A 55,800-nucleotide genomic window follows, 5' to 3' on the forward strand; every position below is an offset into this window, starting at 1 on the left:
ACCGGCCATTTTATATAATAACTGTCATCCTGAGCTGCGCGAAGGACCTTATCAAGAAGCTTACTTGGAGGAAGCGGACGTAGTATTTGCTGCCACCGACGATCCGGCTTTGCACCGTCGCATCAAAGAAGCCGCCCGAACCCGCCGCCTGCTGGTCAACGTGGCCGACACCCCGCCGCTGTGCGACTTTTACTTGTCGTCGGTGGTGCAGAAAGGAGCCTTGAAAGTGGCCGTGTCCACCAACGGGCAGTCGCCGACGGTGGCCAAGCGGCTGCGGGCAGTGCTGGAAGAGGCGTTGCCGGAGGAACTGGACCACGTGCTCCAAAAAATGCCCGCTATCCGCCAGCAACTGGCCGGTGACTTCGCCGAGAAGGTCCGCACTCTGAACGCCGTTACGGCCGGGCTGGCAGGCGGCCCTGGCTACGAAGCGCCCGCAACCCGGCGCTGGCGGCGCGTGGCTATCGGTGCGCTGCTGGCGGTCGGGGCTTTAGCGGTAGCCCAATTGCTTGCCGTGGCGAAAGCTTCGGAGCAACTAAAACAAGACAAATAACTCTATTGCAAACGGGTATGGCGGAAATTATGCCGGAGTTGTATGTAGTAGGAGCGGGACCCGGCGACCCGGAATTACTCACGCTCAAAGCCTACAAAGTGCTGCAAACCGCAGCCGTTATTCTCTACGACAACCTAGCCAACCAGGAGTTGCTGGCTTTGGCTCCCGCAGCCTGCGAATGCATTTACGTGGGTAAAAAACCGTACGGGGAGTACACGCCGCAGGAAACCATTCATGAGTTGATCCTGGAGAAGGCGCTGGCCCGCGGCCGGGTAATCCGCTTGAAAGGTGGGGACCCGTTCGTTTTTGGGCGCGGCTTCGAGGAAATGCTGTTTGCGCGGGCCCACGGCATTGCTACGCACTATATCCCCGGCATCTCTAGCATGCAGGCCCTCGGCTACGAAGACATTCCGCTCACGCACCGGGCGGTTAGTGAGGGCATCTGGATGCTGACCGGCACCAAGAAAGATGGCTCCCTTTCCGCCGACTTGCGGTTGGCCATGCAAAGCAATTCCACCGTGGTGATTTACATGGGGCTAACCAAAGCCGCCGAAATTGCCGCCACCTACTGCGAAATGGGCCAGGGCAACACGCCTGCCGCTGTTGTGCAGCACGTTTCCTTGCCCCAACGCAAACTAGCCGTCGGGCTGGTAGGGCAGTTGCCCACGCTGGTCGCAAGCCATGGCATCACCTATCCGGCCCTGATTGTTATTGGCGGGGTGGTGGCGCTGGGGCATTCGCAGGCAACCGGCGACAAACTGGTTACGCTAGAGCCTTTGCTAGCAGCACTTGAGCAGCGCTCGTGAAGGGTGCCTCACACAAGCGTTAGAGTCTCGCCGCCAAGGCTCTTCAAACATAGGTCTTGTCAAGCAGCGTACCGGAGTTTTCAACACGAAGTCTTGCTTTCCCTCGCCACCAAATACTAGCATTTAGCTACTTACTGATGGTCGGGCTTTAGCTATTCCCATTAGTAAGCCTGTGCCTTGTGGCCTGTAGTTGCGGCAATTCAAGGTTTGACCCTTCGGTTTTCGCCTATTCGCTGAAACAAGATCTTCAACTCCCGTTGAAATCAGGAATAACTGGGTTTATCAAGAAGCTTTGCTGGCTACGCAAAGGTCTGAATGGCGTACGCAGCTAACTATGCACTTTTAGGGTGTCAGATAAGAGAAAGACGTAACAAAAGAATGGGGAGCGGAATATGTCGTAATCACCCCCTCAACAAGTCCCAAATGCCCCCGTTATTTGGTTGGCTGATATGCTAAATTTGTTGGCATGCTACTCCCGCACTATGGTGGGCTAAGTTGAAGAACTGGTCAGCAGTAGTGGGGATGCTTGTTTGTTCGGCCATCCATATTTCTAACCCCTCAAGCCATGAAAAAGCTACAAATTACCTACTGGGCTTTCACTAGCCTGCTGGTTGCCTTAATGACAGCTTCCGCGATACCAGATCTTGTCAGTGCCCCCGAAGCGGTGGTGTACTTCAAGCACTTAGGATACCCAGCCTACTTATTGCCCTTCTTGGGCGTAGCCAAACTGCTGGGAGCAGTAGCCGTTCTGGTTCCTGGGTTTCCCCGCGTAAAAGAGTGGGCGTATGCCGGTTTCTTTTTTGATTTGACCGGAGCCCTGTATTCCCACGTAGCGGCAGGCTACCCCGCCAGCCAGTGGGCTCCCATAACTATTGGCCTGTTGCTGGTAGCAGGCTCTTACCTTAGTTATCACAGAAAAACACAAGCCAAAGGGAATGAGTTGAATGCTGCCAATCAGCTTAGTCTCATAGTTTAGTGCAATAGAAGGGGAGCTTGGTTTCGCGCGAAGCAACTCGTTTTACACGAGCGTTATTGGCTGCTCAAGTAGAGCTAGCCAAAGAGTAAAGGATACTCGTAATAATTTAATTGCTCTTTTGTAGCCAAACCAACATTATGAATGCACTTATGCAAGAAACTGCCAAAGCTTTTTCTCGCCATCAATTCGAAAAGGCAGTTCCTTTTTTGGCGAGTACGATTCGCTGGAATTTAGTTGGCGAGAAAACCCTGGAAGGTCAAGAAAGCGTTATTGATGCTTGTAAACAGTCTGCTAACTACTTAACTCAGGTCACCACTACGTTCATAAAGTTCAAGGTCATCGTTGGCGATAACGAGGTTGTAGTTGACAGTGTTGCTACCTATACAAACCAGCAACAGGAGTCAACTAAAGTAGCTTCCTGTGACATTTATGAATTCGCTGATGGTTTGGTAACGGAAATTACCTCCTACAGCGTTGACCTTATCCCTACCCACTAACAACCACCAAAAGGCGGGTATCATTGTGCTATTCCTTTTCTATCCGGCTCTTACTTTGCAGATTAGTGGAGCGGGCTAATGCTTCCCCGCCTTGCAACTTGCTTGGTTGAAGTTGCAAGGCAGGCGTAAGGATACCGCCGCAAGAAATTGATAATCAACTAGTAGCTGCCTGTTCTGCTAGTGCGCCCGGCACCCACAGTAGTCGTTACTTTATTCGGTGCTAGATGAGAGCTAACAGTAAAGCATCAGCCAGAAAAACCTGGCTATGGTCATCCTTGGGTCTACTACTAAGAAAATCGTTGCTAGCGAAGTTTAGTTGGTTGTCTTACAATAGTTGTTGTTATAAATAAAGGTTTGGTTTAGGCTATTGGTCCGCGACTCCCTTTCCTGTAGCTTGGCAGCCATGAAACAACTCGTATTGCTATCGGTATTGGCCGTATCGGCCTGCGGAAAAACCGAAAAATTCCGTTATCCCGTGGTCGTGACGGCGGACAATGCCGCGATTTACGCCCAGCCAGATACGTCTGCGGAAACGAGGATCCTGTTGGCCAAACGCGGCGACACGCTGGACCTAAAAGCCGGCGCCGTAAACGGCCTATATACCGTCGCCCCGAAGCCCGGAGGTGAACTTTTCCCCAAGCATAGCGCAAAAGGCTTTATTGACAGTCGGTTTTTGCAAATTCCGGATTCCACTCTTCGCGCAACCGAAGATCCTGCTTTTCCTCGGGGCCACAACGCAGCACCAAGAAAATAGGGTAGCCTGGCAAAAAAGATGGTAGAAGGAAGTGGCCTGAACGTTTTCCAAAGAAGAGTGGCTGTTGCAGAGCCTGTGAGCTAGCTTGCAAACGGGCTAGGCTTACCACAGAAACACCCAAAACGCAGCGATACTACAGATTTGCTCGTTGGTATTCGGTCTGTAGAGGCATTGCTTGTTACGCTGGGTTACTTCTGCAACAGCCCTCCTTTTTGAAAAATTTACGCGCACTAATCAAGTCATTGTACCATTAAACTGTGAAGCGTTGGGAATACGCAGCAGGCTCCTCAAATTGTTGCTGAGCTGCACCTACGCGTTGCAATGCCCGCGTACACCTTACCTGTGCTTCCGACAAGCAATCCGGTAAGCGGCCAGGATAGCAGGCTACTTCAGCTCCATCAACAAAACCCGCATATCGGGGTTGGGGTTGCCATCGGTGGGAACGTACTGATCGAGCACGTTGCCTATTTGCCGGACATGCTGAGTGAACCGCGTAACTCCGTAGCCCTCTCTGAAATCGTGGCCGTTGTAATACCACGCCGGCTGACCGGCAAAGTCGCCTTGGTTCATATCCACGCCACTATAGATCACCCACACGCGCTTTTTGTTCGGCACGGAAGTAAGATCGGCATCTACTTTGGCAAAATAGTCCGCATAGTTGCGAACAGCATACCGATGATCTGGATCTATTACGGCCTCAAATCGAAGGGCGTCCGCCGTCTTATAGTACTTGTACCCAGCGGCCCCATTCCAGTAGACATACACCCCATCGCCTGCTTGATACTTGCGGTTGACATAGTCCAGGGCCTCCCGATAATACGACATTTTGTAGCCACTCAGCAGGTAGGGAGTCAGGGTAGTGGCAGCGGCATTTTTCAACAAACCACCCAAGAGCAGTAGAGTCAGCCCGTAGCTTACATACTTCAGAGAAGTTGTTTTGCTGCTTAGATAGTCACAGCCTGCTGCGAGTAATAGGATAACAAAGGGAGCCAGATAAACAATCATCCGCTCGTGGAACGGATACAGTTTAAGGCAAGAAGCCACCACGGCAACAAGCAGGACGAGGCCAACCACCAGCAGATACCGCTTGTTCGTTCGGAAAAAATACAGCACGCCCAAACCGCTAAGCACCACGGGAACGATGGTCATGCGCTGAACAAAGCGCCTCAAATACGTCTGCTCCACCAACTCATCAATCCACGTTAGGCCGAGGGGATAATGGAAGAAAATAACCGCTTTCTTCATCAACCACGTGACACTACTTACGGGCTGGAGAGGGAAATAGCCTTCGAATTTGTAGAAGAAGTACACCAACCAACCCGCGTCAGACCCCTCCTTCGTGAACAAAAAGTAGCTAAGCAGGAAGCTCACCAGCCACAGGCCAAATGGCAGGACCAACCGAAAGATTCTGTTCCAGTCTCCTTTGATTAGGTAATTGCCACCCACGGCCAGGCCCATGGCGGCCAGCACAAAAATGCTTGGATACGACAGCCACACCGCAATACTCCCTCCAATTCCCCACCACCACAAGTTTTTACTGCTCGTGTTCTGCTGGTAGCGGACATAGAACCACAAAAGCAGAATGGTAATAAAAAGGTCGGGGCCGTACGGTTTTGCTTCCACCGAATGGTAGACAATCGGTGTCGCACACGCTAGCAGCGTCAGTGCCACGAGCGTCCCGAAGGGTTTCAAAAAATGGCGGGCAACGGGTACGAACAAGAATAAGGCCGCAACACCAGTGAGCAAAGAATACAGGCGAAGCGCCAATTCGTTGTTGCCAAACAGCACCACAAACAAATGGCAGATCAACAAGTAGCCAATAGGGGCTTTTTGCATGTATGGCAAGGGCTTGGAGAGTAAATCCTGGAAATTCATCTCCGCTATTCCTGCTGTCAGATAGATTTCATCGGTCCACAGAGAGCGATTATACACGTAATGGAACACCCGCAGCGCGATGCCCAAAAAGAGAAGGAAACCGGTAGTTACTACGTAGAAACTAACGTGTTTTTGCTTTGGAAAGGCACTAACCTTAGGACGGAGTTGAGCAAGCATACTATTGAATTAGAGAAGGAAGATTCCGCTTGGTTGAAATGCATCACTTCGCACTAAGCCACGGATCAGCGCTTGAAACGAGCCACCGTTGGCATTCCTGCCGCTTCCACAAGGGAAGCAGAGACTAGTGATAAAGCTTCAGACGCACCACTTAGCGTTCGATCAGGGTCCCCGACACAATTCCTGTATCCTACAGCAGCAGGATGCGAAGCCACGAGAGCAAGGCTGATACAGGGGTAGCTCCTAAAACCTAGGGCTTGCTGCACCGGCCAGCCTCAGCTAACGCCCCGTAGCAAGTCTCGTCGTAGTGGCGAGTCCAGCGCGAGGTCGAGTAGCCTGCTTTCGGGCATGACGGGGAATGGCCTCCTACAAGGAAGGCAGAGTGAACCTTAACAGGTTACTCAAGGGCGCGAGAGGTCCGGCACCATATGTTCGTCCTGGAAAGGAAAGCACACAATGGGACCTACGGCAGACGAAGGCTCTTCGAAATAGAACAGGCACCGGATGCGAGGCAAAAAGCCAGCAAAAGCGGCGCGGGCAACCTGGCCATCTAGGGCACGGGACAACCTCCTCGTCTGGATGGGGTGCCGCAAGGACATAGCCCTAGAACTCCGGCACACGTGGTGCACCGGCCGAAGGAATCGGCTTAGGAGACTGGAGGGCTTACGACCGTGCGGCTAGAATCACATTGGAGTAGGATGGAGGCGTTGAAAAGCAAATATAGGGGCCATAGTCGTATAAAATCAACTGTTTATTGAAATTGATATAAGTTAAGTACCGCGTTGTGATTCTATAACAAGCACAACAGAAACAATTAAGGAGTAAAGCTAAACGCCCAGGTAGTAATTATAAATCTCCTAAAATCGTCCTATAGCTTTCGGGTAGTAGGATAGTAATTTTACTGCTTGAACTACTGCACCGTTATCTTACTAATTAAAGATATCCATGATAAAATGCTAAATGCAGTAACTTTAAGAGCTTCTAAAAGCACCAAGCATTCAGCAGATCAAAGTGTTGATTTTTATCATAGCAGATAGGAATGATTCCAGGCAAGCCGAACGTTTTCTGACTGTAGAATCCTAGTTTTGATTTTTGCAAGGGCTGTTGTCTACACTACCCTTATACATATTCTTTAGTTATTAATTTTAGCTAACAACTTACATGAAGTTCAGCCTGCTTCTCCCTCTCGTTAGCTTATTGGCATCGTGCGCGCCGGAACAAAAGAATTCATCGTTGATTGCTCCTGATACGCCGGAAACTAGCCTAGTGAAATCGGACACAGCTAGTGATGCTGCCGACACAACAGTTGGCCTGTCTGCTGAGCAGATGGTTTCTCCGCTGCCAACATCAGGGGCTCCTGCGAAATCCACTTACCAGTTGCTCCAAGGCAAATGGCAAAGCACCGACGACGCTAGAAGTGTTATTGAACTCAAAGGCCACGCCTACATTGATTATTATGGTGGCGAGCCGCTCGACACGGCGGAGTTTGTCCTTGCGCAAGCGTGTCCTTCTGAAGCCGGTGCGGGGTACCTCGGCGACAACGAAAGATACTTGGTCGAACCCAAAGAAGCTATGTGTTGGGAAGTTGTTGGTGTGGATGAAGAGAGTCTAGAGCTCAGCTATACCGCCCGGGGTAATTCCCTGAACTATAGAAAAATCAAATAGCCAAGCCAGTCCTTATATCGCCGTGTAAGCGAGTTAGATAAGGCAAATCAGCTTAAATAGGCTTCTGTTTTGCAGTAACAAGCCGTTGCGCTAGGTGCGGTGTATTACGGCCTATTCTGCACTGCTATGCCATTGAATGGCAAAATAGCCGCACTCGTTGCTCCCGGTGTTGGTAAAGGCGTGGGGCACATTCGCCCGCAGCAAAACCACGTCCCCAGCGGCCGCTTTGTGCGCTTGCTTATCGATCAGAATTTCGCCATTGCCTTTTGTCATCAAGATGATTTCTTCGGCGCGGTGGGTGTGCGGCGGATGGCTGGCAATACCCGGCTTGAGGACAGTGGCGTGCACATCAAAGCGCTTGAACACCGATGAAGGCCGGTCGAACACGGGGCGGGTTTCGCCTTTCTCGGTTTTCACCACCTTAAACTGGCTCCAATCTTTCACGAAGGAGCCGCCGCCAGCTTGTCCGCGTTGGATATCTATGGGCTCCTGGCCCTTGAACTTCAGCACGTAATAGGTAGCCGGCGCGCTAGAAGCGTTTCGAAAGCTTTGTTTGTCGCCCGCCACAATCAGCAGCAGACTGCCGGGACCCAGGGTTTTGGTGGAATCTTTTACGGTCACCGTCAGGCGGCCTTCCTGCACGATAACCAGCTCTTCTGAATCACTATAAGCTTGCAGCGGATGATTGGTTTGCCCTGGTTTGAGCGTGGACGTATGGATGGCGAGTTCAACTAAATCGAGGGTGCTGCCTTTGGCGAATTCGCTGTTTTGCCTGCCGCCATCCTGTTTTGGAGCTTGAGTCGGCTTGCTGTAGACAGCAGACGGCAAAGGCTTTGTTTGCATCCGGAGGCTGGAAGTCAGCAGGACTCCGGCGACGAGCAGCGTTGTTTTCATAGGGCGGGTGGTTGAATTCGGAGGCAGCGCGGCAAGCGCAGCGCAGCTAAAAGATACGCTACTGCTTGGGGTTTTCCAGCGCCTTGGTTGTCGTGTAGTATTTGGCTAGCATGTTCGGCACTTCCCACGGGGGCATGTTGCGCTTTTCCAGGTACTCCAGAAACTGCTCAGTCACGCGGGCAAAATGCGCCTCATGGCCTTCGCGGTAGCTTTCCGGGACGAGTACTTCCCAGCCTTTGTCAACCTTCTTCAGTGCCACGCCGGGATACTTCACTTGAATTTTCTTTAGCTCTTGCTGCAAAGCTTGTGTATAAGCGGCATCCGGGGTTCGGGGCTCGATGTACAGCGTCGGCTTGTACAATTGGGCGGCCCCTTGGCGAACCACTAAGTTGGCTTTGGAGCCCCGCATCAGCGAGTAGTGCGTATCGCCGGCCCCCTCCGGCGCTTTGTAGGCCCACGTAACCGACACTTGCGCATGCACCCCGAGCAGCTTGTAGGAAATCGTGCCGTTGCTGTACACCTTCAGCAGACTATCGTTGGCCAGGTCTTTCTTCAAATAGTCGGGAAAGGTATTTTGCTTGGTAATGGCCCGGAACTGGGTGAGGCTCATATTGGTTGCCCAGCGCTTGGCGGAAAGCACCTGAATATCTTTCTTGTAGTCCAGCGCCCGCTCCGGAAAGCATTCCCACTGCACCAGGTCCACCAAGTGGGTGGTCACGTCCACCAAACCCTCGCCTTCCTGCGTTACGTCCATAAACCAGGCGGGCCGGGTCAGGACGCTGCCCGACACGTTCTTGTAAAAGCAGTGCGTACTCTCCTTGACCACCGCCGGATTTTGGGGCGTGCCTTTCTCTAAAGTGCCAAACACGGCCGGCAGCCTCGACAGCTCTCTTTGCAGAATAGTGGGTATTTCAAACCGCTCGGTCATGATATCATACAGCAGCAAGTTGTTTTTCTTGGCGGTGGCAAAGGCGCCTTCCAACGTCTTGAATTCCTGGCTGTTGATGCACATGGGCTTGTCGGCCAGCACGTTGAACCCGGCTTGCAAGGACTGCGCAATGTATTCCGTCTTCTTTTGATTGTTGCCGGCCAGCACCACGACATTGCCAGCTTTTTCGGCCAGCATTTTCGCGAAGAAATCCGGGCCGGTGTACACCTGCTGCTGCCACTGCGTGGGGGATTCCGCGCGGGTGTTGTAGCTTGTAACTCGGGCTAGGTGCTGTTGCAGGTCTGTCCCGCCGGCTGCATAGACGTGCACGGTTGGGGCGACATTCTTGTACATCGACTTCTGCACCAGCGCCGCGTGGAAATGGCCGGGGTCGAGGGTGATAAGTCGCACTGGAGCGCTAGGTTTAGGGACCGTGGCCGTTTGGCCGCGGCATGGCAGGATGGGCAAGAAAAGGAAGGAGCTAACGACGAAAAGGTTCTTCATCTTCGGTAACAAACAGTGAAAAAACACGCCTCCCAGTAGCTCTTGGCCGCTTCCGGGCCGCGTTAGCCGGGCAGGGTGTAGGGCTTGCGCTGAGGCCGGGAAAGCAGGCGGTTGGCTTCTGCATCGTTGACGAACTGCTCTTTGGCGGGGTCCCAGGACACTTTGCGCTTCAATTTCATCACAATATGATGAATCAGGCAGGTAGAGCACGACCGGTGGCCGACTTCCACGGGCGCAATAGGCTGCTTGCGCGACTTGATGCACTCCAGCCAGTTGCCGTGGTGCTCTTTGCTCTCGTACAAATGGATTTCGTTGGGCCCAATCACCGACTGGATGATCTTCGGGTCGCTGGCATCCAGTGCTTTGGCCGCTTGCAAACTGATTGGGTCGCTGGCCGTGGCCTTGGCATCACCGCGCGACACGAAGATCCAGCCCTCGGTGCCCTCAAACTTGATGCCGTTGGGCAAACTGTCGCTGATAATCATGTGCACCCCGTTGGCGTAGCGCCCCTCGGTTTTGAACGGGCCGTGCACATTCCAAAGCCCGCTCTTAGGAAATTCGGCCGTACCCCACACTTCAATCGGGCCGGTGTGTTCGGTGTTCATGGCCCAGTGGGCGCAATCGACGTGGTGGGAGCCCCAGCCGGTAATCATGCCCGCCCCAAACTGCTCACAGCGCAACCAGCCGGGCCGGTCGTAGCCTTGTTGGGGGTGCACGCGCTTTTCGGTGTAATACACTTCGGGCGTCGAGCCCAGCCACCGGTCGTAGTGTAAGTTGGCGGGCACCGGCATGGCCACTTCTTCCTGGCCCGAGGGGTCGCCGGGCAACCCGATAGAAACGGTTTTCAAGGTGCCAATACGGCCGTTACGCACCAGTTCGGCCGCATAGCGGAACTGCGCAGAAGACCGCTGCTGACTGCCAATCTGGAAAATACGACCCGTGCTTTTTACGGCATCACTCAAGGCCCGGCCCTCGGCAATGGTCAAGGACGTTGGTTTTTGGCAGTACACATCCTTGCCGGCCCGTACGGCGGCCATCCCAATCAGCGCGTGCCAGTGGTCGGGGGTGCTGATCAGCACGGCGTCGATATCCTTGTTTTGCAACAACGCTTGATAATCGTGGTACACCTGCACGCCGTCGAAAGGCTTGCCGTTTTTCTTGGTGTAATACTCGTTGACCAGCTGTTTCGCTTCTTCGGCGCGCTTGGTGTCAACGTCGCAGACCGCCATAATCTGGGCTTGCTCGTACTGCCACACGCCCGGCATATCATGGCCGCGGGAAATGCGCCCCGTGCCAATGGCGCCGATGTTGATTCGGTTGCTGGGCGCGTTTCGGCCGAAAACACTAGCCGGTACGATGGTGGGGAAGCCGCCGAGCACAAGGGTGGCCGCCGCAGCTTTGGCCGACGTTTCCAGAAAATCCCTTCTGGAAACCGGGGAATTTTTTTCTTCGCTCATGGGAGGGAGTTTTGCATTGATTGGAAGAAAATATCACTTGCGCAGCACCGTAACCTTAGGTTCGGCGCTGAAAGCTTGCCACCCGCTTTCTGCTTTTTCTTTCGTGAAATGCCCGTTGTACACGATCAGGCGGTATTTGAGCGTATAGGTTTGGCCGGGGTCGAGCTGCCAGTTTTTGTTTTTGGTGGGCGAGAAGTTGGCGAACATGTCCCCGCGGCCATTCATCGTTTCGGGCCAGATGCGCAACGGCTCGGGGTGGTTGTAATTGGTGGGGTACGAGAGCATCACCACGCCGCCGTAGTCGTTGTCGAGCTGGCCTTGCACGATGCACCAGCGCGCCGTGGAGCCGTCGGCTTCCTTGCGGTTTTTGCCTTCGGAAGTCAGAACTTCGCTGTTGTCCTTGTTCCACTTTTCGGTGGTGCGCCAACCAAACCCGCCGTAGCGGTAAGCCAGCAGCAGCACCGGGCTAGTGCTGGCGCACTTCATGTTGATGGTTACGTCCGCTATGTAATACTCCTGATCCTTGGGCTGATACACCCGCACTGATTGCACCTCATTCAGCGCAATTTTTTCCGGGCCGCCTTTCTTGAAGGCCACGTGTTCCTGCAATACCTGATACTCGCTGTACACGGGCCCGGCGCTGGTAGAAACTGCTTTGGCAAAGCGCACGGTGCCTTTCCGGTCCCGGATATTCCAGAAGTCAACCGTGTCTCCTTCAAATAGTACGTGCGTCCAGGGGTTCCAAATGCCGTAGTGGTGGTAGTGGTCGGGGGCTTGAATCCGGGTGAGTTCCTGGCCGTGCGGCGACCATAGCGGGTGAATAAAGCCGCTCCGCTTGTAGGCCGTATCAACGCCGGCCGGTGGATACACCGTTTTGTAGTTGTAACGCAGCAGGTTTCTGTTGCCGGTTCCGATGGTGAAGGAGCCTTGCGCGTCCTGGAGGCGCACCCGGTCGGTGGCCGGGCTGGCGGCGCCTTTTACTAGCTCGTAGGTGTGCTTGCTGGTTTTGGCATTTTCCGAATCAATCAGCCAATGCATAACTCGCTTAGTGCCCTTTTCCACCTGAAAGGGAACACTCGTGCGCTTATTGCCCTGCACTTCCACCAGCTTCAAGCCAGAAGCAGGGAGCGGCGTGATATCATCCAAACTCGTTCTGATGGGAACTGCTAAACCGTTCGTAGCATAAGGAAGAACTACTTCGAGCGTTGCAATTCGCTGCGCGAAGGCCTTCATACTCATCGTGGCAAAAAGCAAAAGCAGCCAACATCTCAACAAGTTCATGGCATAGCGTTTAACGGTGCAAGCGTATTCCTTCCGACGAGAGCTTGGGAAAGGATGCGACCAGCTTTCCTTCAACCTGGTGCTTGACCAACTGAGAAGGGATTGTTTCACTCGCTTATTAGTGGTCACGCTCCTTGCTCACCTTAAAAGTCATCGTTCTTCTTTTCACTGGAAGACAATTCTAAGTAAGGAAATACTTCGACGTATTAAATGGCATGGACCGACGAATTGCAGAATCAAGGTATCACAATCGTTCCCGGATAGGTTTGCGAACAATTATAACACGCTGGGGCAGTAGGCATCGGCGGTGCCGATTTCGCGCCCCAGCAAATGAAGAGGATGCCTACTTTTTCTGGTAAGCTCAACGTAGCCGTTTCTACCGTTAGCCAGCGGGTAGCTTCGCTAGCCGTCGACGCCCTAATAGTCTGCTAGCCACGAGGAGCCCGAGGCAGTTGATATGGCACTTGGAGCCGAGGTTTAATCCTTGGCGAGGCGGTTGACTTGTTTAGCCGCCGCCACAGCGTGTCACAATTCTGCACTTATTGTCCTTGTTAAAGGTCAGTTATAAGTAAAGCTTTGTCTTCATTCTCTAGTTCCTCTTCCATAACCAACCACCGTCACGCAAAGCCCTTCACCGAAGGGCTTTGTGCTTTTGCTACGGGTAAGCGGTTGCCCTCAGTTACGTACGATTCAGGGTTTAACGGCAGCGGGGCTTCTAGTTGTTCGAGCAGGGGAATGAACAGGTGAAATCAACCTGTTCCTGTCCTAACTGCTTCACTTACAGATTAGAATCATCTTGTGTACGCCTAGTATGTAGCAAGGGTCTGTCTGTATAGAGGGCCACCGAAGTAGTTGTGCGGACGTGTGTTAGAGCAGTGAATCCTAGTGCCGGCTATCAACTCCCAGTATGCTTCCCTGTCCGCGGGCTTTTCGTGAAGGAACCCTGAACACACCCCGGGCGCTTGCTTGAATCCGTTCAAAAGATGCAGGAAACCAGAAGCAACAAGCGCGGCTGCCATCTACATCTGGTATCCGCAACGCAAGTTTATCGTAAAATCTCTGCCAACATCTATCGGCCAAATAACCCGGCGTGCTTTAGTTTGAGAGCTTATTTGGAGGGGCAGGAAATCAATGGTAGCGTTTTTAGATGCTGGACGATAATATTGCCTTAGAATATATGCAGAGAAGGGGCGCGCTGCCGAACATAGATGGTGTGGCCTGCTTGGTGAGCTTGTGTCAACTTTCCAGTTTTGAATTTTCTTCGACTATTTTCTGAAGCTTGGGTGCTTGCGGGCGCCGGCTGATGCTTTCTTATGCTGCCCATGTCTAAAAGAACCTTCCTCTTCCTGCTCTGTTTTCCGGCCCTGACGGCCTGCTTCCGCCCGGTCGTCACGCCTTCTGGCAATGAGGCCGCCCGGTCAGAAGTCTACTTCCCGGCGCCCGGGGCGGCCTGGCAGCACCAGGCGCCAAGCGCCGCTGGCTTCGATTCGGCGCGCCTAGCCGAAGCGGTGGCTTTTGCCCGAACGCAGGAAACCACCCAGATGACGCCCACCTTCTCTACGCAGGAAGAGATTTTCGGCAAGCTGCTGGGGCCCATGCCAACCAGCCGGGCCGCCACCAACGGCCTTGTTCTACGGCACGGGTACCTGGTAGCCGAATGGGGAGAAACGCAGCGCCCAGACCCAACCTACAGCGCGGCCAAAAGCTTCTTGTCAACCATCCTCGGCTTGTCAATTGACCGCAAGCTAATCAAGGATATCCACGACCCGGTGGCGAACTATATCCAGGACGGCGGCTACGACTCCGAGCAGAACCGCGTTGTTACGTGGGAGCATCATGCCCGCCAAACCAGCGAGTGGGAGGGCGAGTTGTGGGGAAAAAACGCCAATTTCATTGGCCGCGAAGCTTTCGGCAAAGGAGAGCGTAAACCCCGCGCCCTGCAAGCGCCGGGCACGTACTACGAGTACAATGACGTGCGCATCAACCGGCTGGCCTTGTCGCTGTTGCGCCTGTGGAAGCGCCCGCTGCCGACGGTGCTCAAGCAAGAGATTATGGACCCGATTGGCGCTTCCTCCACTTGGCAATGGGTGCCTTATCCGAATGCCGTTGCCACCGTAGACGGCAAAGCTATGCCTTCGGTGAGCGGCGGCACGCGCTGGGGCGGCGGACTAATCATCAGCGCCCGCGACGAAGCGCGCTTTGGCTACCTGATGCTCCGGCAGGGGCGCTGGGGCCAGCGCCAACTGGTATCCCCTACATGGGTTCAGCAAGCCACCACGCGCGGACCCGTTGGGCCCGACTACGGCTACCTCTGGTGGCTCAACACCGAGAAAAAAGCCTGGCCCGATGCCCCCGCCACCAGCTATGCGGCGCTGGGCGCGGGCCAAAACACCATTTGGGTGGACCCCGAGCATGACTTGGTTATCGTGTGGCGCTGGCACGATGGCAGCCCAAACGAGTTGATTAAGCGCGTACTGGCAGCTCTGAAACCCTAGCTGCTCCCGATAGTACTCGCTTTTTTTGGCCTAGCTTTTCCCTTGTTTCCCTTGTTTGCTTTGCTTATGCCGCCGGCCTCTTCCTTTCCTTATACCCTGTTGCTGCACGGCGGCTCAGGCCGGTTACAGCCAGCGGGCACCCCGTTCCCGCAGCAGGCAGCTTACACGCACGCTCTTACGGAGGCTGCGCAGGCCGGGTATGTGGTTCTGGCAGGAGGCGGAAACAGCGTGGCGGCGGTTGAAGCCAGCCTCCGGCTGCTGGAGGATTCGCCCTTGTTCAACGCCGGTCGGGGCTCAGTGTTCTCGCATGCTGGCGTCAACGAAATGGACGCCGCTCTCATGGACGGCGCCACGCTCAGGGCCGGGGCGGTGGCTGGAGTGCGCACCGTTCGGAATCCGATTTCTGTGGCCCGCGCCGTGATGGAGCGTTCGGCCCACGTGCTGCTCACCGGCGCGGGCGCCGACGAGTTTGCCGCCGCCGTCGGCTTAGAAACGGTGCCGGCCGCTTGGTTCCGAACCGAAGAGCGCTGGCACCAATGGCAAGCCCTGCAACAGGCCAACGCCCTTGCGCCACCTACCAAGCCCTTCGACTCTCCGGCTTCGAAATATGGTACCGTAGGTGCTGTTGCTCTCGACCAAGCCGGCCACCTCGCAGCGGGCACTTCCACTGGCGGCCAACTCAACAAAAAGTACGGCCGGGTGGGGGACTCCCCCCTGATTGGGGCCGGCACGTATGCCAACCATGTGTGCGCCGTGTCGGGCACGGGGCACGGGGAGTTCTTTATTCGCCACGCGGTGGCCCACGACATTGCTGCCTTGATGGAGTACCGTGGCCTGAGCGTACAGCAAGCCGCCGAGTTGGTGGTGCATCACAAAGTAGCCCCGGCAGGCGGCAAAGGCGGAGTCATTGCCCTCGACCTACACGGCAACGTGGCCATGCCCTACAGTACCGAGGGGATGTTTTGGGCCGTAGTGCGCGCCGATGGCCGAATAGAAACCAACGTTTGCCCCATGGTAATCGAATAAAGCAAAGCGGTTTTTCAGCTTCGTACTAGTATAGTAGGCAAGTTGGTGCGTCTAGGGTACTGGCTGCTTGAACCCCGCCATTAGTTGCCCACCGAGTCGTTAGTTTGTCCTCGGTTAGCTTGCCTGCGAAAGTAATAGTAGAACGGCAGGCCGCTTAGAATTAACCCGAAACCCAGCAACGACTGTTTCGGTTGGGTGAGCAGAGTGTTGCCGACTAAGGCCAGCGCAAACAACAGAATAAACAGCTGTAGAAACGGATAACCCGTCACCGCTGCGCTTATCCTCCCTTGACGCTTCATTTTGACGACTGCCACGGCCAGCAAACCATAAAACAGGAACGTCGCAAAAATGACCATGTCCGTTAGCCGCTCGAAGGAGCCGGAGATTACCAGCAGGCAACTCCAGACCAGTGTGTAGCCAAGGGCTACGTGGGGCGTGCGGTAGCGCGGGTGCACCACGGCGGCCTTGGCGAAGAAAAATCGTTCTTGGGCCATGCGAAAATAAACGCGCGTATGCGAGAGCAGCACGGCATTCAGGGTCCCGAAGACGCTCACCATAATCAAGAGAGTTACCGCCGTTTTGCCCCACTTGCCCAGCATTGTTTCGGCTACCACGGCGGCGCCAATTTCGTTTGGGCTGATAGCGGCCAACTGCGGCAAAGACAAAACCCGCAGGTACGCGTAGTTGACCAGCACGTACACCCCAATGGCGATACTAACGCCGGCAATCAAAGCCCGCGGCACATTGCGCGTCGGGTTCTTGACTTCGCCGCTAATAAACGACAAATCCACCCAGCCGTCGTAAGCCCAGAACACACTGAGCAGGGCAGTGAGCAAGGCGCTACCAAATGCCGCGCTGCCAACAGTTGCGGCCGGCGTACCCGGCAGGGCCACCAGATCGGGTGCCGGGGTGGCGACAAACAGGCCGAAAAAGATAAGCAGCAGAATCCCGAGCAGTTTGGCCGCCGTGAAGAGGTTGCTTAGCGTGCCACTAACGGCGGCCCCGCGGTAGTTCACCCAAGTCAGAACGCTAATGGTGGCAATAGCCAGCAGTTTGATGCCCGAATCGGCAAACGGGTAAATAAGTTGACCAATTGACAGGTGCGCCCAGGGCTGCAAGGGATTGGGCAGCGGAATCAGCGTGTTGATGGTTTGGGAAAAGATAAAGCCGAGCGCCGCCACCGAGGCCGTGCCGATGATGGTAAAATCGGTCCACCCAAACAAGAAAGAAGCAAAGTTGCCAAACGAGAGGCGTAAGTACTCGTAGGTGCCTCCCGATTCTTCGGTAAGCGAGGAAAGCGCCGCCAGATTGAAGGCCCCGCACAAAGTAATGAAGCCCGCGAGCAGCCAAGCCGCCAGAATCCAGGTTTCACTCAAGCCGGTTTGCGCCAGGGGCACGATCTTCTTGAATACGCCCGACCCAATCACAATACCGGCTACGAGCAAGGTCGCCGTGCGGACCCCAAAGGCCCTAACCAAGGTAACTTTCGCCGTAGTCCTTTCCCGTTGCGGCATGTCCATCCTGTCAAGGTACGCAATTCCACCGGCCAGGGGCGCTAGGCTAGGGCTTGAGAGAACCTTCGTCGGTTGCTTTCTTTCGAGAACAAACGCACACGTGTCGCCGCAGTAGCCACTAGTAGCCACTAAACCCCAAAAGCAGCAGATAGAGCCCCAGCAATTCATGCCAAGAGAGGCCGCTAGGGTTGCCGTTGGGGTACCGCCCGGCGTTCATTACCCAACCTACCCCATGCTTCTGGCAAAGCTTAGGACAAGCAAACCCTCTACCTTACCATAATTCCGCCGCCGCGTCATGCCCAACAAGCTCGTACCGAACCTTACGCGCAGCAGAAACGCCCCTGGCGTGCGTTGGTTAACTACCTACCGAAAAGTATATGATGGCAATAAGTACAAAGACTGGTGGGCGCAATAGGATAGTGGCGCCGTTGTTAATGAGTTGGTTGCTTGTATTGAGTTTCGGCCTGCATACCACCCAAGCGCAAGAGGCGGGCCCCGTGGTTAAAACCCGTCAGGGGCGGATTCAGGGGGTGCGCGAAGGCCAGTTGCAAGTATTTCGAGGTATTGCTTATGCGCAGCCGCCGGTGGAGGCTTTGCGTTTTCGGCCGCCGCAGCCCCTGAAACGACAGCGCGGCATCAGGTTGGCGCAGCAGTTTGGGGGGAAAGCCACCCAGGCGGCCGGGCCCGGAGCTGTACAAGGCGCAGAAGATTGCCTGTATTTGAACGTGTGGGCGCCTGACCAACCCAGCAAACACCGCCGCCCCGTGGTGGTATGGGTGCATGGGGGTGCCTTCACCGGCGGCTCCGGCCAGGACAACGACATGTGGACCTTCGCGGCTCAGGATACTATTGTGGCGGTAAGTATCAACTATCGGCTTGGTGGTCTCGGCTTTCTATACCTGGGCACTAGCCTTGGGCCCAACTATACCCAAGCCGGCAACTGCGGCTTACTCGACGCGGTAGCAGCGTTGCGCTGGGTACACCAGAACATCGGCGCGTTTGGCGGCGACCCGACCCACGTAACCGTTATGGGTGAGTCGGCGGGCGCGAAGCTAATTGGAGGCTTGCTGGTAACCCCAGCCGCGCAAGGGTTGTTTCAACAGGTAATTCTGGAAAGTGGCGCCGTGCAGGCCGTCCGTGATACGGCTACGGCTAGCGCCGTGACGCAGCAGCTGTTGCATGAGCTGCATCTGCCGCGTGTTCAGTTTTTGCTTACCGTTCCGGCCGATAGCTTGGTACGGGCGCAAACCCGGTTTGCCAGCGGCGCCGGTGGCTTACAAGTCTTCGGCCCCGTGCTCGACGGGAAAACTATCCCTACGCCGCCGATGGACTACCTACGTCGGCAACCCAAGTACCCTTTGCGCGTGCTCATGGGAACGAACCGGGAAGAAGCAGGCTTGTTTAGCGGTCCGGGCTCCCTCCTGCATCAGCCCAATGAGCAAGCCTTGGAACAGGTCTTCGGCCCGAAAAACAGTTCCTATGTTTGGCGGGCTTACCAGCAGTTCAGTGAAACTCGCCCACCCCTCGAAGCCTGGAACACGGTCCTCACGGACTACCTCTACCGCCTGGCCTCGTACCGCTTGGCGCAAACTTTGGCCGAGCAGGGCTTGCCCATCTGGCTGTATCGTTTCGACTATTCCAATGCTACTACTCGGCCCGTGCATGCGCAAGAGCTAGCCTTCGTGTGGAATGCACCTGTGGGCAGTTCGGCCGCCGCTACGGCTTCGGCTCCGGCGCGTAGCAAAGCGCCTGACCCAACACTGGCCGCTGTTATGCACGCGCATTGGGCCAGCTTTATCAAAACCGGACAGCCGGGGGCCGCGTGGCCAGCCTACACTCCGTTGAAGCGGGAGGTGATGATATTCGATGCAAAGCCCCAAGTGCAAGCAATACCAGCACCTTACGAAGATCCCGCGTTTCCGGTGCAGGGCTATGGCCGGTAAGGTGTTGCTGCCGCTGCTTAGCTACTAGGCGGCTACTTTGGGTTGCAGTTAGTGGCTAGGCGCCTGCCTGAAAGCCATGTTCGACTGCCTTATCTGCGCGACCTGCAACTGCTTACTGCCGTCGAAATGGTGTGAATAAGCTACGATACGCGGCCTGCTTAGGCAAGCGGCACAGTCCAGCTTCTCTACGCTATTTCTTTAAGCACTTGTACTGGGGAGAATCGGGTATCTTTGTACGTAATTTGGTGGTCAATATAGCTGTCAACCTTCTGAAAATCATTTGAATAGCATGTATTCCTTTCTTGTTCGATGGCTTCTGCTGGTAATGCCCTTCTTGGCACTGCTCACGAGCTGCGGAAAGAAGGAAACAGCAGTTGCGTATCGTATCGGGTTTGCGCAGTGCAGTACGGACGGCCCTTGGCGGCAGGCCATGCTAAGTGGAATGGAAAGGGAACTGAGCTTCCACTCGGATGTGCAGCTGCGCGTCACCGATGCCCACGACAACAGCCACCGCCAGCAACAACAGATTCGGGAGCTGCTCCAAAGCGGAATCGACTTACTGATTGTCTCGCCCTACGAGTCGGAGCCCGTAACTCCGGCCGTGCAAGAAGCTATGCGGCGCGGCATCCCGGTCGTGCTGCTCGACCGCCGCACTGCCTCGCCGCACTACACGGCCTATGTCGGGGGTAGCAATCTGGTAGTGGGGCAAATGGCCGCCCGATACGCGTCCCGCTTACTGAATCAGCAGGGCCGCATAATCGAAATTCTAGGTACGCCAGGCTCGTCGGCTACCTCCGAGCGGCAGGAAGGCTTTGCCCAGGGGTTGCGCTCTTATCCGGGGCTACGAGTAGTTGGGCAAGTAACGGGCAACTGGCAGGAAAAAACCCTGAAGCCGGCCCTGACGACCATGCTGCGCAAGCACCCGGAAGTATCGTTGATTTTCGCTCATAATGATGCCATGGGCCGAGGCGCCTTCGAAGTATGCCAGGAATTGGGCAGGGAAAAGCAGATGCACATCATCGGTGTGGATGGGCTTTACGGCAAGGGAGAAGGGATTGACTTGGTGCAGCGCGGAGTGCTCGATGCGTCCTTGCTGTATTCGCCGGGCGGCGAAGATGCCATTCGGACGGCCCTCAACATCCTGCACCACAAGCCCTTCAAGCGGGAAAACATCCTGGGCACCATCGTCATCGACTCCACCAACGTCGAGACCATGCAGCAGCAAACCAGTAAGATCGTCAGCCAGCAGCAGGATATCGAGCGGCAGCAAAGCTTTCTGCAAAACTTCAGGGCCACGTACGCGAGTCAGCGGACCATCCTGTACGGGCTGCTCTTCGCGTTACTTGGCGCCCTGGGGATGGGGGCTATGGCCTTGCTGTCGGCCCGGAAGAATAGGCAAATCAACCAGCAGCTCGCCCTTCAAAACACGACCAACGACATCATCAACCGCCAGTTGGTTAGCCAGAACGAAGAAATTCGCCAGCAGCGTAATCAGCTGGAGGCCCTGGCCGAGCAGGCCCGCGCCGACACCGAAGCTAAGCTGCGCTTTTTCACCAACTTCTCCCACGAACTCCGCACGCCTTTGACGCTGATTCTGGGCCCAGTGGAGGAACTGCTGACCAGCAGCCCGGACTTGACTGGCCCCCAGCGCCACGACCTGACCTTGGTGCGCCGCAACACCCAGCGCCTGCTACAGCTCGTCAATCAGCTCCTGGACTTCCGCAAAATTGAGGTAGGTAAAATGGCGGTGCACGCCACCGAAGGCAACTTGGTGGCCTTCGTGCGCGAGATTGTGGACGCCTTTGAGAAGCCCGCTCAGCTACGCGGAGTGCAGCTTCGGTTTCAGGTGGCGGAACCAATATTGACGGCTTGGTTTGATGTGAACATCCTGGATAAGGTATTCTTCAACCTGCTTTCCAACGCCTTGAAATTCACGCCCGACCAAGGCCAGATAACCATCAGCTTACAGCCCGTTAATGAGGGCCGCTCGTTGCAGATCAGCGTGGCCGATACCGGCCGCGGCATCAACGAGCAAGATCGGTCCCACATCTTCGAGTGGTTTTACCAGGGCGAGCAAGCCGCCGTGGCCAAGGGTTCGGGCATGGGCTTGGCGTTGGCCCAAGGCTTGGTGCGCTTGCACCAAGGGCAGCTCACGTTCAGCAGCCAGCCGGGGCAGGGCAGCACCTTCGTGGTGACCCTCCCCCGGGAGTTGCCCGAAGAGTTGCGCTCGATTACGCCCGCTGCGCCTATCCTGCTTTCCCTGGATGAACCCGAAGCCATCGACGCTGATTTAGGTTCCAACCCAGCGCAGACACCCGCCGAAACGGGGAGCCAACTGCTCGTGCTCGTCATCGAAGACAACACCGAAGTCAACGACTTTTTGACCCGGAAGCTGCGCACCAATTTCCGGGTGCAAAATGCCACCGATGGCCATACCGGTTTTCGGATGGCCACCGACCTGATTCCCGATTTGATTGTGTGCGACGTGATGATGCCGGGCCTCAGCGGGCTGGAAGTGGTAACCCGGCTGCGCGCCGACTGGCGCACCTCCCACATTCCGGTGGTGCTGCTCACGGCCCGCAACGCCCCCGAGCAGCAAGTGGAAGGCGTGCAGGCCGGCGCCGACCTTTACCTGACCAAGCCTTTCAACCCTACCTTCCTGCTCGAAAGTGTCCGCACGTTGCTAGCCAACCGGGCCCACCAGCGGGAGCGTTTCCGCCGGGAGATGTCGGTGGATACGGCTACTGTAGTAGCCACCGATCCGGATCAGAAGTTTCTGGCGGACCTCACGGCCATTGTGGAAGCCAACCTCACCCGCTCCGATTTAAGTGTCGAAGATATTGCCCGCAGCTTGGGCATCTCGCGGATGCAGCTCTACCGCAAGGTGAAGGCCGTACTGGGCACCGGCGTTACCGACTTCATCCAGAACCTGCGCCTTACCAAGGCCCGCGAATTGCTGCTCGACGAGACACTAACCATTGCCGATGTGGCGTACGAGCTGGGCTTTTCCTCGCCCTCTTACTTCTCGACTAGCTTCAAGGCCCGCTACCAGTTGGCGCCGTCCGAGTTCAGGATCCTGCACATTACCCCGCACTACTGAAACATTCTCGAAACCCGTGTACCAAAAGTGAAACCGGCGCCTGGTTAGGCCCGGTTTTTTGTTTTAATAAGAATCTATAGGTCAATTACATACAGCGATTCAATTGAATGAACGCATTTTGAAAGATTTCTGAACGATGTAGGGTGAACGGCGGCGGACTTTTGTAGAAACCGCCGCCGTAATGAATCACTCAGCTGCTATCGTTTGCATAGGGGAATTCCTCTGGGATGTGCTGCCTACTGGCCGCCAACCCGGCGGGGCGCCCTTTCATGTGGCCGTGCATTTGCAGCGCTTAGGCCAGCCGGTCCAGCTTGTCAGTCGGGTAGGGGACGACGAGCTGGGCGCCGAACTGTTGCGGGTGATGCAGCAGCAGGGCCTGGATAGCCAACTGGTGCAGCGGAGCCAAACCCACCTGACGGGCGTGGTAAAAGTGAATGCAACCCCTGGGCGGCGGGTGTATAAAATTGTGGAACCGGTGGCCTGGGACTATGTGCAGCATACCGACCAACTGCGCGCCTCGGTGGCCGGCGCGCGGATGCTGGTGTACGGCTCGCTGGCGGCCCGCAGCGCGGCCACCCGCGAAACGCTGTACCGGCTGCTGCAAGTTGCTCAATTCAAGGTGTTCGACGTGAACCTGCGCCCTCCGCATTACACCCGCACGGTAGTGAAGTACCTGCTCCGGCAAGCCGATTTGGTGAAGCTCAACGAGCAAGAACTTCAGGAAATAATGGGCTGGCTCGGGCAACCAGCCACCGAAGCTACCGCCCTGCCCTGGCTGGCGGCACACTTCAACTTGCAGGCGGTGTGTTTAATTAAAGGAGCGGCAGGCGCTACGCTTTGGCATAATCACCAGCTGTTCTACCAGGCTGGTACTCCGGAAATCGAACCCGATGCTTTGGGCAGCAGCAATGCTTTTCTGGCGGCTCTGCTAACTCACTGGGGCACTACCGACTGCCTGCGCGTCGCCTTTGCAGCCGGGGCTTCAACGGCCACTCATCCGCAAGAAGCGCCGCATATTTCTCTCGGCCCCAACGTGACACCACCCGAGTAAGGTCGCCAACAGCTTGCCTTACCCTGATTGGGCGATTTGCAGCGCTCGATTCCATCTGTTTCTCCATTCATTTAATTCCCCTTTTTATGCCGTCTTCACTACAATTCCCCCACGGCTCCTCTTTCCGCCGCCAACCTTGGCTTACGGCGGTGGGCGGCGTGCTGCTTTCGGGCGCCGCTGCGGCCCATCCGGCCTCGGGATTAAACTACCATCCTTCCTCCCCAGAAGCCAAGCTAGCGGCCGCCCGGTGGGTGGATAGCCCCGTCAGCGGCCGGGTGGTTGATGCCAAAGGCGAAGGCCTGCCCGGCGTCACGGTGCTGCTGGAAGGTACTACGCTGGGTAGCGCCACCAACCCTACCGGCGCGTACACCATTCCGAACGTACCCGCCGGCTCTTATACTCTCATTGTTTCGTCGGTGGGCTTTGTCACCTCCCGCGTGCCGGTGAGTGTGGCCGATGGTCAGCCCACCCAAGTCAGCAGCGTAACTCTGGCCGAGGATACGCAGGCCCTGGATGAGGTGGTCGTGGTCGGCTACGGCACTTTGTCGCGCCAGGAACTAACTACGGCGGTATCGTCGGTGGGAGCCGAGCGAATTGAGCGGCAGCGAGTAGCTGGTTTCGACCAAGCCCTGCAAGGCCAGGCCCCCGGCGTGCAGGTAACCGCCCCCACGGGCGCCCCCGGCGCCGGCATCAACGTCCGGATTCGGGGCAACAGCTCCATTACCGGCAGCAACTCGCCGCTCTACGTGATAGACGGGGTACCGATACTGCCATCCTACGACCGGGAACTGACCGTAGGCAACCAGCGGCCAAACCCGCTTAACGCCATCAACCCCGCGGATATCGAGTCGATTGACGTGCTGAAAGATGGGGCCGCCGCCGCTATTTATGGCGTGCGGGCCGCTAACGGCGTGGTCGTTATTACCACCAAGCGCGGCCGCTCCGGTAAGCCGCAAGTGGGCTTCAACGCCTACTACGGCGTGCAGGAGCTGCGCAAAAAGCTCGACGTGCTGAATACGCCGCAGTTTGCCGAGTACTACAACGAGTCGCAGATCAATGGGGGCGCTGCTCCCGCCTTCCCCGACCTCAACAACCTGCCCCCCAACGACACCGATTGGCAGGACGAAGTATACCGCACGGCCGCCATCCAGAACTACCAGCTCAACGTGAGCGGCGGCACCGACAAAACCCACTACTACGTGGGTGGTGGCTACTTCAAGCAGGATGGTATCATTGTCAACTCGGGTTTCGACCGGTTCAACTTCAAGCTGAACTTCGATCAGCAGGCCGGCGACAAGTTCCGGGTGGGCACCAACCTGAACCTGAGCCGCACCAACACCAATGGCAGCGTGCGCAGCGAATTGGGCCTCGGCAATTCGGGCACCGTGCTTGGTACGCTGGCCCAGATTCCGACCGTGCCGGTGCGCGACGCCAACGGCGTGTACGGCCTCAATCCGTTCTCCCTGTCCGATAACCCCGTCGGCAACTTGCTCGAATCCAGCAACAAAGCCTTGATCTACCAGGCAATCGGCAACTTGTTTGGGGAGTATGATATTATAAAAAACTTGCGGTTCCGCTCGTCTTTGGGTATCGACTTTCGCACCCAGCTGGAAAACGAATTCATCACTCGCAATTACCCCGGCACTTCCCGCGCCGACGCTTCGACCCGGGGCAGCGGCCGTACTGGCACCACTCAGCAGGTCATCTGGCTCTGGGAAAACACGGTGAGCTACAACCCCACGCTGGGCGAGAAACACAACTTGCAACTGCTGGCCGGCCAGTCGGTACAAGAGTCGAACCGCTTTGCCTCCAATGCCTCCGTGCGGGGCTACGCGTCCAACGCCGTGCCGTACCTGGCGGCCGGCACCGAACGCCTGGGCACGAGCAGCTACGAAGAAGAATGGGGCCTGACCAGCTTATTTGCGCGGGCTATCTACAACTTCGATGAGCGCTATTTGGCCACACTGAGTTTGCGGAGGGACGGTACCAGCCGCGTCGATGAAACTTTTGGTTATTTTCCGGCCGTAGCCTTGGGCTGGCGCATTTCCAAGGAAAGCTTCTTCCCGCAAAGCAGTCAAGTATCGGACTTGAAGCTGCGCGGCAGCTTTGGCGGCAACGGCAACCAGGAAATTGGCTATACCTACCAGCGCTTTAGCTCTTATAGTGCCGGCTCCAACTATGCCGGCAACGCGGGCACTATTCAAGGAGGCATCCGGCCCGAACGAATTGGTAACCCTGACCTGAAGTGGGAAACTTCCTACCAGTATGATGCGGGCTTGGACTTGGGCATGTTCGACGACCGTTTAACGTTAACTGTAGATGCGTATCGCAAGCGTTCCAACGACTTGTTGCTAAGCGTACCGCTGGCGCCAAGCACGGGGGCGGGCATTCTGGATATCATTCAGAACGTGGGCTCGGTGGAAAACAAAGGCCTCGAGTTTGCCTTGAACACGACCAACGTGCAAAGCCAGAATGGCGGGTTTTCGTGGAACACCAACCTGAACCTGTCCTTCAACCGCAACAAGGTGCTTGATTTAGGCACCCTTGTCAACGACCAGGGCCAATCGGTTGACCGCAACTTTATTAATGCCAACAGCATCACCCAAGTTGGGCAACCGCTCGGCGTATTCTACGGGCATCAGGTGCAGGGTATCTTCCAGTCGGCCGACGAAATCAGTGCTGCTCCAACGCAGCCGGGCAATCCGAGACCGGGGGACATTCGGTTCGTGGACGTGAATGGCGACGGGGCAATCAACAACAACGACCGCACCATTATTGGCAACCCCAATCCGAAAGCCCAGGGCGGGGTCACCAACACGTTTGGGTTTAAAGGACTGGATTTGAGCGTGTTCTTCCAGGGCAGCTTCGGCAACGACATCTACAACGCCAACCGGCAGGCGCTCGAATCGTTGACTGGCCCAGTCAACCAACTGACAACCGTGCTGAATCGGTGGACGCCTACCAACACCGCTACCGACATTCCGAGAGCGGTATTCAACGACCCCAACAACAACGGGCGCTTCTCTTCGCGCTGGATTGAAGACGGCAGCTACGTGCGCCTCAAAAACCTGACGCTCGGTTATACGCTGCCCACGAGTGTAATCAGTAAAGCCCGCATCAGCAGCTTGCGCGTCTATGTCAGCGGCCAGAACCTCATTACCTGGACCGACTACTCGGGCTACGACCCGGAAGTAAGCGCCGACCCGTTCTCCTCCACTGCCGCTGGCCGCGACTTCGGCGTGTACCCCCAATCTCGCACGTACACTGTTGGCTTGAACGCCTCTTTCTAAGCCAAGCCCCGCTTTATACCATGAAAAAGATACTAATCCCCGTTTTTGCCCTGGCTCTGCTTGCTAGCTGCGATATTCTCGACAAAGAGCCGCTGCCTTCTATTGCCCCCGAGAACTTCTTCCAGAACGCCGACGACGCCGAGGCGGCCATCACCGCCGCCTACGATGCGCTGCAAGCCACCGGCCTCTACAGCCAGGACCTGGTTGTGGTGGGCGAAATGCCGTCGGACAACTGCACCAGCACCAACGGCGACGTTACGACCCTGGACCGCATCAACTGGACGCCCACTACCAGCCAAGTGGGCAATATCTGGCGCGATTCCTATGTGGGTATCAACCGGGCCAACGCCGTGTTGAAATACGTGCCCAACGTGTCGATGGCCGCCGAGCGCAAAAACCAGATTCTGGGGGAAGCCTATTTCCTGCGCGCTCTGCACTACTACAACCTGCTGAAGCTGTACGGTGACGTGCCCCTGCGCCTGGAACCCACCGAATCGGCCGAACAGACGGTGGTAGCCCTGCCCCGCACCTCAACCGAAACGGTGTACGCGCGAATAGTGGCCGACTTGACGGAAGCCGATGCCCTGGCTCCGGCCACCAATCCTAACCGCGCCACGAAGGGGGCCGTTAACGCCCTGCTGGCGAAGGTGCACCTGACCCAGCGCCAGTGGGCCTTGGCGGCAACGGCAGCCAATAAGGTAATTACCAGCGGCACCTATTCGCTGCTGGCGAATTTCAAAGGCCTCTACCCAGCTGAGAACCGGGCGCCTGAAGCTATTCTGGAAGTGCAAAACCAAGGCAACGCCGACGGCAACAACATCCTGCCCGACTTGCTACTACCCTCGCCACCAGCTACTTTCTCGTTCCCGAAGTTCAACATTCCGACGGCCGAATTGCTGCAATACGCGGATACGTCTTCTTTCACGGCTACCGGAACCAGAAGGCCGAATGCGGACCGGCGCTGGACGTTGGTTGGCCGCACGAACGCGGGGCGCGACTACGCCAGCTTTGTGGTCGGTAATAGCCGCACCGGCAATGACAGTGGTCCGTTCGTCTACAAATGGCCCGGTGCTCCTAACAACTTCAACAGCCCCGACAATACCTATATTCTGCGCTATGCCGACGTGCTGCTGATGTACGCCGAAGCGGCCAACGAGCAAAGCGGCCCTTCTGCCGACGTGCTGGACAAGCTGAACCGGGTGCGGACCCGCGCCGGTCTGCTGCCCCTTACCGCGGCCTCGTCGCAGTACGCCAGCAAGAAAGCCATGCGCGACGAAATCGACCGGCAGCGCCGCCTGGAGCTGGCTTTCGAGGGCGAGCGGTGGTATGACTTGCTGCGCTACGCCCGCCACAACCAGGCCGAGGCCGGCGCCCACGCCATAACCGCCCTGGACTTGATTCAGCAAAGGCTAAACCGCAGCGACGTGAACTACCTATTGTTTCCGTTGCCGCAAGGTGAGATTAACAACAACGCGCAGTTGCAGCAGAATCCTGGCTACTAACGCTAATCGGCCCGGCCACTTTCTTGTTGCCGGGCCGATTTAGGGCTTATCTAGCTAACGCAACTGTCATTACGACATTCCGCGCTTCAAGCGGCGAGAGGAATCGGGGGTATACTACTTAAACGGCTTGATTCAGATTCCTCCTGCATCGGAATGACAGTTGTGCTGGTTGAGTTGCTTTTTACTTGATAAAGCCCAGGGCTTATGCGGCACCCGTTTTCCTGACGCTACCTTCTACGGCGCGGTCAGTCTCGTACTTAGGCTTGGTTCCGCTTTTCCCCTTATTCGCTCTGCATGTTCTTCTCTAAACCCACTATTTCTCTGGCCTTACTCCTTAGCCTAGGCTTGGGCACTGGTTGCCAACGGACTCCCCAAGCGGAAACTACCCCCGCTAGTCAGAAGGGCACCGCGGCTTTCTGGCTCACCAACCCCGACAAATCGGCGCTGTTTCAGACGCAGCCGGCGCTGGCGTGGGGCACCACTCCGGCCACGGGCTCCGTCATCGAGGTTGATGAAAAGCAAACGTTTCAGCCTATCGATGGCTTTGGCTACTGCCTGACGGGTGGCAGCGCGCAACTGTTGCACGCCATGGCCCCCGCGGCGCGGGCCGCTATTCTGCGGGAGCTTTTTGCCACCGATGGCACCAACATTGGCGTCAGCTACCTGCGGCTCAGTATTGGCGCGTCGGACCTCGATGCTACGGTGTTCAGCTACGATGATTTGCCTGCGGGACAGACCGACCCCACCCTGGCCAAGTTCAGCCTCGCCCCGGACCGCACCCACCTGCTGCCGGTGCTCAAGGAAATCCTGGCCATCAACCCCAATATCAAGATTTTAGGCTCGCCTTGGTCGCCGCCGCCGTGGATGAAAACCAACAACAACTCCAAAGGCGGCTCCTTGAAGCCCGAGTTTTACGACGCCTACGCCCGCTATTTTGCCAAGTACATCCAGGGCATGAAGGCCGAGGGCATTCGGATTGATGCCGTTACGGTGCAAAACGAACCCTTGCACCCCGGCAACAACCCTAGCTTGCTGATGCTGGCCGAGCAGCAAACTGAGTTCGTGAAGAAAAACCTGGGCCCCACGTTCAAAGCCGAGAAGATCGACGCGAAAATCATCGTCTACGACCACAACGCCGACCGCCCCGATTACCCGCTGACCATCCTCAACGACCCGGAGGCCAACAAGTACGTGGACGGCTCGGCGTTTCATCTCTACGCCGGCCCTATCGATGCCCTAAGCAAGGTGCACGACGCCCATCCCGATAAGAATTTGTACTTCACCGAGCAGTGGGTGGGCTCGAAAAGCAAGTTCTCCGAAAACGTGCCGTGGCATGTACGCACCCTCATTATTGGGGCCACCCGCAACTGGAGCCGCACGGTGCTGGAGTGGAACCTGGCCGCCGATCCGCAGCAGAATCCGCACACGCCCGGCGGCTGCACCGAGTGCCGCGGCGCCCTCACCCTCGACGGCGACCAAGTAACCCGCGAAGATGCCTATTACATCATTGCCCACGCCAGCAAATTCGTGCGGCCCGGCTCGGTGCGTATTGCTTCTACTACCTCCAAAACACTGCCCAACGTAGCTTTCAAGGCTCCGAACGGAGACAGGGTGCTGGTCGTTCAAAACGACAGTCCGGCCCCGCAAACCTTTAGCGTGCAGCAACAAGGACGCACGTTTGCTAGCACGCTGCCAGCCGGGGGCGTGGGGACCTACGTGTGGTAGTCGCGGCTGTTTCATCTACCTCTTTTCCTTTTCGGCGCATGAGCAATAGCAAGAATATGGTGCGAGGCATGGCAGGGGCCTTGCTGCTCGGCTGGGTGGTGGCCGGCTGCGGCAAAGACACGCCCGACCCGGTAACGCCGCCCGTTGTGGTGACGCCGCCAACCACCGGCCCCTCGCAGGTGGCGCTGTGGACCACCAACCTCGACAAATCGGCGCTGTTTTATCGGAGCACGCTGCCGCTGAACTTTCAGGCGCCCGTGGGCTCGAACCCGACCATCATCGTGGATACCACCCAAACGTATCAAACCATTGATGGCTTCGGCTACACGCTGACCGGTGGCAGCGCCCAACTCCTCAACCAGATGAGTGCGGCCACGCGTGCTCCGCTGCTGAAAGAGCTGTTTGCCACCGACGAGACCAACATCGGCACCAGCTACCTGCGCGTCAGCATCGGGGCTTCCGACCTGGACGCCACCGTATTCACCTACGACGACCCCACCAACGGCCAGCCCGACCCCACGCTAGCGCAGTTCACTTTAACCCCGGACCGCACGCATCTAATTCCGGTGCTCAAGGAAATTTTGGCGCTCAACCCCAGCCTCAAAATCTTGGGTTCGCCCTGGACGGCCCCGGCCTGGATGAAAACCAACAACAGCTACATCGGCGGCTCGCTGAAACCGGAATACTACGCCAACTACGCGCAGTATTTCGTGAAATACCTGCAAGGAATGCAGGCGGAAGGCATTCGACTAGATGCCATTACCATCCAGAACGAACCACTGAACCCCGACAACAACCCCAGCATGCTGATGACGGCGCCGGAGCAGGCCACCTTCGTCAAAAGCCACCTCGGTCCGGCGCTGCGGGCGGCGGGCTTAACCACTAAAATCATTCTCTACGACCATAACCTCGACCGTACCGACTACCCGCTGGCAGTGCTTGGCGACGCGCAGGCCCGGGACTACGTGGATGGCTCGGTGTTTCACTTGTACGCGGGCAACATCTCGGCTTTAAGTGCCGTGCATGATGCCTTTCCAAACAAGAATGTCTACTTCACCGAGCAGTGGGTGGGCGGCCCCGGTAATTTCGCCGCCGACTTCAGCTGGCACATCAACAACCTTATCATCGGGGCAACGCGCAACTGGAGCCGCAACGTGCTGGAGTGGAACCTGGCCGCCGACCAGAACTACGGCCCCCATACCAGCGGGGGATGCGGCACCTGCCTGGGCGCCCTCACCATCAACGGGACCAGCGTGACCCGCAACACAGCCTACTACACGGTGGCCCACGCGGCCAAGTTTGTGCGGCCCGGTTCGGTGCGCATAGCTACCAACGTGCCCACCAACCTGCCCAACGTGGCATTTAAAGCGCCCGATGGTAAGAAAGTGCTTGTCGTGCAAAACAGCGGTGGCAGCAGCGCCACCTTCGATATTCAGTACCGCGGCAAGGTAGTTAGTTCCACGCTGGCGGGTGGAAGCGTCGGGACGTATGTGTGGTAGGTTTTCGGGTTTGTTGCTCTGGCAACCATTCCGCTGCGAGGTACCGTAACGGATGTGAAACTAAATCTTATTTCCACTCAGCATCTCAACTTATGCCGGCCATTTCCTTGCTTCGCTTCACTGCCTTGCTGCTTGTGCTGGCTGCGCCCGGTGCGCACGCCACGGTGCGTTTGCCGCGCCTAGTAAATTCGCACATGGTGTTGCAGCGCGACGTGAAGCTGCCGCTCTGGGGCTGGGCTGCGCCGGGCGAGGCCGTGCAGGTGACCTTCCGCGGGACGAAAGGCCAAGCCAAAGCCGGCCCCGACGGCCGCTGGAGCCTGGTACTTCCGGCCCAGAAAGCCGGGGGACCGTTCGAGTTGGAAGTGCGGGGCACTAACACAATTCAGTTGACGGATGTGCTGGTAGGAGATGTCTGGCTGGCGTCAGGTCAGTCCAACATGGAGTGGCCCTTGCGCGATGCCGCCCAGGGCGCCGCGGAAACCGCTGCGGCCAACTTCCCCCAAATCCGCTTGTTCAACGTGCCTAACCGCGCCGAGCTACAACCCCAGCCCGAACTAGCTGGTGGCGATTGGCAGGTTTGTACGCCGCAGTCAGCAGCCAACTTTTCGGCGGTAGCCTACTTTTTCGGGCGCGATTTGTACCAGCGCTACCAGGTGCCCATCGGCTTGATTAGCGCCGAGTGGGGCGGTACCGTGGCCGAGGCCTGGACCAGCGCGGCGGCTTTGCAAAAGCTGCCGGATTTCCAGGGCGTGGCTACTGCGCTAAGCAAGCAAACGGGCACCATCTCCGAGCAAGAAGCGGCGTATGCCACCCAGTTGCGCGCTTGGCAGCAAAGCCCTGCCGGGCAAGACCAAGGCCTGCAACCGGGCCAGCCGACCTGGGCCGAATCTAGCCTGACAACCACTGCCTGGCACTCTATGCAAGTGCCAGGTCTGTGGGAAAGCCAAACAACTGACCTCCGGAATTTCGACGGTATAGTGTGGCTGCGGCGGGAACTGACGCTACCTCCTGCGGCGGCCAACCAGCCGCTCACGCTAGCCTTGGGGCAGATAGATGACCAAGACAGCACGTTCTTCAACGGCGTGGCCGTGGGCGGTACTCGCGGCTACGACAAGCTGCGGCGCTACTCGGTGCCGGCTACGCTCGTAAAAGCGGGCCGTAATGTGGTAGCCGTGCGCGTGACCGATACCGGCGGGGGCGGCGGTATCTGGGGCAAGCCCACCGATATGTCGGCGACGGGGGCAGGACTGACGGTGCCGCTGGCAGGTTCGTGGCAGTATCGCCCAGGCTTCGACCCCGCTTCCCGGCCCCGTAGTCCGTTTCCGGCTGGGGCCATGAACACGCCCACTGCGCTCTTTAATGGTATGATTGCGCCGCTGATTCCGTACGCGCTGCGCGGCGTTATCTGGTACCAAGGGGAAAGCAATGCCGACCGCGCCACCCAGTACCGCACGCTGTTTCCGGCCCTGATTCAGGACTGGCGCAGCCGCTGGCAGCAAGGCGCTCTGCCCTTTCTGTTTGTGCAGCTAGCCGGCTACATGCCCGACTCCCCCGAACCAACCACCACCGACTGGGCCGAACTGCGCGAAGCGCAGCGCTTCACCAGTGTTGCAGTGCCCAAAACCGGCATGGCCGTGGCCCTGGACCTAGGCAACGCCAACGACATTCACCCGCGCAACAAGACAGATGTAGGACACCGCTTGGCGTTGGTTGCGCGCCGCGTGGCCTACGGCGAAACCGAGGTGGTAGCCACCGGCCCCACGTTTGAAAAGCTTGCCACCAACGGCAACCGCCTCCAGCTCAGCTTCGGCAACGTAGGCAGCGGCTTGGTCCTGAAGCTGACCGACGGTAATGCCCCTTCGTTTGCCGTGGCCGGACCTGACCAGCGCTTCGTGTGGGCACAGGCGCAGGTGCAGGGCGCAACCGTGGTGCTGCACGCCGATGGGGTGCCCAACCCCGTGGCGGTGCGCTACGCCTGGGGCAACAACCGACCCGCCGTTCTTTACAACAAAGAAGGCCTGCCTGCCTCGCCGTTCCGCTCTGATGAACGGCCTAGACAAACTGCTCGGTAAGTAACCCATTTGGTGGTCACTTACCTGTTGCTTTACTGTTTCACGTAGCCGGCAGCGGGTGCAGGGCCTTTTTACTGGCGGGCATGCATGCGCGCTACTCCTTCATACTTTAAGGGTAGTTCCAGCGGTGCCTGGTGGGCTGCTAACCCTGATTTTTGAACTGCCGCTTGCCGGTGCCGTGGCGCGGGCAGGCGGCGCCCGCGCAATCTTCCGCCCTTACTTCCCCTATATGCTCCACAAGCTTCTGCCTACTCTCTTACTAGCAACGCTCAGCGCTGGCAACTCCACTGCGCAGCAAGCAGCCCGGCCAGCCAGCGGCCCCCAAGCTTACTCTGTCGTCGGCAAGAAAGCCCAGGTGTACACCACTGCCGCCAACACCAATCTGCGCCTGTCGGCTACCGATAACCTCTCGTTTCAATTGGCTCCGCAGCCATTGGAAACCGCGGTTTGCATCTTCGTGGACCCCACCAAAACGTTCCAGACCCTGCTCGGCATTGGAGGTGCCCTGACCGACGCCGCCGCCGAAACCTTTGCCAAACTGCCCAAAGCCGCGCAGCAAGAGTTTATGCAAGCCTACTACAGCCCTACGGCTGGCATCGGCTACACGCTGGCCCGCACCAGTATCCATAGCTCCGATTTTTCCAGCGCCAGCTACACCTACGTGGCCGACAACGACAAAGAGCTGCAAAGCTTCAGCGTCCAGCACGACGAGCAGTACCGGATTCCGTTTATCAAGCAGGCCCAAGCGGCGGCCGGCGGCCAACTCACCCTGTACGTGAGTCCCTGGAGCCCGCCGGCCTGGATGAAAGACAACCAGAGCATGCTGCAAGGCGGCAAGCTGCTGCCCGAATTTCGCCAGACCTGGGCCGATTATTATGTCAAGTTTATCAAGGAATATGAGCGGCAGGGAATTCCGATTTGGGGGCTGAGCGTGCAAAACGAGCCCATGGCCCGGCAGAAATGGGAGTCGTGTGTGTTTACGGCCACCGAGGAGCGTGACTTCATCAAGCAATTCCTGGGGCCCACGCTAAAAAACGGCGGCCTCGGCGCCAAGAAACTTATTGCCTGGGACCACAACCGCGACCAAGTGTACCAGCGGGCCAGCACCATTCTCGACGACCCCCAGGCCGCGCAGTACGTGTGGGGCATCGGCTACCATTGGTACGAAACCTGGACCGGCAGCAGCATGCTCTTCGACAACCTGCGGCGCGTGCACGAAACCTACCCCGACAAGCACCTGATTTTCACCGAGGGCTGCGTGGAAAACTTCCAGTTCGCCGGTATCAGCAACTGGGCCCTGGGCGAGCGGTACGGGATGTCGATGATTGGCGATTTCAACGCCGGCACCGTGGCCTGGACCGACTGGAACGTGCTGCTCGACCAGACCGGGGGCCCCAACCACGTGGGCAACTTCTGCTACGCCCCCCTCATCGGCGACACCCGCAGTGGCAAGCTGCTCTACACCAACAGCTACTACTACATCGGCCACTTCTCGAAGTTTATCCGGCCCGGGGCCAAGCGCATCATTAGCTCCTCTAACCGCGACGTGCTGCAAACCACGGCCTTTCGCAACCCCGACGGCCAGCTGGCCGTCGTCGTGCTCAACAGCAGCGAAAAAGAACAGCCGTTCCAGCTCTGGATCAAAGGCCAAGCGGCGGCCACCGTCAGCCCGCCCCACTCCATTCTCACACTGTTGGTCAAGTAGATCTGGTGAGGGTTAGGTGCAAGCACGCCTCTACAAAAGGCTAGCCTAATGACGGAAGACAACCTTCTGTTCTGGTCACTTAGCTTAGCTCTCAACCACTTCACATCTACCTTAAATCCACGCCCCAACGTTATTGCGCCTAGCTAAACCATCTCGCAGCCGGTTCGGGTGTGGGTAGGCGTAAGCGTCACTTCAGTAAGGCCGTCACCCACTGCCAAGCATGCAGGGTGCACCAACCCAGGCCAAGTAGCACTAGGGTAGCAATCAGGCGCGCTAAGTGCTCCGTAAGGAATTCTCTCTTATTGTTGAAGTAACCCATTGCTTAAGCTAGATAAAAAAGTCCGGACCAGCGTCGGGGCTTTTTGGTCGTCAAACAACTTGCCAAGACCGATTGAGTGCGCGAAAAATCGTTATTAGACATAATCTTTTCACTTGCCTAGCTCGCTAGCCTGTGCCAGTCGTAGAGGTGGGCACTTGGAAAGAGCTTTGCAAATTATGGATAATGCCGGTTTGATTGCTACGGATTACCAACGCAGCCCCAGCAAGTTCGTGTCGAGCAGAAAATAAGCGCTGATTGGCTGCAACTGCCAACGTGCCTAACTGCTGACCAGCCTACAGCCGCGGAACGGCAGTGCTGAAATGAGTGCACGCTCGCATCAATGAAGTTGGCTCCTTGAAAAAAGTTATACTGTTTTAGCGGCCAACGGCTTAGTCTATCATCGCGCAAGATTATCTGGTTACCCCGCGCCGCTGAATTCTTCTTTCAGATAGACAATCCAGCTAGGTAACGAAAGTGTGTGGTTGGTAGGTGCATTAAGGGAAGGAGGGCCTACTCAAGGCTGTTCTATCCCGCAGGCCCAGGTACGCGCCGCTGGCAAGTCCGTAAACGTGCGTAGTTCGAAGGGCAACTGCTGCTCGGCCGTTTCCTGCGCTTGGCCAATCAGCAATTTATTGAGCGGATCTTTTGCCTCCAAGCGGGCGAACCGCTTCAGGCCTACAGCAACCAACTGGGGCAGCACCTGTTGGGCAATCCAGTTCAGGTCGCTGGGACGCACCGGCCCCAGGAGCCGGTCATCGGCAATCCAGCCGGTAATGCGGTGCTGCCGGGCCAGCACGACGGCATCCAGCGTGGCCTGGCGCAGCACGGCGCTGCGCACAAAGCCGTGCCACTGTGCTTCGATGGCGCGGGAAACCCCCTCATGCAAATAGAGCGTCAGAAAGGGAGAGGAGGTCAACTGCTGCATAGAAAGTAGTGCTTGCAAAGGATGTGTTAAGTGAAGAAAGGCTGGCTACCTAATGGCAAGCTCGCGCTGGGAGTGGCGCTTGTGGGTCATATCAAGCTTGTCTTTGGTTAAGGATTTGCTGACCAAGCCAGTAACAGGAAGCTCCTATACGCGCCCCCAGATCTTGGAAACCTGTGGAGGCCGTGGGCAGCATAAAACCGCGGCGCGTTGCCAGGCCAGCGGGAGACGCGGGCAGGCGACCAGGAAAGTCATGCCGGCCATCTTTACGTCGAGCAGCAGCAAAATGGGGCAGGTAAGATTGGCATTGGCCTGGGTGCTAAACTGGGCGAGGACTGCCAAAGCTTCGGTTCCGTCCGTAGCCGCGAGGTATTGGTTTGCTATGCCTAGGCTCGTCAGTAGCCGTTCATTGAGGTGATTAATAGTTGGGTGGTCGTCGACTAGCAACACACGGGATAGTTTTTGCATGCGTATAGGAAGGCCGAGAAGACAGCCACGGGATACCTGGGCACCAAGGTAGCCAAGACGCAGCTACTACCAAGGTCTGGCGGCCGCTATAGGCGAGTGTGAGAGTTGCTTTTCCCACCTGAAGCGCAGCAGGGGAGCTGGATGGGAGTTGTTGCCTGGCTGTGCTGGATGGGTGTAGTATACTGCGTACCCAGTCACGCGGCCTAACCCGTTCCATACGGGCTACCCCTCTTTTATATCTGATGCTTTCTAGCCGCAGCGGCAATACCTGGCTGGAAAGCTGCGAGCAGGAAAGCACTACCTTCTTTATTGCATTGCCCTAAGGCAAGGATTTAATTTCGCCGTCGAGTACTTGTGTTAAGTCGAACTAAGTGAATTCTTCAGCACTTCGTCGGTGGAGCGGCACCGGTATTCGCTACCCGGCGCGTGCGCTAGAGCCGTAGGCATGGCGCCATTGATAATTTCATCAACAGGGCCTAATCGTGTCATTTTAGGGCTCCTTGCCACCGGCTGGCACTAGTGTTTAACAGGTATGGGGCGAAGATTGCTAAACGGTCACCGACTGTTTAATGGCTTGGCCGGTTAAACAATTAACTTCGGCCTCGCTTAGCACTAAAGCGTTGTTGCTGGATTGTGCTTTTAGTGTGCTGCTTTTTGTTTCGCCTACCACCTGCCGATGGTTTCTGCTTCCCTTGCCTCCACTGATCTGTTTCAGGTCCTGCTAGACGTGTCACTGACCGGGCTGATCGTTTTCCGCCCCGTTTGGGGGGGCCACGAGACGGCCACCGTTCTGGACTTGGCTTATGTGCAATTAAACCCGGCCGCTCAGCGCATGCTTCGCCTGCCGGAATGCCCTTCCGACACGTTTCTAACCCTTTATCCTAATGCTGTTGAAGCCGGTATTTTTGCCTTTTACCGTGATGCATTTCTTTCCGGACAAGCAAATCACTTCAATGTCAACTACCAGGCAGATGGCCTCGACAACTATTTTCATCTCGCCGCCCAGCGAAGCGGCGACCTGCTGCTAGTAAGCTTCACCGACACGGCCGACCAGCCTCGTACGGCCGTGGAAGAAGCGTTGCGCGCAAGTCAGGCCCGCGAGCAAGCGGCACTGGCCGAGGCCAACCGCCAGCGCCAGCACTTGCATAACGTGTTCGAGCAGGCCCCGGCCATGATTTGCATCTTCGAGGGGCCGCAACACGTGTTTCAGTTCGTGAACCCGCCCTATCAGGCCTTGGTCGGTGACCGGCCCCTGGTGGGCAAGCCCATTGCCGAAGCCATGCCGGAATTGGCGGGGCAGCCCATTTTTGGTTTGCTCGACCAGGTGTTTCAAACCGGCGAAACCTTCTACGCCACCGAAATGCTCGTGCAACTCGACCATGCCAACGCTGGGGCCACGAACTTGGAGCAGCGCTATTATAACTTCATCTACCAAGCTCGCCATGACTTGGCTGGCGCCATCGACGGCGTGCTGGTGTTCGCCTATGAGGTGACGGCTCAAGTGTTTGCCCGCCAGCAAGTGCAGGCCCTCAATACCGAATTAGCAAATGCTAACGAGGAGCTACAAGCCGCCAACGAGGAAATTCGCCTCAACAACGAGGACTTGGTGGGAGCCCAACGTTCGCTGCGCGAGCTAAATCAGGAGTTGGAAGCCCGGGTGGCCGACCGCACGGCCCAACTCCAAACCGCTCTGGGCACTGCCGAGCAGCAACGCGCGCAGCTACAGGAGCAGCAGATTCGGCTGCGGCAGATTATGGAGAAAGTACCCGCTTCGCTGGCCACGCTGGCCGGGCCCACGCATCGCTATACCTTCTTCAACGACGAGTACCTTGCCTTGTCGGGGGGGCGCGCCAAGCCTGCCCGCACCGCCGCGGAAGTGTTTCCCGAATTGGTAGCTCAGGGCATCATGGGCCTGCTCGACCAGGTATACGCCACCGGTGAGCCTTTCATTGGCACGGAGAAGCTCGTCCAGCTTTTCAACCCTGATACCGACCAGACCGAGCCGCGCTACGTTGATTTTCTTTACCAGCCGCTGACCGACGAGCAGGGTCAGACGCAGGAGATTCTCTCGTTCGTGATGGACGTCACGGAAAAGGTTCGGGCGCGCCAGCACACCGAAGCCTTGCAAGCCGAAGTGCTGGCTGCCGCTCAGCGCCTAGCCCAGCAACGCGAGGCTTTTCACGCGGTGTTCGAGCAAACCCCGGCCCTGATTGCCTTGCTGCGTGCGCCCGGCCACCGCGTCGAATACGTCAATCCGGCTTATCAGCAGCTATTTGCTGGCCGCACCCTGGTAGGGTACGACTTGGCGCAGGCCGTGCCCGAACTGGAAACTCAGGGTTTTATCGAGCTGATGGACCGTGTGTATCAGACCGGTGAAACGCATTTCGGCAACGAGGTGCTCTTTGAACCACCACCGCGGGCGGGCCATGCACCCCGCAGCGCGTATTACAATTTCACCTACCAGGCCTACCGCGAAGCAAGTCAGATTGCTGGCGTCTCGGTCTTCGCCTACGACGTCACCGAGCAAGTGCTGGCTCGCCAAGAGCGCGCCGCCCAGCAAGAACAACTGCGCGAGATATTTACGCAAGCTCCGGTGGCTATCTGCGTGTTTCAGGGACCCGACTACGTGCTCGACGTGGTCAACCCCCCGATGGCCGAGATGCTCGGGCACCCCTTGGCCGAGTTGCTCGGGCAGCCTTTTTTCACGGCACTGCCCGAACTCGTAACCCAAGGGCTGCCCGACCTGCTGGCCGAGGTGCGCCAGTCGGGCATTCCGTTCGTGGCCAGCGAGCAGCCTATTCGGTTGGCGCGGCACGGGAGTGGTCCGGCTGGCTTTTTCAATTTTGTGTACCAGCCCCTGCGCGACGCCCAGGGCCGGCGCTCTGCCATCACCTGCGTAGCTACCGATGTGAGCGAGCAGGTGCGGGCCCGTCAGCAGGTTAGCGCCGTCAACGAGCAGCTCCGGGCTGCCAACGAGCAACTCCGCGCCGTTGTTGAACAGCTCACGCGCACCAACACCGACCTGGACAATTTCATTTATACGGCTTCCCACGACCTCAAAGCCCCCATTTCCAACATCGAAGGCTTGCTGCATACGCTGCAAGGCGAGTTGAATCCAACCAGTCAGCCGAGCGAAGTGTCTTTCATTCTGGAATTGATGCAGGGAGCCGTGGACCGCTTCACGCGCACCATCGAGCACCTGACCGACGTGAGCAAGCTTCAGAAAGAGCACAACCGGCCGCAGATTCAGGTGCCGGTGGCAGCGGTCGTCGAAGACGTGCGCCTAGACTTGGCCCCTTTGCTACAGCAAACCGGCGGCCGTTTGTGGGTGGACGTGCAGGCCGTGCCCACCGTTACCTTTTCCGAGAAGAACCTGCGTTCGGTGGTGTACAATCTAATCAGCAACGCCCTCAAATACCATCACCCCGGCCGCTCCCCTGAAGTGCACGTGCGCGGCCGGGTGGAAGATTTGTATCACGTGTTGGAAGTGCAGGACAATGGGCTGGGTTTGGACCTCACGCGCGAGCAAGACGTATTTGCCATGTTTCAGCGCTACCACACCCACGTTGAGGGCTCCGGTATCGGCTTGTACATCATCAAGCGCATGATTGAAAACGCCGGGGGCCGCATCGAGGTGGAAAGCCACCTTGGACAGGGCGCGACATTTACAGTCTATTTTCCCCGTTAATTTAGCGTCCCGACGGCTTCTTCTTTATATGCTCCCTATGCTTAAGCTTCGCTGCACTCTCTTGGTCGATGACGACCCGACGACCAACTACCTCAACCGAAAGCTGCTCGAGAAGCTCGACGTTACCGATCAAGTCATGGTAGCGCTCAATGGCCAGGAGGCCTTGCAGGTGCTGGCCGCCGAATGCACCGAGGCCAGTCCTACCTGTCCGGCCTTGATTTTTCTGGACGTGAACATGCCCCGGATGAACGGTTTCGAGTTCTTGGAAGCCTACCAACAGCTACCGCTAGCCAAACGCCGCGCCATTGTCATCGTCATGCTCACCACCTCCGTACACCTGCGCGACCTGCAACGCCTCGAAGCCTTGCCCGTGGCCGGCTACATCAGCAAGCCCCTCAACTCCGATAAAGTCCAGCATGTGCTGGAAACCCATTTTCGCTAGCCGTAGCCTAGGCAATTACCGCCGAGATTATGCCGTAAATCCGTTGCGTTCATCGTTTGGCGCACGACGTGCAAATGTTGCCGGTTTGTTTGGACAGCCCCAGTCCGCCCCGCGTTTCCGTTGCGGCTTCCCCATCTATGCAGAGCTGTAGGTTTACCTATCCGTAGGCTGCGCCATTTCTGCTTCGGCTTCGCGCACGGCTGCGTTCCATAGGATGGAATCTGTCTTTTCCAGTAACAAAGGTACTCGGCCTGCTAATGGTGAACTACCTTGGCTTTGGGCTTGCTCCCAGGCTTGGAACTGCCTCAGCAGTCCAGTCTAGGAGTGGTTCCCGTCAAAGAACATAGCCGTAGCGGCGAAGGACAGGTTTCCAGAAGTCGAGATTATACTGGATCCAGGCGTGCACGCCAAAGGGCAGGGTGCTGTTGTCCTGGTTGGTGAAAGGCAGTTGGTCTTCGGCCCACTTGTTGTAGTCCGCCCCGAACTGTTGGGCCACCGAGTTGGGGGGAATGCGGAAACCGGGCTCGAGTTTGGGAAAGTGCAGCGACACGAACAGGTCGTCGAGAAAGATGCGCTGGCGCTTCTTGTTGAGCCACAAAAAGAAGTTGATGTAGCGCTTGTGTTGGGAGGTGATGCGGTAAAAAGTACTCGTTTTTTTCAAACAGAAACCACCGGCTCCCACGTAGCTTGGACTATTGTAACCGACGAGGCTTCGCAACAAGGTTTTGGGTCGGATATAGCCCTCATTATAAATGACGGCCCCAATGTAGTCGTGGCCCAGGGCGCACCATTGGGCCAGCTCGTCGCGGAAGACAAAGGCATCGAGGTGGCAGATGAGCATGTAGTCGTAGGCCAGAAAGCGCTGGTAGAAGACGGGCGCAATCATGAGTTCGGCAAAAGCCTGCCAGCCGTGCCACTCGAACCGCTCGATGAAGATCTGCGCTTTGCCCTGGCAGGTAGCTTCGTACCACGCCGTATCGAGCCCCGTGGGAGCCATAAAAGTAATCGGGTACCGGTGCAGGACAGCCAGCGTCTGAGCCAGTGAAATCTTTTCTAGGTCCGAGGGCTCCTCCTTGTGAATAGGGATAACAACCGTCACCAACGACGGCGACCGTTGCGGAGAAGGACTAGACAAGGCACTTTTTTCGCCAAGGCGGGCATGGTCGTCCGCCGGAATTACAGCTTCCAAGGGGGTAAAGGTTAAAGAGAAAAGTGTGGTAGGAGAAGAGCGGGGAGCAACAGTAAGGACGGTAATAAAAACACAAGATATAGTTTCATTTTGCAAGTACGCATAGCCCCAAACAGCAACTCAACAAGAATAGGTATATACTATTCATCCAACGGTTTGTTGACTGCTGAAGCAAGCCCGCGCTTGTCCCCGCTTGTTTCTAGCACTTGCATCCACTGCTAGAGGTAAAAAAGAAATTGCAGGCCATGAATGAGCGTCCGTCCTTGTAGGGGTTGCTGACTTGCTTGCAGCCAAGAGATACGTTCGTAGTCTAGAAACTGGATCGGCTTGGACGCGCACTAAAAAGCCGAGTCGAGCTGGTTTCGAGCTTTCAAGCGCGCAGGCTTGAAAACGAGGCGGACACGGAGCCGCAAAAGGCGAGCTTCTAGGCCTCAGCAAAGTAGCTTGAAGCAACGCCGAAGCGAATTAAACCTTTATCTGCGAAAAGAAGAGTCGGTAGATATAATCACCTGCTTGCTCGGAGTTGCTCCCGGCGTTGCTGGGAACCGTCTCCAGAAGATTTCTTGCGCAACGAGCACGACTACAATACTCGTGCGAGCAGCGTTTGATTACCCTGACATCAAGAGTGCAAAAATTGTCTGTTAGGAAGTTTGTCGGCAATAGGAAGAGAAAAGAAAATACCGGATATTGATGAGCTTAAACTTTACTTATTCATTATATGTTTACGAGTCTCTTTTTAATTGGCAACCCAGGTAGTGCCGAGTTATTATTGCTATTTTTTCTGTTTACGGGACTGTCAGTGAGTCTTTTGAGGGGCTTATTGTGGACCGAAAGATCCGCCGGTATGGTGCCGCCATCAACTGCCTATTTAGCAGCCAATGAGGTAGGAAACTGGCCCGGCCTGCCGGAGCAAGAAATAGCAACAATCGCTGAATACAAAGCCCAGAAGCATCGCCTGTTGCGGAACTAGAGCAGCTTGACTCCGCACTTTTCTTCAGAGCCATATCATTCCCCTCTTTGATTTGGGGTGAGGGCAACACTTTAAGCCAACACAGCCTAAGTTGAGCAATTGCCCAACTTAGGCTGTGCTTTTTTTGTGCGTCTCGCCCTGCTCAAATGGGACGATGGAAACGAGCATTTCCTCGCAAGTAAGGGCCCTCAAAACAGTCCGTCGCGGGTAGTTTCAGCAGTAAAGCATGGCAGTAGCATCGTTAGCCTATAGGTTATAGCGCGACCGGAAATCAGCCTTTATTTCACCCGCAACAACGCCGAACAGTGACCTTCAGCCCTTGGCTATTTTACTTCCTGCCACTTCGAAACCAACTACAAACCGCGTCCCGACTTTGGCTGGTTTATCGGGACTACCTCAGCCGTGTAAAGTGCTAAGCTGCTGACAGATGGCAGATTAAGTGGGATGCGCCCGTTGGAACGTTAAGTAACTTCTGTTATTTACTTGCGAAACCAACTGAACTTGCTTTGCGACGTGTAGCCGATAATTAAACGGCGTCGAGCAGTGAAATAAGTACAGAAAGGCTGAGTACTTTGCTCGCTCAACACCGCATAGCCTGCGCGCATCTCCACGGATTACATGAAAAATACCTTCGGTTTTTTTCTGCTGCCGCGCCCCACCGGGCCAACTTGTTTGCTGTGGAGCGCATCCGGTAGTAGGCGCAAACCAGCTCCTTGGATACAACACAACGGTGCGGCCAAGCCTCCAGCAGCTTGCTTTGGCTTCTGGTTGAGTGTATTGCTCTTGCTGGTGTTGGCGCCGCCTTTGCAAGCACAAACTGCGTTTCAGGGGCTGGAGACGCTTTTCACTGTGCCCAAAGGCTACGTGGTGCAGCACACCACGCAGGCTCTGCAAATGGACGGAAGCTTGCGGGAAAGCGACTGGCAAAAAGCAGCCTGGACAACTGATTTTGTGGATATCGAGGGCGCCGCCAAACCACTGCCGACCTGGCAGACACGGGTGAAAATGCTGTGGAATGATTCCACATTATTCGTCGCTGCCACCTTGCAGGAGCCACAACTCTGGGCTACGCAAACCGAGCACGATGCCATTATTTTCAAGGATAATGATTTCGAGGTTTTCCTCGATCCCGACAACAACACGCACCAATACTTCGAAATAGAAGTGAATGCGCTCAATAAAACTTTCGAGTTGTTTCTACCCAAACCATACCGCAACGGGGGAGACGCGCTAGTCAGCTGGGATGCACCTGGTTTGCGTTCGGGTATTAAACTGGAGGGCACCCTGAACCAGCCGCAAGATCAGGACCAGGGCTGGACCGTGGAAATGGCTATTCCCTTGCAATCGTTGCGCATAGGGTATCCCTTTCGGGCGCCAGTGGAAGGCGCTCTGTGGCGCATCAATTTCTCACGCGTTGAATGGCGAACCCGCACGGTTGGTGGCAAAAACAGCAAGCTGCGAGACGCGGCCGGTAAAGAGCTGCCCGAATCCAACTGGGTTTGGTCGCCGCAAGGAGTAATTGATATGCATTACCCTGAGCGCTGGGGCTACTTGCAGTTTTCGCGCACAGCAACAACCACGTTTCAACTGCCTTATGGTGAAGCGCAAAAGCGCTATTTATGGCTGGTATATTACCGCCAGAAGCAGCACTGGAAGCAGCATGCCAAGTATGCTACCACCCTGGCCGAGCTTGAAATCGAGCCGCAAGTAGTTGTGGAAAATCACCTCAACCAGCTTCGGTTGGAGGCCACTGCAAACCAATTCACTGCCACAATTACAGCCGCGGGAAGGCCCCCAATCCGCCTCAACGACGAAGGGCTAATCAACTATTCAAAACCATGACGAGCCGCCGAGAATTCGTTAGAAGCAGTTTTGTAGCGGGCTTGTCCGCTTCCATTTTGCCAGGATCTGTTGAAGCGGCACTGCCTACTTCCATTCCACCAACTCAGTGGAAGCACTGGGTTTGGACCAATCCTGACTTGAAAGACACGAAGCCGCAGTTGGCCGAGCGCTACCGCCGCTGCTACGAAGCAGGTATCCGCGGAATGTTTTTTGAAAGCGACAGCGAACTGCACTTCCGCGCGGCAAAAGCCCAAAAGCTGGAAGCCCACCGCTGGATTTGGACAATGAACCGCGGCGAAAAAACGTTGCTGGCCGCGCACCCTGAATGGTACGCCGTGAACCGCAAAGGCGAGTCCTGCGCCACCCATCCTCCCTACGTCGATTACTACCGCTGGCTGTGTCCCTCACGCGAGGAAGTGAAGCAATATCTGGCAAACGATTACGCCACGGCCCTCAAAAAAGACTATGTGGATGGCGTCCACTTGGACTACGTACGGTTCTGTGATGTGATTTTGCCGGTGAACCTATGGGACACCTACAAAATCGTGCAAACCAGTGAACTGCCCGAGTATGATTTCTGCTACTGCTCGGTTTGCAAGGCCGCCTACAAAACGGAACATGGGTTGGATATCGACTCGGTGCAGTTTCCGGAGGCCAGTCCTTCGTGGCGCTTGTTTCGCTATCAGCGCGTCAACAGGGTGGTAGAGCAACTCATGAAGGTTGCCCAATCGTATGGCAAACCCCTGACCGCCGCAGTTTTTCCTACGCCCGATATTGCCCATCGCAACGTAAAACAGGACTGGGTGAACTGGAACATCAGTGGGGTTTGCCCGATGATTTACCACGGCTTCTACAAAGAGAATGTGGCCTGGATTGGTCAGGCCGTGGCCGAAGGGGTAGGAGCACTCCGGGGCAAGTTTCCGCTCTACGCGGGATTGTTTCTGCCCGATTTCAAAGCTGAAACCGAAGTGCAGCAAGGAATAGAACTAGCCTTGCGCAACGGTGCGGCCGGCGTTTCGCTGTTCGGTGAAGTATCGCCGGCGACGCTGCGCGCCTTGAAAACGGCTTCGTTGAAGGTACTGCCTACGCACTGAAAAACTTTCTCGAAGCTTTACTCTTTAATCTGCCTGCCCTATGCCTACTCGCCGAAAGTTTCTTACCTCTTCTGCTGCCGGCTTGGTGGTGCTAACGCTAGAGCAACGAGCGGAAGCCGCTGGGTTTCCACCGCTAGCAGTAGTCGGCAAACCGCTGGTAATTTCCACCTGGGATACGGGCTTGGCCGCCAACCTGGGCGCCTGGAAAATTTTGAGCAAGGGAGGCCGAGCCCTGGATGCGGTAGAAGCGGGGGTGATGGTAACGGAAGCTTCCCAGAACTGCTGCGTAGGGCTGGGCGGTAATCCGGACCGGGAGGGCATCGTGACGCTCGACGCCTGCATCATGGACGACAAATTCAACTGCGGGAGTGTAGCGGCCCTGGAACGCATCAAGCACCCGATCAGCGTTGCGCGGCGGGTGATGGAGCGTACGCCCCACGTAATGCTAGTCGGCGAAGGAGCGCAGCAGTTTGCCGTGGCACAGGGTTTCCCGCTGGAACCACAAAAGCTCAGCCCCGATGCCTCAACGGCGTACCGGGAGTGGCTGAAAACCAGCCAGTATAAGCCGGTGGTGAACATTGAAAACTCAAGTTCCAAGAAGCCAACCGGCCCTGTGGGCGGGGCCAACAACCACGATACCATTGCCCTGCTTGCCCAAGACGCCCAAGGCAACCTGAGCGGCAGCTGCACGACCAGCGGCATGGGCTTCAAAATGCGCGGCCGCCTCGGCGACTCGCCCCTGATCGGCGCGGGCTTGTTTGTTGACAATGCCGTAGGCGCGGCGGCGGCCACCGGCCAAGGCGAAGACGTAATCCGGATAGCGGGCGCGCATACGGTCGTGGAGTTGATGCGCCAGGGTTTCTCGCCGCAAGCAGCCTGCAAAGCGGCCATCGAACGAATTGCCAAGATCAAAGGCGACAAGGCCCGCGAGATTCAGGTGTGCTTTATTGCCGTCAATAACCAGGGCGTGCACGGCGCCTTCGCCCTGCAAAAAGGCTTCAGCTACGCCGTCTGCGACGCCCGCAATCAGCAGCAACTTCTTCAAAGCGAATACCTGCTCAAGTGAGAGGCGTGTTGGAGATTTGTGCGAATTCCGTGCAGTCGGCGGTGGCGGCGCAGGCGGGCGGTGCGCATCGGATTGAGTTGTGCCAGAATCTAGAGCAGGGCGGCATTACGCCGTCCTATGGCTTGCTAGACCGAGTACGGAAGCTGCTGACGATTCCGGTATTCGTGCTTGTCAGGCCGCGGCCCGGCAATTTCATCTATGACGCCGATGAACAAGCAATTATGGCCGCCGATATCGTCCAATGCCGCCAGGCAGATTGCGCCGGCGTAGTGCTCGGGGCCCTCGACCGCAACGGCCGCCTAGACGTTGCCCTGTGCCAAACGCTGATAGAAGCGGCTGGCTCCCTGCAGGTCACGTTCCATCGCGCCTTCGATGTATGCGCCAACCAAGCCCAGGCGCTCGAAGAGGTTGTTGCCTTGGGCTGCCACCGCATCCTCACCTCGGGCGGGCAGGCTACGGCGCCCGCCGGCCAGGAGCAGTTGGCCGCCTTAGTCCGGCAGGCAGCCGGGCGCATCAGCATCATGCCGGGGAGTGGTATCACGCCCCACACCATCAGGAGCCTAATGCTAAACACGAGGGCCGGCGAGTTTCATGCTAGCGCGACACGTCTGTGGCCCAGCGCACACGCGCCGTTGTCTGCCCTGTTTGACGCTGTCTTGCCGGAAACTGACCCGGCCATCGTGGCAGATCTGGTAGCTCAACTACAGCAATAAGGTGTCCCTTGTTTCACGACGAGGCGAGGGCGCGGCAGGAGCCGGCTGGTTTACTTGTCCAGGTAGTATTGTAGGTTTTCTTTGGTGATAATGTCGAGCGGTAAGTTCTTGACGGGGTGCACTTCTTTCTTGAAAACCAACTTATCGGCCAAGGCATAGATGCCCCGATAGCCCTGCTTTTTGGGGTTTTGGTTGATTAAAAAATCAATGACGTTCTCATTCAGAAAGTGAATATTCTTTTCCAGCAAGTCGTAGCCGACCAGGCGGATGTCTTCGCGGTGGTAGGCTTGCAGGTAGGGCGCAATTTTGTAGGCTTTGGAAGTACTCACAAAAATCCCTTTTAGCTGCGTTTGCTCTTCGTCTAGCAGCAACGTCAGCTGCCGGGCAAACGACGGGTCGGCTGGGTCGGGCAAATCAATGCTCAGGATGTTGTAGAGGCTTCGGGGTTGGTCTGGCTCGAAATCCTGCCGAGCAGCAAGCTCAATGAAATAGTCGCGAAATCCTCGTTCCTTCTCGGTTACGTGCACGGAGTTGGCAATATCTTCCCCGATGTGGGCAATAAGGAAAGTGCCCGGCTGCGTTTGTCCGAACTGCACCAGTTTGCCGGCCAGAAACCCGCTCTGGTAGGAGTCCTGGCCCACATAGCTCAAGGACTGCACCTCGGCAATGTAGGTGTTGAACATCACGTACGGAATCTGCTGCTGCTGCCACTGTTCGAAAAACGTGAGCGACTCGCGGTAGAACAGGGGCGCAATCAGAATTCCATCGGGTTGTGATGCCGTGGCGGCCTGCGCTTGCTCGCGGAAGGAGGCAACCTGCGTCAAGCTGTACGGATACGTAACCACGCTGATGCCGTACTGCTTTAGTTCGCGCGCGGCTTTCTCGATACCCTGCCAGGGAGCATCCCAATACGGGTCCAGCGTATGATCTGGTTGCAGAACGGCCAACTGGTAAGTGCGGTTCGAGCCGAGGGTACGCGCAATCATGTTGGGCTCGTAGTCCAACTCTTTCATCATGAGCAGGACTTTCTGCCGCACATCCTCGGCCACCCGACCGCGGTTGTGAAGCACCCGATCCACAGTTCCAACTGAAACATTTGCCTTGGCTGCGATATCCTTGATACGCACCGCGTTTTTACCCATGAGTGTGCTCTACGCTTGTTTAAAAATCACTGACTGCCTAGCGACAAGAAGGCGGCTGGCCCATCAAGCTAAAGCAATCTGCTTTGTATGGTGTAACTCTCGATCCACGGGTTGCGCGCGATGCCGGGCTCTAAGGTAAAAGTTTACCTCTTTTTTCTGCGAGGACTAGTTCAACTTAAGAAAAGGGATGCCCTACTAGGCTCTCTGAATTCTGTGAGTGGCCTCGAAATACAAAACTAAATACTTCAAAGGCCGTCACCTAGGTTTATTTCTAAACTTGATAAAGAGCCGCTCTGGCTGCTGACTTTGCTGCTACTGGTGCGTGCGCGCACACTCCAGGCAACTTATTTTGCGTGTGCGCACACATGTTTTCTTTTATTTATTTGGTTTATAACAATCAGGTGATTACGTTTGAATCACTCGTTAACTGCTGCTTTCCAAAGTCCAGTTGCGTGACAACACAAAAGTTGTCGCTGTCGCCCGTGTGACTTGTTTGCTTGAGCCAGTAGACTCTCGCCTTTGCAGGGCCATAGCGGCCATCTACTTTCCCTAACGGGACCTTCCTGCTTCGTTCTTAAAACCTTGACTTTTTAACTCGAAAATCAGCTATGGAAGTTTTACACTACCCGGAAACCACCTTCGAGAAGCTCCCCGTAACCATTTTCGAAGACGCCGCGGAAGGTGCCGTCAGCGTGGCCTATGAAATTGCTGAACTGATTCGGGGCAAGCAGGAAAAGGGCGAACTAGCAGTGTTAGGACTGGCTACGGGTTCCTCGCCCATTGGGGTGTACAAAGAGCTGATTCGCCTGCACCGCGAGGAAGGACTGAGCTTCAACAATGTAGTCACGTTCAACCTGGACGAGTACTATCCGATGCAGCCGGACGAGTTGCAAAGCTACGTTCACTTCATGCACGAACAGCTCTTCGACCACATCGACATCCGGCCCGAAAACATCCATATTCCGGATGGGACGCTGCCCGTGGAGAAGGTGAAAGAATATTGCCTAACCTACGAACAACGGATTAAGGCTTGCGGTGGGCTGGACTTGCAGCTGCTCGGTATTGGTCGCACCGGCCACATTGGGTTCAACGAGCCGGGCTCCTCCATTACCTCGGCCACCCGACTGGTGAAACTCGACCCCCTGACCATCACCGACGCGGCCAAAGACTTTATCAAGGAAGAGTACGTGCCGCTGCGAGCGTTGACTATGGGCGTGGGCACGATTATGAAAGCCCGGCAAATCATTTTGCTGGCCTGGGGCGAAGGCAAGGCTAAAATCTTGCAGGAAACCGTGGAAGGCAAGATTTCCGAAGAAGTACCGGCTTCGTTTCTCCAGCAGCACCCCCAGGTGAGGGTGGTAGTGGATCAGTGGGCGGCTCTGGAGTTGACGCGCATCAAAACGCCCTGGCTCGTGGGCATGTGCCTCTGGGACGACAGCCTGATTCGGCGGGCCGTAATCTGGCTGAGCTTGAAAATGCAAAAGCCCATTCTCAAGCTCACCGATGAAGACTATAAAGATGGCAGCTTGAGTGACTTGCTGGCCGAAGCCGGCAACGCCTACGCGCTGAACATCAAGGTATTTAACACCATCCAGCATACCATCACGGGCTGGCCGGGCGGCAAGCCCAACTCCAATGATGCGCAGCGCCCGGAGCGCGCCAGCCCGGCCCTGAAACGGTCGTTGATTTTCAGCCCCCACCCCGACGACGACGTGATTTCGATGGGCGGCACGCTGCTGCGTTTGGTCGATCAGGGCCACGACGTGCACGTAGCCTACCAGACCTCCGGCAACCTGGCCGTGTTCGACGACGATGCGCGCCGCTACGCCGACTTTGCGCTTGGCTTCGCGGAAAAGCTGAACGTGGGAGTGCCTGTTATGCAGCAGCAACACGCCGAAGTGGTGGAGTTCTTGAAGCATAAGAAGCTAGGGGAGGAGGACAGCCCGCTGGTGCAGGACATCAAGACCCTTATCCGCCGGGGCGAAGCGGCGGCGGCGTGCCGCTTTTGCGGGGTGAAAGAACAGAACGTGCATTTCATGAACATGCCGTTCTACGAGACGGGGCAGGTGAAGAAGAAGCCCCTGGGCGAGGCCGACATCCAATTGGTGGTTGATATCCTGCAAGAAATACAGCCCCACCAGATTTTTGCCGCCGGCGACCTGCGTGACCCCCACGGCACCCACCGCGTATGCCTGGATGCAGTTTTCGCGGCCCTCGACCGCCTCCGGGGCCAGGAGGCATGGGTGGAGGATTGCTACCTGTGGCTGTACCGGGGCGCCTGGCAGGAGTGGGACGTCGAGGAAATTGAAATGGCCGTTCCCATTAGCCCCGAGGAGCTGATGCGCAAGCGCAAGGCCATTTTCAAGCACCAGTCGCAGAAAGACAGCGCCGTATTTCCGGGCAACGACAAGCGCGAGTTCTGGCAGCGCTCCGAAGACCGCAACCACGCCACCGCCAAACTGTACGACCAGCTAGGGTTAACTGAATACGAAGCCATTGAGGCATTTGTACGCCACCGATTCTAGGTTCTTTGATCGAAAGCGTGGCTAAATAACCGCGCCGAAGCTACCTGCTGCGTTGCGTCAGCTAGCTGAAGGCTGCTCGCTGCTAAGTGGGCCGCGGCCGTAAGCTGGCAAGAACAGCGGCATTCCATACCCTTCTGACTACGAATGAAAAACCCTAGCCCATCCGTTGTCCCGCCGTTAGCCATTATCGGCGCGTTGTTTTTCATTTTCGGGTTTATCACTTGGCTTAACGGCACGCTGATTCCCTTCCTGAAAATAGCGTGTGAGCTAAGCTATTCGCAGGCCTTGCTGGTTACGTTTGCCTTTTACATCGCCTACGTTTTCCTGGCAATTCCTTCCGCCCTGATTCTCCAGAAAACAGGGTTTAAGAACGGCATGGCGCTGGGTTTGGTGGTGATGGCGGGTGGGGCGCTGGTCTTTGTGCCAGCGGCGCAGGCCCGCTCCTTTATGCTCTTCCTGACGGGGTTGTTTATTCAGGGGGCGGGGTTGGCTTTGCTCCAAACGGCTTCCAATCCCTACGCCAGCATTCTGGGACCCATGGAAAGTGCTGCGCAACGCATCAGCATCCTGGGTATTTGCAACAAAGTGGCCGGCGCCCTGAGCCCCGTACTGATAGGCGCAGTGGTATTGAAAGGAGCCACCGAGCTAGAAAACCAACTGGCTAGCACCATCTCACCGGCTATGAAAGCCACGTTGCTTCAGCAACTAGCCGACCGGGTAATCTTTCCTTACGTGCTTATGGCGGGGGCCTTACTCATACTTGCCCTGCTGATTGGACTGTCTGGGTTGCCGGAAATTACCACGCAGCCCGAAACAGGGGAAGTTAACTCGCGGGAGCCGGCCGGTAGCATCTGGCAGTTCCCGCATTTGCTGTTGGGAGTGGGCGCTATTTTTTGCTGTGTCGGCGTCGAGGTTATTGCCGGCGACACCATCATTCAGTACGGCCGCTCGCAAGGTATCAGCCTCGATATTGCCCGCAACTTCACCTCCTTTACCCTAATAGCCATGCTGGTAGGCTATTGCGTGGGCATATGGGCCATTCCGCGGTACGTGAATCAACAAACGGCCCTCAGTGTCTGCACCATCGTGGGGGTGGTGTTTACTGGGGGCGTTTTGTTTACTCATGGCTATACGTCGGTGCTGTTTGTGGCTTTATTGGGGCTGGCTAATTCGCTGATGTGGCCCGCCATTTTTCCTCTGGGTATCAAGGGACTAGGAAGCTTCACGGAGCGGGGTTCGGCCCTTTTGATTATGGGGATTGGAGGCGGAGCCGTGCTGCCGTACCTCTACGGCCGGCTAAGCGAGGTAATCGGCTTGCAACAGGCGTATTTGCTACTGGTGCCGTGCTATCTGTACGTGCTGTTTTTTGCCTTGAAGGGGCACACCTACCAAGTGGAAAAACCAGTGAAGCAAGCGGTGCCAACCACCTAAAAACTGCCCCATGAAAAGCAAGTATTTGTTGCTGTTGACCTTGGTGAGTTTATTGCTGCAATCAGGGGTTACGCTGGCTCAGTTTCGGGTGGTGGGCTACCTGCCATCCTGGCGCGGCGAGATAAACCAGGCGCAACTCGCTCAGCTTACGCACGTCAATTATGCCTTCCTGCACCCTACCGCTACCGGCGGCTTAGAGCCCTTGCAGAATCCAGCGAAACTGCGGCAACTGGTGGCGGCAGCCCACGCGGCCAATGTACGGGTGCTGATATCGGTGGGCGGCTGGCACGATGGCAACCACAGTGCCTTCGATTCTATTGGGGCCAATGCCGGCTACACCAGCGCCTTCGTTGCCAACCTGATGCGCTTTGCTAGTGAGTATCAGCTCGACGGGATAGACATGGATTGGGAGCACCCGGATGCGCGCACGGCCAGTGGCTACGCCACGCTCATGCAACAACTCGCCACGCAGTTGCATAGCCAAGGCAAGCTGCTAACGGCCGCCATAGCTGGGGGCACTTGGGCCGGACCCGGAATCCTGAGCAGTGTGTTCGAGTGCGTTGACTTTCTCAATATCATGGCCTACGATGCTCCCCCGCCAACGCACTCTACGTACGCCGATGCAGCGCAGTCGCTTGCTTACTGGAAAGGCCGCGGCTTGCCGGCCCGTAAAACCGTGTTGGGTGTTCCCTTTTATGGGCAGCCGGGCGGCGTCGCTTTCTCCGCCTTACTGACCCAGGGGGCCGACCCGAGTGCCGACTTGCTAGCCGGGGTAGGCTACAACGGACTAGCCACCATTAAAAGCAAAACCACCCTTGCCCTTGAGCAAGCCAGTGGCATCATGATGTGGGAGTTGTCGCAGGATGCAGCCGGAGCTAATTCCCTGCTCACGGCGATCAGCCAAGAAGTACGCCGCCGAGCTAACCCCAAGCCTCCAGCCCGTTAGCAGCGGAATGGGCACGGCTCCGGGTTGGCTGCTTCGGGTGGACAAGCTAAAGCAGATAGCTTGATCTGCCGCTAAATACTACTTCCGAAATCTAACCTGCTTGGCAATACAAACCTGTTGAGGCCCTGATTTGCAAAAAGTTATATCGCAAAAACTTGAATATTCGAGCAGTCAACCTAGCAATTCAACAGCGGGTTACGCAACCCTGGCAAGCAGCTAAGCGCGCTGCTGGTGCGTGTGCGGAAACTCATGTGATATTTTATTGCGTGTGCGCACACATTTTTTTCTTGAACTGCTTGCTTTACATATAGCAGATCAGTATGTTTGAATAAGAGAGTTCAATTGAGTGTTTGAAAAATCTTATTTGATCTTCCAGAGAAGGTAGAGCACTCCGCTTGAACACGTCTTCAGAACTCGGATGGAAGGTGGTAAGCCTGGAGCGCAGGAACAAGGATAGAAATAGCAGCCTAGTGGCAGTGTAACCTAAGAAATTCAACAAATCTGTTCTGTAACCCAGCGCAAACCACTAGTTCGTGGGCGGACTTTAGTCCTGATGTTATTGGCTTGTTCTATTCGAAAGTGCCCGCCTAGCCTCTGCCCAGGCTGGTAGTGTCTGTCCCTCTGTTACTTAGCGCTAGGAGCACCCATCCTGGCCTGAAATTTTGCCCTTCGCTTCGAGGCGAAAACACCCTTCCTATATCCGGTTTCAGTCTGATGTTTTTGTCGAAACCGGCTTGAATTTCTTCGGGAATCTTGCTTTTGAAGTTGTCCTGCCGCGTTTCCAATCACAAAATAGTCGTCTGAAATCTATGAAAAGATCTACTTGGCTTACCTTACTGCCCGTACTAGGCTTGCACAGCTTGGTACAGGCGCAAACCAAAACGGTAACCGGCAAAGTAACCGACTCGCGGGGCGGGGCGCTGCCGGGCGTTACCGTCATCGTGCAAGGCACCCAGCAGGGCCTGAGCACAAGTGCGGACGGAGGCTATTCGATTGGAGTACCCGATAATGCCACGCTGGTTTTCTCGTCTATCGGCTACGATTCCAAAACCGTGGCGGTGGGCTCCCAATCGGTCATCGACGTTTCGCTGAGTGAAAGCGCGCAGACGCTCAACGAAGTGGTGGTAACAGCCCTGAACGTGGCGCGCGACCGTAGGACGCTGGGCTACTCCGTGACGGAAATCAAAGGCACTTCGCTGACGGAGGCGCGCGAAACCAACGTGGCCAACTCGCTGGTGGGCAAAGTGGCGGGCTTGAACGTGAATTCGACGTCCGGGGGGCCCGGGGCGTCGAGCAACGTTATCATCCGGGGCGCGTCCAGCCTCAACCAAACCAACCAGCCGCTTTACGTTATCAACGGGGTGCCGGTGGAAAGCCAGCCCAGCGGCGGGGCCGGGGCCACTATTGGCAACAGCGGCGGGCAGTACGACAACGCACCCGACTTCGGCGACCCTATCTCGAACATCAACCCCGACGACATCGAAAGCATTTCGGTGCTGAAAGGCGCGGCGGCTTCGGCCCTGTACGGCTACCGGGGTAAGGCCGGCGTGATTCTGATTACCACCAAAAGCGCCAAGGGCAACGACGGCCTCGAGTTCAACAGCAACTACGTGGTGCAGCAGGTATTCAACCTAACCGATTGGCAGTACGAATACGGCCAAGGCGGCAACAACCAGAAGCCCATTTCAGCGGCGGCCGCCGCACAGTCGGGCAACTCCAGTTGGGGCGGCCGGCTCGATGGCTCCAACGTGGTGCAG

At 56.7% G+C, this 55,800-nt stretch carries 40 protein-coding genes; 28 read left to right on the forward strand and 12 right to left on the reverse strand.

Annotation, left to right across the window (positions count from 1 at the left end; all coding sequences use genetic code 11):
- The 5 genes from ACFE7X_RS16820 to ACFE7X_RS16840 all read left to right on the forward strand — a co-directional run.
- The coding region (locus ACFE7X_RS16820; RefSeq protein ID WP_375436847.1) for a bifunctional precorrin-2 dehydrogenase/sirohydrochlorin ferrochelatase at positions 1-550 on the forward strand (550 nt) is incomplete at its 5' end.
- 17 nt (positions 551-567) lie between these two features.
- Positions 568-1,356 carry a uroporphyrinogen-III C-methyltransferase gene (cobA, locus tag ACFE7X_RS16825; RefSeq protein ID WP_375436848.1) on the forward strand — a complete coding sequence of 263 codons (789 nt, stop codon included), beginning with the start codon at positions 568-570 and terminating at the stop codon, positions 1,354-1,356.
- 565 nt (positions 1,357-1,921) lie between these two features.
- Positions 1,922-2,332 (forward strand): DoxX family protein, encoded by a 411-nt coding sequence (locus tag ACFE7X_RS16830; RefSeq protein WP_375436849.1) that lies wholly within the window; start codon positions 1,922-1,924, stop codon positions 2,330-2,332.
- Between the two features lie 149 nt (positions 2,333-2,481).
- Positions 2,482-2,829 (forward strand): nuclear transport factor 2 family protein, encoded by a 348-nt coding sequence (locus tag ACFE7X_RS16835; RefSeq protein ID WP_375436850.1) that lies wholly within the window; start codon positions 2,482-2,484, stop codon positions 2,827-2,829.
- A 403-nt stretch (positions 2,830-3,232) separates the two neighbouring features.
- Positions 3,233-3,583, forward strand: coding sequence for a hypothetical protein (locus ACFE7X_RS16840; RefSeq protein ID WP_375436851.1), 351 nt, complete (start codon positions 3,233-3,235; stop codon positions 3,581-3,583).
- Positions 3,584-3,967: 384 nt separating this feature from the next.
- Here ACFE7X_RS16840 and ACFE7X_RS16845 read toward each other — a convergent pair whose 3' ends face one another.
- Positions 3,968-5,635, reverse strand: a complete 1,668-nt coding sequence (locus ACFE7X_RS16845; RefSeq protein WP_375436852.1) for a glycosyltransferase family 39 protein — start codon at positions 5,633-5,635, stop codon at positions 3,968-3,970.
- Between the two features lie 401 nt (positions 5,636-6,036).
- Positions 6,037-6,201: a hypothetical protein gene (locus ACFE7X_RS16850; RefSeq protein WP_375436853.1), complete on the reverse strand. Its 165-nt coding sequence runs from the start codon at positions 6,199-6,201 to the stop codon at positions 6,037-6,039.
- Positions 6,202-6,796: 595 nt separating this feature from the next.
- Between ACFE7X_RS16850 and ACFE7X_RS16855 the strand changes: the two genes are divergently transcribed.
- Entirely contained in the window at positions 6,797-7,300 is a 504-nt protein-coding gene (locus ACFE7X_RS16855) for a hypothetical protein (protein WP_375436854.1), read from the forward strand.
- A gap of 111 nt (positions 7,301-7,411) precedes the next feature.
- On the opposite strand, the gene ACFE7X_RS16860 is transcribed toward ACFE7X_RS16855, so the two are convergent.
- The 4 genes from ACFE7X_RS16860 to ACFE7X_RS16875 form a co-directional block, all read right to left on the reverse strand.
- Positions 7,412-8,194: a cupin domain-containing protein gene (locus ACFE7X_RS16860; protein ID WP_375436855.1), complete on the reverse strand. Its 783-nt coding sequence runs from the start codon at positions 8,192-8,194 to the stop codon at positions 7,412-7,414.
- A 58-nt stretch (positions 8,195-8,252) separates the two neighbouring features.
- On the reverse strand, positions 8,253-9,626 hold the full coding sequence (locus tag ACFE7X_RS16865; RefSeq protein ID WP_375436856.1) for a putative oxidoreductase C-terminal domain-containing protein: 1,374 nt from the start codon (positions 9,624-9,626) through the stop codon (positions 8,253-8,255).
- A 62-nt stretch (positions 9,627-9,688) separates the two neighbouring features.
- Complete coding sequence (locus ACFE7X_RS16870; RefSeq protein ID WP_375436857.1) at positions 9,689-11,083, reverse strand: Gfo/Idh/MocA family oxidoreductase; 1,395 nt, start codon at positions 11,081-11,083, stop codon at positions 9,689-9,691.
- Between the two features lie 33 nt (positions 11,084-11,116).
- Positions 11,117-12,229 (reverse strand): PmoA family protein, encoded by a 1,113-nt coding sequence (locus ACFE7X_RS16875; RefSeq protein ID WP_375436858.1) that lies wholly within the window; start codon positions 12,227-12,229, stop codon positions 11,117-11,119.
- Between the two features lie 1,457 nt (positions 12,230-13,686).
- Between ACFE7X_RS16875 and ACFE7X_RS16880 the strand changes: the two genes are divergently transcribed.
- Both ACFE7X_RS16880 and ACFE7X_RS16885 read left to right on the forward strand, forming a co-directional pair.
- Positions 13,687-14,859, forward strand: coding sequence for a serine hydrolase domain-containing protein (locus tag ACFE7X_RS16880; RefSeq protein ID WP_375436859.1), 1,173 nt, complete (start codon positions 13,687-13,689; stop codon positions 14,857-14,859).
- Positions 14,860-14,925: 66 nt separating this feature from the next.
- On the forward strand, positions 14,926-15,885 hold the full coding sequence (locus ACFE7X_RS16885) for an isoaspartyl peptidase/L-asparaginase family protein (protein ID WP_375436860.1): 960 nt from the start codon (positions 14,926-14,928) through the stop codon (positions 15,883-15,885).
- An 80-nt stretch (positions 15,886-15,965) separates the two neighbouring features.
- Here the strand turns inward: ACFE7X_RS16885 and ACFE7X_RS16890 are convergent, their stop codons facing one another.
- Positions 15,966-17,405 (reverse strand): APC family permease, encoded by a 1,440-nt coding sequence (locus ACFE7X_RS16890; RefSeq protein WP_375436861.1) that lies wholly within the window; start codon positions 17,403-17,405, stop codon positions 15,966-15,968.
- A gap of 428 nt (positions 17,406-17,833) precedes the next feature.
- On the opposite strand from ACFE7X_RS16890, the gene ACFE7X_RS16895 reads away from it, so the two are divergent.
- The 9 genes from ACFE7X_RS16895 to ACFE7X_RS16935 all read left to right on the forward strand — a co-directional run bounded on the left by ACFE7X_RS16895 (position 17,834) and on the right by ACFE7X_RS16935 (position 35,286).
- Positions 17,834-19,342: a carboxylesterase/lipase family protein gene (locus ACFE7X_RS16895; RefSeq protein WP_375436862.1), complete on the forward strand. Its 1,509-nt coding sequence runs from the start codon at positions 17,834-17,836 to the stop codon at positions 19,340-19,342.
- A gap of 325 nt (positions 19,343-19,667) precedes the next feature.
- Positions 19,668-22,442: a substrate-binding domain-containing protein gene (locus tag ACFE7X_RS16900; RefSeq protein ID WP_375436863.1), complete on the forward strand. Its 2,775-nt coding sequence runs from the start codon at positions 19,668-19,670 to the stop codon at positions 22,440-22,442.
- Positions 22,443-22,623: 181 nt separating this feature from the next.
- Positions 22,624-23,493: a PfkB family carbohydrate kinase gene (locus ACFE7X_RS16905; protein ID WP_375436864.1), complete on the forward strand. Its 870-nt coding sequence runs from the start codon at positions 22,624-22,626 to the stop codon at positions 23,491-23,493.
- An 86-nt stretch (positions 23,494-23,579) separates the two neighbouring features.
- Positions 23,580-26,783 carry a SusC/RagA family TonB-linked outer membrane protein gene (locus ACFE7X_RS16910; RefSeq protein ID WP_375436865.1) on the forward strand — a complete coding sequence of 1,068 codons (3,204 nt, stop codon included), beginning with the start codon at positions 23,580-23,582 and terminating at the stop codon, positions 26,781-26,783.
- A gap of 20 nt (positions 26,784-26,803) precedes the next feature.
- On the forward strand, positions 26,804-28,285 hold the full coding sequence (locus ACFE7X_RS16915) for a RagB/SusD family nutrient uptake outer membrane protein (protein ID WP_375436866.1): 1,482 nt from the start codon (positions 26,804-26,806) through the stop codon (positions 28,283-28,285).
- 294 nt (positions 28,286-28,579) lie between these two features.
- Positions 28,580-30,010 carry a glycoside hydrolase family 30 beta sandwich domain-containing protein gene (locus ACFE7X_RS16920; protein ID WP_375436867.1) on the forward strand — a complete coding sequence of 477 codons (1,431 nt, stop codon included), beginning with the start codon at positions 28,580-28,582 and terminating at the stop codon, positions 30,008-30,010.
- Positions 30,011-30,048: 38 nt separating this feature from the next.
- A complete protein-coding gene (locus ACFE7X_RS16925) occupies positions 30,049-31,509 on the forward strand; it encodes a glycoside hydrolase family 30 beta sandwich domain-containing protein (protein WP_375436868.1) in 1,461 nt (486 codons plus the stop codon).
- 92 nt (positions 31,510-31,601) lie between these two features.
- Positions 31,602-33,581 (forward strand): sialate O-acetylesterase, encoded by a 1,980-nt coding sequence (locus tag ACFE7X_RS16930; protein ID WP_375436869.1) that lies wholly within the window; start codon positions 31,602-31,604, stop codon positions 33,579-33,581.
- Positions 33,582-33,810: 229 nt separating this feature from the next.
- A complete protein-coding gene (locus ACFE7X_RS16935; RefSeq protein WP_375436870.1) occupies positions 33,811-35,286 on the forward strand; it encodes a glycoside hydrolase family 30 beta sandwich domain-containing protein in 1,476 nt (491 codons plus the stop codon).
- A gap of 833 nt (positions 35,287-36,119) precedes the next feature.
- Here ACFE7X_RS16935 and ACFE7X_RS16940 read toward each other — a convergent pair.
- The 3 genes from ACFE7X_RS16940 to ACFE7X_RS16950 form a co-directional block, all read right to left on the reverse strand.
- Complete coding sequence (locus ACFE7X_RS16940) at positions 36,120-36,530, reverse strand: hypothetical protein (RefSeq protein WP_375436871.1); 411 nt, start codon at positions 36,528-36,530, stop codon at positions 36,120-36,122.
- Positions 36,531-36,674: 144 nt separating this feature from the next.
- Positions 36,675-36,995 (reverse strand): hypothetical protein, encoded by a 321-nt coding sequence (locus ACFE7X_RS16945; protein WP_375436872.1) that lies wholly within the window; start codon positions 36,993-36,995, stop codon positions 36,675-36,677.
- Positions 36,996-37,352: 357 nt separating this feature from the next.
- On the reverse strand, positions 37,353-37,484 hold the full coding sequence (locus tag ACFE7X_RS16950; RefSeq protein ID WP_375436873.1) for a hypothetical protein: 132 nt from the start codon (positions 37,482-37,484) through the stop codon (positions 37,353-37,355).
- Between the two features lie 187 nt (positions 37,485-37,671).
- On the opposite strand from ACFE7X_RS16950, the gene ACFE7X_RS16955 reads away from it, so the two are divergent.
- On the forward strand, positions 37,672-40,683 hold the full coding sequence (locus tag ACFE7X_RS16955) for a PAS domain-containing protein (protein ID WP_375436874.1): 3,012 nt from the start codon (positions 37,672-37,674) through the stop codon (positions 40,681-40,683).
- 37 nt (positions 40,684-40,720) lie between these two features.
- Positions 40,721-41,125 (forward strand): response regulator, encoded by a 405-nt coding sequence (locus ACFE7X_RS16960; protein WP_375436875.1) that lies wholly within the window; start codon positions 40,721-40,723, stop codon positions 41,123-41,125.
- Positions 41,126-41,459: 334 nt separating this feature from the next.
- Here the strand turns inward: ACFE7X_RS16960 and ACFE7X_RS16965 are convergent, their stop codons facing one another.
- Positions 41,460-42,314: a DUF5672 family protein gene (locus tag ACFE7X_RS16965; RefSeq protein ID WP_375436876.1), complete on the reverse strand. Its 855-nt coding sequence runs from the start codon at positions 42,312-42,314 to the stop codon at positions 41,460-41,462.
- 718 nt (positions 42,315-43,032) lie between these two features.
- On the opposite strand from ACFE7X_RS16965, the gene ACFE7X_RS16970 reads away from it, so the two are divergent.
- The 5 genes from ACFE7X_RS16970 to ACFE7X_RS16990 all read left to right on the forward strand — a co-directional run bounded on the left by ACFE7X_RS16970 (position 43,033) and on the right by ACFE7X_RS16990 (position 47,999).
- Complete coding sequence (locus ACFE7X_RS16970) at positions 43,033-43,284, forward strand: hypothetical protein (RefSeq protein WP_375436877.1); 252 nt, start codon at positions 43,033-43,035, stop codon at positions 43,282-43,284.
- Positions 43,285-43,902: 618 nt separating this feature from the next.
- Positions 43,903-45,126: a carbohydrate-binding family 9-like protein gene (locus ACFE7X_RS16975; RefSeq protein WP_375436878.1), complete on the forward strand. Its 1,224-nt coding sequence runs from the start codon at positions 43,903-43,905 to the stop codon at positions 45,124-45,126.
- Between the two features lie 56 nt (positions 45,127-45,182).
- Positions 45,183-46,220 (forward strand): family 10 glycosylhydrolase, encoded by a 1,038-nt coding sequence (locus ACFE7X_RS16980; protein WP_375436879.1) that lies wholly within the window; start codon positions 45,183-45,185, stop codon positions 46,218-46,220.
- A 40-nt stretch (positions 46,221-46,260) separates the two neighbouring features.
- On the forward strand, positions 46,261-47,286 hold the full coding sequence (locus ACFE7X_RS16985; RefSeq protein ID WP_375436880.1) for a N(4)-(beta-N-acetylglucosaminyl)-L-asparaginase: 1,026 nt from the start codon (positions 46,261-46,263) through the stop codon (positions 47,284-47,286).
- 5 nt (positions 47,287-47,291) lie between these two features.
- Entirely contained in the window at positions 47,292-47,999 is a 708-nt protein-coding gene (locus ACFE7X_RS16990) for a copper homeostasis protein CutC (protein WP_375436881.1), read from the forward strand.
- 50 nt (positions 48,000-48,049) lie between these two features.
- Here ACFE7X_RS16990 and ACFE7X_RS16995 read toward each other — a convergent pair whose 3' ends face one another.
- Complete coding sequence (locus ACFE7X_RS16995) at positions 48,050-49,141, reverse strand: LacI family DNA-binding transcriptional regulator (protein WP_375436882.1); 1,092 nt, start codon at positions 49,139-49,141, stop codon at positions 48,050-48,052.
- 608 nt (positions 49,142-49,749) lie between these two features.
- Here ACFE7X_RS16995 and nagB point away from each other — a divergent pair.
- The 4 genes from nagB to ACFE7X_RS17015 all read left to right on the forward strand — a co-directional run.
- Complete coding sequence (gene nagB / locus ACFE7X_RS17000) at positions 49,750-51,666, forward strand: glucosamine-6-phosphate deaminase (RefSeq protein WP_375436883.1); 1,917 nt, start codon at positions 49,750-49,752, stop codon at positions 51,664-51,666.
- Between the two features lie 144 nt (positions 51,667-51,810).
- Positions 51,811-53,097, forward strand: a complete 1,287-nt coding sequence (locus ACFE7X_RS17005; protein WP_375436884.1) for a sugar MFS transporter — start codon at positions 51,811-51,813, stop codon at positions 53,095-53,097.
- Positions 53,098-53,107: 10 nt separating this feature from the next.
- Positions 53,108-54,043: a glycosyl hydrolase family 18 protein gene (locus ACFE7X_RS17010; RefSeq protein WP_375436885.1), complete on the forward strand. Its 936-nt coding sequence runs from the start codon at positions 53,108-53,110 to the stop codon at positions 54,041-54,043.
- Positions 54,044-54,852: 809 nt separating this feature from the next.
- Positions 54,853-55,800, forward strand: a 948-nt coding sequence (locus ACFE7X_RS17015; RefSeq protein WP_375436886.1) for a TonB-dependent receptor plug domain-containing protein, incomplete at its 3' end; no start/stop codon positions are given.

It is taken from the genome of uncultured Hymenobacter sp. (assembly GCF_964242765.1).
Classification (GTDB): Bacteria; Bacteroidota; Bacteroidia; order Cytophagales; family Hymenobacteraceae; genus Hymenobacter.

Excerpts from the sequence above, each read along its gene's own strand:
- ACFE7X_RS16925 (WP_375436868.1), top strand. The coding sequence starts at position 30,049 with ATGAGCAATAGCAAGAATATGGTGCGAGGCATGGCAGGGGCCTTGCTG.
- ACFE7X_RS16905 (WP_375436864.1), top strand. The coding sequence starts at position 22,624 with ATGAATCACTCAGCTGCTATCGTTTGCATAGGGGAATTCCTCTGGGAT.
- nagB (WP_375436883.1), top strand. The coding sequence starts at position 49,750 with ATGGAAGTTTTACACTACCCGGAAACCACCTTCGAGAAGCTCCCCGTA.
- ACFE7X_RS16870 (WP_375436857.1), bottom strand. The coding sequence starts at position 11,083 with ATGAGCGAAGAAAAAAATTCCCCGGTTTCCAGAAGGGATTTTCTGGAA.
- cobA (WP_375436848.1), top strand. The coding sequence starts at position 568 with ATGGCGGAAATTATGCCGGAGTTGTATGTAGTAGGAGCGGGACCCGGC.
- ACFE7X_RS16845 (WP_375436852.1), bottom strand. The coding sequence starts at position 5,635 with ATGCTTGCTCAACTCCGTCCTAAGGTTAGTGCCTTTCCAAAGCAAAAA.
- ACFE7X_RS16830 (WP_375436849.1), top strand. The coding sequence starts at position 1,922 with ATGAAAAAGCTACAAATTACCTACTGGGCTTTCACTAGCCTGCTGGTT.
- ACFE7X_RS16885 (WP_375436860.1), top strand. The coding sequence starts at position 14,926 with ATGCCGCCGGCCTCTTCCTTTCCTTATACCCTGTTGCTGCACGGCGGC.
- ACFE7X_RS16960 (WP_375436875.1), top strand. The coding sequence starts at position 40,721 with ATGCTTAAGCTTCGCTGCACTCTCTTGGTCGATGACGACCCGACGACC.
- ACFE7X_RS16930 (WP_375436869.1), top strand. The coding sequence starts at position 31,602 with ATGCCGGCCATTTCCTTGCTTCGCTTCACTGCCTTGCTGCTTGTGCTG.
- ACFE7X_RS17005 (WP_375436884.1), top strand. The coding sequence starts at position 51,811 with ATGAAAAACCCTAGCCCATCCGTTGTCCCGCCGTTAGCCATTATCGGC.
- ACFE7X_RS16975 (WP_375436878.1), top strand. The coding sequence starts at position 43,903 with ATGAAAAATACCTTCGGTTTTTTTCTGCTGCCGCGCCCCACCGGGCCA.
- ACFE7X_RS16970 (WP_375436877.1), top strand. The coding sequence starts at position 43,033 with ATGTTTACGAGTCTCTTTTTAATTGGCAACCCAGGTAGTGCCGAGTTA.
- ACFE7X_RS16860 (WP_375436855.1), bottom strand. The coding sequence starts at position 8,194 with ATGAAAACAACGCTGCTCGTCGCCGGAGTCCTGCTGACTTCCAGCCTC.
- ACFE7X_RS16945 (WP_375436872.1), bottom strand. The coding sequence starts at position 36,995 with ATGCAAAAACTATCCCGTGTGTTGCTAGTCGACGACCACCCAACTATT.
- ACFE7X_RS16995 (WP_375436882.1), bottom strand. The coding sequence starts at position 49,141 with ATGGGTAAAAACGCGGTGCGTATCAAGGATATCGCAGCCAAGGCAAAT.
- ACFE7X_RS16915 (WP_375436866.1), top strand. The coding sequence starts at position 26,804 with ATGAAAAAGATACTAATCCCCGTTTTTGCCCTGGCTCTGCTTGCTAGC.
- ACFE7X_RS16840 (WP_375436851.1), top strand. The coding sequence starts at position 3,233 with ATGAAACAACTCGTATTGCTATCGGTATTGGCCGTATCGGCCTGCGGA.
- ACFE7X_RS17010 (WP_375436885.1), top strand. The coding sequence starts at position 53,108 with ATGAAAAGCAAGTATTTGTTGCTGTTGACCTTGGTGAGTTTATTGCTG.
- ACFE7X_RS16920 (WP_375436867.1), top strand. The coding sequence starts at position 28,580 with ATGTTCTTCTCTAAACCCACTATTTCTCTGGCCTTACTCCTTAGCCTA.
- ACFE7X_RS16985 (WP_375436880.1), top strand. The coding sequence starts at position 46,261 with ATGCCTACTCGCCGAAAGTTTCTTACCTCTTCTGCTGCCGGCTTGGTG.
- ACFE7X_RS16935 (WP_375436870.1), top strand. The coding sequence starts at position 33,811 with ATGCTCCACAAGCTTCTGCCTACTCTCTTACTAGCAACGCTCAGCGCT.
- ACFE7X_RS16880 (WP_375436859.1), top strand. The coding sequence starts at position 13,687 with ATGTCTAAAAGAACCTTCCTCTTCCTGCTCTGTTTTCCGGCCCTGACG.
- ACFE7X_RS16835 (WP_375436850.1), top strand. The coding sequence starts at position 2,482 with ATGCAAGAAACTGCCAAAGCTTTTTCTCGCCATCAATTCGAAAAGGCA.
- ACFE7X_RS16950 (WP_375436873.1), bottom strand. The coding sequence starts at position 37,484 with ATGACACGATTAGGCCCTGTTGATGAAATTATCAATGGCGCCATGCCT.
- ACFE7X_RS16910 (WP_375436865.1), top strand. The coding sequence starts at position 23,580 with ATGCCGTCTTCACTACAATTCCCCCACGGCTCCTCTTTCCGCCGCCAA.
- ACFE7X_RS16890 (WP_375436861.1), bottom strand. The coding sequence starts at position 17,405 with ATGGACATGCCGCAACGGGAAAGGACTACGGCGAAAGTTACCTTGGTT.
- ACFE7X_RS16855 (WP_375436854.1), top strand. The coding sequence starts at position 6,797 with ATGAAGTTCAGCCTGCTTCTCCCTCTCGTTAGCTTATTGGCATCGTGC.
- ACFE7X_RS16955 (WP_375436874.1), top strand. The coding sequence starts at position 37,672 with ATGGTTTCTGCTTCCCTTGCCTCCACTGATCTGTTTCAGGTCCTGCTA.
- ACFE7X_RS16865 (WP_375436856.1), bottom strand. The coding sequence starts at position 9,626 with ATGAAGAACCTTTTCGTCGTTAGCTCCTTCCTTTTCTTGCCCATCCTG.
- ACFE7X_RS16895 (WP_375436862.1), top strand. The coding sequence starts at position 17,834 with ATGAGTTGGTTGCTTGTATTGAGTTTCGGCCTGCATACCACCCAAGCG.
- ACFE7X_RS16900 (WP_375436863.1), top strand. The coding sequence starts at position 19,668 with ATGCCCTTCTTGGCACTGCTCACGAGCTGCGGAAAGAAGGAAACAGCA.
- ACFE7X_RS16940 (WP_375436871.1), bottom strand. The coding sequence starts at position 36,530 with ATGCAGCAGTTGACCTCCTCTCCCTTTCTGACGCTCTATTTGCATGAG.